48 protein-coding genes, 4 pseudogenes and 2 other annotated features (1 of these 54 cut by a window edge) are annotated in these 57,671 nt (G+C 34.1%); of the genes and pseudogenes, 10 read left to right on the top strand and 42 right to left on the bottom strand.

Annotated elements, in window-relative coordinates; translation table 11 throughout:
• Nucleotides 1-60: 60 nt before the first annotated feature.
• Nucleotides 61-1,962 (bottom strand): asparagine synthase (glutamine-hydrolyzing), encoded by a 1,902-nt coding sequence (gene asnB, locus ACU8YW_RS10855; RefSeq protein WP_000333826.1) that lies wholly within the window; start codon nucleotides 1,960-1,962, stop codon nucleotides 61-63.
• A gap of 217 nt (nucleotides 1,963-2,179) precedes the next feature.
• Between asnB and ACU8YW_RS10850 the strand changes: the two genes are divergently transcribed.
• Nucleotides 2,180-2,644 carry an Hsp20/alpha crystallin family protein gene (locus ACU8YW_RS10850; RefSeq protein WP_001288088.1) on the top strand — a complete coding sequence of 155 codons (465 nt, stop codon included), beginning with the start codon at nucleotides 2,180-2,182 and terminating at the stop codon, nucleotides 2,642-2,644.
• 34 nt (nucleotides 2,645-2,678) lie between these two features.
• On the opposite strand, the gene ACU8YW_RS10845 is transcribed toward ACU8YW_RS10850, so the two are convergent.
• The gene (locus ACU8YW_RS10845; protein WP_046959312.1) at nucleotides 2,679-3,266 is read right to left on the bottom strand and encodes an SCO family protein; all 588 of its coding nucleotides are present in this window, start codon (nucleotides 3,264-3,266) and stop codon (nucleotides 2,679-2,681) included.
• 335 nt (nucleotides 3,267-3,601) lie between these two features.
• On the opposite strand from ACU8YW_RS10845, the gene ACU8YW_RS10840 reads away from it, so the two are divergent.
• The gene (locus tag ACU8YW_RS10840; protein ID WP_088063256.1) at nucleotides 3,602-4,576 is read left to right on the top strand and encodes an MBL fold metallo-hydrolase; all 975 of its coding nucleotides are present in this window, start codon (nucleotides 3,602-3,604) and stop codon (nucleotides 4,574-4,576) included.
• 199 nt (nucleotides 4,577-4,775) lie between these two features.
• Here ACU8YW_RS10840 and fakB read toward each other — a convergent pair whose 3' ends face one another.
• From fakB to ACU8YW_RS10820, 4 genes are all read right to left on the bottom strand, one after another.
• Entirely contained in the window at nucleotides 4,776-5,618 is an 843-nt protein-coding gene (fakB, locus tag ACU8YW_RS10835; RefSeq protein ID WP_426933700.1) for a fatty acid kinase binding subunit FakB, read from the bottom strand.
• A 152-nt stretch (nucleotides 5,619-5,770) separates the two neighbouring features.
• Complete coding sequence (locus tag ACU8YW_RS10830; protein WP_000629012.1) at nucleotides 5,771-6,022, bottom strand: DUF2535 family protein; 252 nt, start codon at nucleotides 6,020-6,022, stop codon at nucleotides 5,771-5,773.
• Nucleotides 6,023-6,350: 328 nt separating this feature from the next.
• Complete coding sequence (gene tatC, locus ACU8YW_RS10825; protein ID WP_000390128.1) at nucleotides 6,351-7,094, bottom strand: twin-arginine translocase subunit TatC; 744 nt, start codon at nucleotides 7,092-7,094, stop codon at nucleotides 6,351-6,353.
• Nucleotides 7,095-7,136: 42 nt separating this feature from the next.
• The gene (locus ACU8YW_RS10820) at nucleotides 7,137-7,322 is read right to left on the bottom strand and encodes a twin-arginine translocase TatA/TatE family subunit (protein ID WP_000492443.1); all 186 of its coding nucleotides are present in this window, start codon (nucleotides 7,320-7,322) and stop codon (nucleotides 7,137-7,139) included.
• A gap of 213 nt (nucleotides 7,323-7,535) precedes the next feature.
• Between ACU8YW_RS10820 and trhA the strand changes: the two genes are divergently transcribed.
• The gene (gene trhA / locus ACU8YW_RS10815; protein ID WP_000136880.1) at nucleotides 7,536-8,192 is read left to right on the top strand and encodes a PAQR family membrane homeostasis protein TrhA; all 657 of its coding nucleotides are present in this window, start codon (nucleotides 7,536-7,538) and stop codon (nucleotides 8,190-8,192) included.
• 38 nt (nucleotides 8,193-8,230) lie between these two features.
• Here the strand turns inward: trhA and ACU8YW_RS10810 are convergent, their stop codons facing one another.
• From ACU8YW_RS10810 to ACU8YW_RS10785, 6 genes are all read right to left on the bottom strand, one after another.
• Nucleotides 8,231-8,950: a lysophospholipid acyltransferase family protein gene (locus ACU8YW_RS10810; protein ID WP_087982533.1), complete on the bottom strand. Its 720-nt coding sequence runs from the start codon at nucleotides 8,948-8,950 to the stop codon at nucleotides 8,231-8,233.
• Nucleotides 8,951-9,061: 111 nt separating this feature from the next.
• A complete protein-coding gene (locus ACU8YW_RS10805; protein ID WP_048541201.1) occupies nucleotides 9,062-9,697 on the bottom strand; it encodes an FMN-dependent NADH-azoreductase in 636 nt (211 codons plus the stop codon).
• A gap of 219 nt (nucleotides 9,698-9,916) precedes the next feature.
• Nucleotides 9,917-11,902, bottom strand: coding sequence for a penicillin-binding protein 3 (pbpC, locus tag ACU8YW_RS10800; RefSeq protein WP_426933701.1), 1,986 nt, complete (start codon nucleotides 11,900-11,902; stop codon nucleotides 9,917-9,919).
• A 155-nt stretch (nucleotides 11,903-12,057) separates the two neighbouring features.
• Entirely contained in the window at nucleotides 12,058-12,546 is a 489-nt protein-coding gene (locus ACU8YW_RS10795) for a dihydrofolate reductase (RefSeq protein ID WP_061679531.1), read from the bottom strand.
• Nucleotides 12,547-12,565: 19 nt separating this feature from the next.
• The gene (locus ACU8YW_RS10790; protein ID WP_088063252.1) at nucleotides 12,566-13,522 is read right to left on the bottom strand and encodes a thymidylate synthase; all 957 of its coding nucleotides are present in this window, start codon (nucleotides 13,520-13,522) and stop codon (nucleotides 12,566-12,568) included.
• 107 nt (nucleotides 13,523-13,629) lie between these two features.
• Entirely contained in the window at nucleotides 13,630-16,212 is a 2,583-nt protein-coding gene (locus tag ACU8YW_RS10785; RefSeq protein ID WP_088609129.1) for a family 78 glycoside hydrolase catalytic domain, read from the bottom strand.
• Nucleotides 16,213-16,396: 184 nt separating this feature from the next.
• On the opposite strand from ACU8YW_RS10785, the gene ACU8YW_RS10780 reads away from it, so the two are divergent.
• Together ACU8YW_RS10780 and ACU8YW_RS10775 are read left to right on the top strand one after the other, a co-directional pair.
• On the top strand, nucleotides 16,397-17,854 hold the full coding sequence (locus tag ACU8YW_RS10780; protein WP_426933702.1) for a serine hydrolase: 1,458 nt from the start codon (nucleotides 16,397-16,399) through the stop codon (nucleotides 17,852-17,854).
• A 124-nt stretch (nucleotides 17,855-17,978) separates the two neighbouring features.
• Nucleotides 17,979-19,262 (top strand): annotated as a pseudogene (locus ACU8YW_RS10775) (S41 family peptidase).
• 35 nt (nucleotides 19,263-19,297) lie between these two features.
• Here the strand turns inward: ACU8YW_RS10775 and ACU8YW_RS10770 are convergent.
• The 5 genes from ACU8YW_RS10770 to ACU8YW_RS10750 all read right to left on the bottom strand — a co-directional run bounded on the left by ACU8YW_RS10770 (nucleotide 19,298) and on the right by ACU8YW_RS10750 (nucleotide 23,886).
• Complete coding sequence (locus ACU8YW_RS10770) at nucleotides 19,298-20,230, bottom strand: aminoglycoside phosphotransferase family protein (RefSeq protein WP_088609126.1); 933 nt, start codon at nucleotides 20,228-20,230, stop codon at nucleotides 19,298-19,300.
• Between the two features lie 141 nt (nucleotides 20,231-20,371).
• The gene (locus ACU8YW_RS10765; RefSeq protein WP_141540980.1) at nucleotides 20,372-21,007 is read right to left on the bottom strand and encodes an HAD family hydrolase; all 636 of its coding nucleotides are present in this window, start codon (nucleotides 21,005-21,007) and stop codon (nucleotides 20,372-20,374) included.
• A gap of 105 nt (nucleotides 21,008-21,112) precedes the next feature.
• The gene (locus ACU8YW_RS10760; protein ID WP_001134418.1) at nucleotides 21,113-21,700 is read right to left on the bottom strand and encodes a YpjP family protein; all 588 of its coding nucleotides are present in this window, start codon (nucleotides 21,698-21,700) and stop codon (nucleotides 21,113-21,115) included.
• 283 nt (nucleotides 21,701-21,983) lie between these two features.
• Nucleotides 21,984-23,183 (bottom strand): ABC transporter permease, encoded by a 1,200-nt coding sequence (locus ACU8YW_RS10755; RefSeq protein WP_088609125.1) that lies wholly within the window; start codon nucleotides 23,181-23,183, stop codon nucleotides 21,984-21,986.
• Entirely contained in the window at nucleotides 23,176-23,886 is a 711-nt protein-coding gene (locus ACU8YW_RS10750; protein WP_088609124.1) for an ABC transporter ATP-binding protein, read from the bottom strand. Before ACU8YW_RS10750 ends, ACU8YW_RS10755 begins: the two co-directional genes overlap by 8 nt.
• A 153-nt stretch (nucleotides 23,887-24,039) precedes the next feature.
• Between ACU8YW_RS10750 and ACU8YW_RS10745 the strand changes: the two genes are divergently transcribed.
• Complete coding sequence (locus ACU8YW_RS10745; RefSeq protein WP_088063244.1) at nucleotides 24,040-24,471, top strand: GNAT family N-acetyltransferase; 432 nt, start codon at nucleotides 24,040-24,042, stop codon at nucleotides 24,469-24,471.
• A gap of 29 nt (nucleotides 24,472-24,500) precedes the next feature.
• Nucleotides 24,501-25,028 carry an HAD-IIIA family hydrolase gene (locus ACU8YW_RS10740; RefSeq protein ID WP_060488621.1) on the top strand — a complete coding sequence of 176 codons (528 nt, stop codon included), beginning with the start codon at nucleotides 24,501-24,503 and terminating at the stop codon, nucleotides 25,026-25,028.
• 57 nt (nucleotides 25,029-25,085) lie between these two features.
• Here ACU8YW_RS10740 and ACU8YW_RS10735 read toward each other — a convergent pair whose 3' ends face one another.
• The 6 genes from ACU8YW_RS10735 to ACU8YW_RS10710 form a co-directional block, all read right to left on the bottom strand.
• Nucleotides 25,086-25,526: a GNAT family N-acetyltransferase gene (locus ACU8YW_RS10735; protein ID WP_048540883.1), complete on the bottom strand. Its 441-nt coding sequence runs from the start codon at nucleotides 25,524-25,526 to the stop codon at nucleotides 25,086-25,088.
• Entirely contained in the window at nucleotides 25,523-25,996 is a 474-nt protein-coding gene (locus ACU8YW_RS10730) for an SAM-dependent methyltransferase (RefSeq protein WP_087982557.1), read from the bottom strand. Before ACU8YW_RS10730 ends, ACU8YW_RS10735 begins: the two co-directional genes overlap by 4 nt.
• A gap of 87 nt (nucleotides 25,997-26,083) precedes the next feature.
• Nucleotides 26,084-26,782, bottom strand: a complete 699-nt coding sequence (locus ACU8YW_RS10725) for an aspartate/glutamate racemase family protein (protein WP_098649408.1) — start codon at nucleotides 26,780-26,782, stop codon at nucleotides 26,084-26,086.
• Between the two features lie 147 nt (nucleotides 26,783-26,929).
• Nucleotides 26,930-28,132 (bottom strand): alcohol dehydrogenase EutG, encoded by a 1,203-nt coding sequence (eutG, locus tag ACU8YW_RS10720; RefSeq protein ID WP_088063241.1) that lies wholly within the window; start codon nucleotides 28,130-28,132, stop codon nucleotides 26,930-26,932.
• Nucleotides 28,133-28,184: 52 nt separating this feature from the next.
• Nucleotides 28,185-29,624, bottom strand: coding sequence for a GntP family permease (locus ACU8YW_RS10715; RefSeq protein ID WP_088609122.1), 1,440 nt, complete (start codon nucleotides 29,622-29,624; stop codon nucleotides 28,185-28,187).
• 356 nt (nucleotides 29,625-29,980) lie between these two features.
• Entirely contained in the window at nucleotides 29,981-30,646 is a 666-nt protein-coding gene (locus tag ACU8YW_RS10710; protein ID WP_088063240.1) for an HAD family hydrolase, read from the bottom strand.
• A 191-nt stretch (nucleotides 30,647-30,837) separates the two neighbouring features.
• On the opposite strand from ACU8YW_RS10710, the gene ACU8YW_RS10705 reads away from it, so the two are divergent.
• Both ACU8YW_RS10705 and ACU8YW_RS10700 read left to right on the top strand, forming a co-directional pair.
• A complete protein-coding gene (locus ACU8YW_RS10705; protein WP_087982567.1) occupies nucleotides 30,838-31,635 on the top strand; it encodes a lipid II flippase Amj family protein in 798 nt (265 codons plus the stop codon).
• Between the two features lie 24 nt (nucleotides 31,636-31,659).
• Nucleotides 31,660-32,235, top strand: a complete 576-nt coding sequence (locus ACU8YW_RS10700; RefSeq protein WP_088609119.1) for a nucleotidyltransferase family protein — start codon at nucleotides 31,660-31,662, stop codon at nucleotides 32,233-32,235.
• Between the two features lie 38 nt (nucleotides 32,236-32,273).
• Here the strand turns inward: ACU8YW_RS10700 and ACU8YW_RS10695 are convergent.
• From ACU8YW_RS10695 to ACU8YW_RS10615, 17 genes and pseudogenes are all read right to left on the bottom strand, one after another.
• Nucleotides 32,274-33,148, bottom strand: a pseudogene (locus tag ACU8YW_RS10695) (alpha/beta fold hydrolase).
• Nucleotides 33,149-33,225: 77 nt separating this feature from the next.
• A complete protein-coding gene (locus ACU8YW_RS10690; RefSeq protein WP_098133705.1) occupies nucleotides 33,226-34,566 on the bottom strand; it encodes a sodium-dependent transporter in 1,341 nt (446 codons plus the stop codon).
• A gap of 116 nt (nucleotides 34,567-34,682) precedes the next feature.
• Nucleotides 34,683-34,931: a binding site (T-box leader), on the bottom strand.
• Between the two features lie 101 nt (nucleotides 34,932-35,032).
• A pseudogene (locus ACU8YW_RS10685) lies at nucleotides 35,033-35,173 on the bottom strand (PepSY domain-containing protein); the annotation flags it as partial.
• Between the two features lie 491 nt (nucleotides 35,174-35,664).
• A complete protein-coding gene (locus ACU8YW_RS10680) occupies nucleotides 35,665-36,021 on the bottom strand; it encodes an Imm3 family immunity protein (RefSeq protein WP_098133704.1) in 357 nt (118 codons plus the stop codon).
• A gap of 27 nt (nucleotides 36,022-36,048) precedes the next feature.
• On the bottom strand, nucleotides 36,049-36,534 hold the full coding sequence (locus tag ACU8YW_RS10675) for a deaminase domain-containing protein (RefSeq protein ID WP_141499179.1): 486 nt from the start codon (nucleotides 36,532-36,534) through the stop codon (nucleotides 36,049-36,051).
• An 80-nt stretch (nucleotides 36,535-36,614) separates the two neighbouring features.
• Nucleotides 36,615-37,271, bottom strand: a complete 657-nt coding sequence (locus ACU8YW_RS10670; protein WP_097889502.1) for a hypothetical protein — start codon at nucleotides 37,269-37,271, stop codon at nucleotides 36,615-36,617.
• A gap of 91 nt (nucleotides 37,272-37,362) precedes the next feature.
• Nucleotides 37,363-37,479 (bottom strand): annotated as a pseudogene (locus ACU8YW_RS10665) (SseB family protein); the annotation flags it as partial.
• 69 nt (nucleotides 37,480-37,548) lie between these two features.
• The gene (locus ACU8YW_RS10660; protein WP_097889501.1) at nucleotides 37,549-38,304 is read right to left on the bottom strand and encodes a DUF975 family protein; all 756 of its coding nucleotides are present in this window, start codon (nucleotides 38,302-38,304) and stop codon (nucleotides 37,549-37,551) included.
• 164 nt (nucleotides 38,305-38,468) lie between these two features.
• Nucleotides 38,469-41,261: a hypothetical protein gene (locus tag ACU8YW_RS10655; RefSeq protein WP_426933703.1), complete on the bottom strand. Its 2,793-nt coding sequence runs from the start codon at nucleotides 41,259-41,261 to the stop codon at nucleotides 38,469-38,471.
• Nucleotides 41,262-41,284: 23 nt separating this feature from the next.
• The gene (locus tag ACU8YW_RS10650) at nucleotides 41,285-43,960 is read right to left on the bottom strand and encodes a tetratricopeptide repeat protein (RefSeq protein WP_097889499.1); all 2,676 of its coding nucleotides are present in this window, start codon (nucleotides 43,958-43,960) and stop codon (nucleotides 41,285-41,287) included.
• 83 nt (nucleotides 43,961-44,043) lie between these two features.
• Nucleotides 44,044-44,316 (bottom strand): WXG100 family type VII secretion target, encoded by a 273-nt coding sequence (locus ACU8YW_RS10645; RefSeq protein WP_000136048.1) that lies wholly within the window; start codon nucleotides 44,314-44,316, stop codon nucleotides 44,044-44,046.
• 127 nt (nucleotides 44,317-44,443) lie between these two features.
• Nucleotides 44,444-48,451, bottom strand: a complete 4,008-nt coding sequence (gene essC, locus ACU8YW_RS10640; RefSeq protein ID WP_141542756.1) for a type VII secretion protein EssC — start codon at nucleotides 48,449-48,451, stop codon at nucleotides 44,444-44,446.
• A 31-nt stretch (nucleotides 48,452-48,482) separates the two neighbouring features.
• Nucleotides 48,483-48,845 (bottom strand): EsaB/YukD family protein, encoded by a 363-nt coding sequence (locus ACU8YW_RS10635; protein WP_000391141.1) that lies wholly within the window; start codon nucleotides 48,843-48,845, stop codon nucleotides 48,483-48,485.
• Between the two features lie 29 nt (nucleotides 48,846-48,874).
• Complete coding sequence (locus ACU8YW_RS10630; protein WP_097907629.1) at nucleotides 48,875-49,645, bottom strand: PP2C family serine/threonine-protein phosphatase; 771 nt, start codon at nucleotides 49,643-49,645, stop codon at nucleotides 48,875-48,877.
• A 14-nt stretch (nucleotides 49,646-49,659) separates the two neighbouring features.
• Nucleotides 49,660-50,424, bottom strand: coding sequence for a vWA domain-containing protein (locus tag ACU8YW_RS10625; RefSeq protein ID WP_446894062.1), 765 nt, complete (start codon nucleotides 50,422-50,424; stop codon nucleotides 49,660-49,662).
• A 195-nt stretch (nucleotides 50,425-50,619) separates the two neighbouring features.
• Nucleotides 50,620-51,906, bottom strand: coding sequence for an aspartate--tRNA(Asn) ligase (gene aspS / locus ACU8YW_RS10620; protein WP_426933704.1), 1,287 nt, complete (start codon nucleotides 51,904-51,906; stop codon nucleotides 50,620-50,622).
• A gap of 108 nt (nucleotides 51,907-52,014) precedes the next feature.
• Nucleotides 52,015-52,226: a binding site (T-box leader), on the bottom strand.
• Nucleotides 52,227-52,292: 66 nt separating this feature from the next.
• The gene (locus ACU8YW_RS10615) at nucleotides 52,293-53,648 is read right to left on the bottom strand and encodes a UDP-N-acetylmuramoyl-tripeptide--D-alanyl-D-alanine ligase (RefSeq protein ID WP_426933814.1); all 1,356 of its coding nucleotides are present in this window, start codon (nucleotides 53,646-53,648) and stop codon (nucleotides 52,293-52,295) included.
• 244 nt (nucleotides 53,649-53,892) lie between these two features.
• On the opposite strand from ACU8YW_RS10615, the gene ACU8YW_RS10610 reads away from it, so the two are divergent.
• Entirely contained in the window at nucleotides 53,893-54,375 is a 483-nt protein-coding gene (locus ACU8YW_RS10610; RefSeq protein WP_426933705.1) for a YozF family protein, read from the top strand.
• Between the two features lie 103 nt (nucleotides 54,376-54,478).
• Here ACU8YW_RS10610 and ACU8YW_RS10605 read toward each other — a convergent pair whose 3' ends face one another.
• Both ACU8YW_RS10605 and ileS read right to left on the bottom strand, forming a co-directional pair.
• Nucleotides 54,479-55,990, bottom strand: coding sequence for a M36 family metallopeptidase (locus ACU8YW_RS10605; protein WP_426933706.1), 1,512 nt, complete (start codon nucleotides 55,988-55,990; stop codon nucleotides 54,479-54,481).
• A 332-nt stretch (nucleotides 55,991-56,322) separates the two neighbouring features.
• On the bottom strand, nucleotides 56,323-57,671 hold the final stretch of the coding sequence (ileS, locus tag ACU8YW_RS10600; RefSeq protein WP_306007798.1) for an isoleucine--tRNA ligase. Its footprint extends 1,753 nt past the window's final position; 1,349 of the gene's 3,102 nt are visible here — the last part of the coding sequence; the start codon falls outside the window, past its right edge — the gene reads right to left on this strand; the stop codon is at nucleotides 56,323-56,325.

The raw sequence follows: 57,671 nt of genomic DNA, 5'->3' as shown, positions 1-57,671 counted from the left end.
TAATACGTCCTATTTATGAAAAAAACCTTAAGACCATATGCGATCTTAAGGTTTTTCTAATTAAACTAAGCTATACGCACGTTTCGTTTCTTCGTGGAACTTATTCGTATCGTATTTATGCTCAACATAAATTTGATGCCATACCATAAACGCAAGTACAGTCCAAATTTTACGGCTATAATCGCCTTTATCTGCACAATGTGCTTCCAGTAAGTTTAATACATACTGTTTGTCGATTAAATGCTCTGTTTTACTCTCGTTTATAATATTGATAGCCCAATCATGCATTTCGTCTTTTAACCAGTGACGAATTGGTACTGGGAATCCAAGTTTTTTACGATCTAATACGTGATCTGGAACGATTCCGCGTGCCGCTTCACGTAAAATAGCTTTCGTAGTTCCGTTAGCAATCTTAAATTCAGTTGGAATTTTAGATGCAACATCAAATACTTCTTTATCTAAGAACGGTACACGAAGTTCTAATGAGTTTGCCATTGTCATTTTATCAGCTTTTAATAAAATGTCACCGCGTAACCATGTGAACATGTCAATGTACTGCATTTTGCTTACATCATCATAATCTTTAATCTCGTTATACAATGGTTTCGTGATATCCATATAGTTAACACTTTCATTGTAATACTTCATTAATTCAACTTTCTCTTCTTCACGGAAGATTTTCGCGTTTCCATAGTAACGCTCTTCAATTGGCGTACACCCACGCTCTAGGAAGCTCTTTCCTTTAAATCCTTCTTTAAGAGCACCACTTAATGCTTTTAGAACGCTCTTACCTGGGCTAGGAATGTAAGAGAACATTTTTAGTGAGTTTGGCTCACGATAAATGTTATAACCACCAAATAGCTCGTCTGCACCTTCACCTGAAAGAACAACTGTTACATGCTTACGTGCTTCTTTTGCAACGAAGTACAATGGTACAGCTGCTGGATCTGCTAAAGGATCATCCATATGCCAAATGATTTTTGGGAACTCATCCATAAACTCTTTCGCTGAAATGAATACGTTATGGTTTTTAACGCCTAATTTCTCAGCAGTTTCTTTTGCAACATCAACTTCACTGAAACCACGTTGTTCAAAACCAATTGAGAATGTTAAAAGATTTGGATTCATTTCTCTTGCGATAGAAGCGATAATAGATGAATCGATACCACCAGATAAGAATGAACCTACTGGTACATCACTGCGCATATGCACTTTTACTGAATCATACAACACATCACGAATTGCTTGGATATGCTCCTCTTTCGTTGCGCTTGAAGCATTGAAATAAGGTTTCCAGTAGCGATGGATTTCCATCTCTTTACCGATTTCTTTTACGAAATAATGACCAGGCTCGATTTTATTAACATCAATTGTTAATGTTTCTGGCTCTGGACCATATTGGTACGTAAAGTAATGTTGTAGTGACGTTGGATTAACGCCTTTATCTTCCATCACATGCATAATACTTTTCTTCTCAGATGCGAAGAATGTAGTATCACCTTGTTGTGCGACGTATAAAGGTTTAATACCGAAGTGGTCACGTGCACCGAAAAGTTTCTTCTCTTCACGATCCCAAATCATAAATGCAAACATACCACGAAGATAGTCTACACATTTTTCTTTCATATGTGCATACAATGCAATGATAACTTCTGTATCAGATTGTGTTGCAAACGTTGCACCTTTTTCAAGTAACATTTCACGTAATTCTACATAGTTGTAAATTTCACCATTAAAAATAATTACATATCGATCATTTTCATAAGTTAGCGGCTGATGTCCTGCCTCTAAGTCAATGATGCTTAAACGGCGGAAGCCAAATTGTACATGTTCATCACGAAAATATCCTTCGTCATCTGGACCACGGTGGAAAATCATCGTGTTCATATTTTCAAATTGATGTTTTTCTGTTTCTGAAAACTCTCTAGGGTTTTCACATAAACATCCTACAAAACCACACATACTTCTTACCCTCTTTCAGTTTTCATTCTGTCTATATACTACTATATCAACCCTATTTATACTAGCATAATCAATTGAATATGGCGACCAAAAACTATAAAAAAATCACTCCATTTCACATTTTTAACAATTTTTTATGAAAACATGAAAACTAGGCAATCACCTTTCTCCGCTTTTGTCATATGATATTGCAAATTGATTTCTAGGAGGGAATACCATGAGTGAAGAAAAAAAAGACTCTTCTCGCCCACCGGTTCGCAATTATTTAAAGCAAATTGATGATTTCTTCGAGCAAACACCACTTCGCAATGTAATCGCTGATTTAAATCATTTTTTCCAAAAAGGAAATCGTTTATTAACATTCCCCGTAGATTTATATGAAGTTGGTGAAGAACTCGTTGTTACAGCTGAACTACCAGGTATACAAAAAGAACAAATTCAAATTGAAATACAAAGTGAATACTTAAAAGTCTCTGTAAAAGAAGAGATACTTGAAGAGGTCGAGGAAGAAACATCTCATAACTATTATCGCCGAGAACGTTCCATTTCAGAAGCATCAAGATTGATTAAATTACCGTACTCAATTAATAAAAAAGCAGCGAAAGCTTCGTATCAAAACGGCGTGTTAGAAATTCGGGCACCAAAACTTCCACAACAACATGACATTTTATCCATAGACTAATGTAAAAAAAGAAGGGTGCTGTGCACCCTTCTTTTTAATCCACTAATCTCTTCATATCACGTATAATGTCTTCGTACGGCGTATTACTAATACCACTATACTTTTTCATTACTTTTCCGTTTTGATCAATTAAATAAAATGATGTACCATGTATAACTTGACCATCCTCAGGTTTATCTACAAGTGATTGGAAATTATCTTTTGAAAACTTTGTAATATCTTCTAATGAATAACCCGTTAATAAATTCCAGTTACTAGTATCCTCTGTAAACTTTTGAATGAAAGCCTTCAAATTCTCCGGCTTATCAAGGTCTGGATCTACACTAAACGAAACAAACTGAACGTCTAATTTCTCTTCTTTGGCCATCTTTTGCAGTTTTGCCATATTGGCAGTCATTGGCGGACAAACTGTTTGGCAATTTGTGAACATAAAATCAGCAACCCAAACTTTCCCTTTTAAATCTTTTGTACCAAATGACTTTCCATCTTGATTTGTAAATTGGAAAGTTTCTAAATCCCAATTCAATGGTTTACGAAGCTTTGAACCCGATCCACTACATCCAGCAAGTACAAAGAGACAAAATACAACCATAAGACCAATTATTTTTTGATAACGCTTCATTTATAAACCTCTTTTCTCTATCCTAAATTTAAATAGGTTATGTTTATCATAACAAAAGTTAACACTACGAGAAAATTGTTTACTACATTTGTTCACGAAATCGTACGAATTTACGTATGTTACTTCTTTATTTCAAGCCAATTACTAGACAAAATTTATTTTTTTACTATTATTTCTCTAAATAGAAGTTGCAAAACTAATTTTATTGTTACTTTTGTAAACGCATCCCCCTATTTTTTAACAATTCCTTAAACATTCATCCATGTTATACACTGTATTCCTTAACAACATTTCGGTACAATACAATTACAACGATTTTAAATGAGGTGATGTTCATGACAAAACGTTATGAAAACATGGATAATGTGAGTACAAAAAAATCAATTCGTTCCTTTATACGTTGGCGAAAAGAACGAAAACAAAATAAAAAGGATTTTTCTTTTTTAGTAGAACAATCACCTGTTAAGCAAAGTAAATTCCTACAAACCAACTTTGAAAAGACGTCTGTAACTTGGATTGGTCATTCCACATTCCTTATCCAAACGAATGGGCTGAATATATTAACAGATCCAGTATGGGCTACTAAATTAAAATTAGTTCCAAGACTTACTGAACCTGGTCTTTCTATACAAGAACTACCTAAAATTGATATTGTCCTCATTTCACACGGTCATTATGACCATTTAGATTTTTCAACGCTTCGCCAGCTAAATGATGATGTTTTATACCTTGTACCTATTGGACTGAAAAAACTATTTACTCGCAAAAAATTTACTCGTGTAGAAGAGTATAATTGGTGGGAAAATACGATCATTAATGATGTTTCCTTTCACTTCGTACCGGCCCAGCACTGGACGAGAAGATCCTTATTTGATATGAATACATCTCACTGGGGGGGATGGATTATTAATAATGAACCAACGAAAGAAACCGTTTATTTTTGTGGTGACAGTGGCTATTTCCAAGGTTTCAAAGAAATTGGCAGACGCTTTTCAATTGATATTGCCCTTATGCCAATTGGCGCTTATGAACCAGAGTGGTTTATGAAAGTATCTCATGTTTCACCTGAAGAGGCAGTGCAAGCTTATTTAGATTTAAACGCTACACACTTTATACCGATGCATTACGGAGCTTTTGCCCTTGCCGATGAAACACCTCGCGAGGCAGTAACAAGGCTCCGAAATAATTGGAATTTACGTATGTTACCGTGGGAACAACTGCATGTACTCTTTTTAGGCCAAACTTTTACTTATAATAGCGCAACAAACGATAAGCAAGTAAATGAAAAAATTGAAACATTACACGTATAACGTAACTACTTATTTTCTATATCCAACATATACTATAGAAAATCATAAAGTAAAACTTTAATCAGTGGGTGTTTTCTATGAATAAATACTTACAGACTCGCTATATCATTAGCGGGAGTGCCTGTATAACCCTTCTTATTTCTTACTTTCTATTCACATAAAAAAGCTACTTGAAAATTCATTTCAAGTAGCTTTTTTATTACTCTGCTAAATACATAAATCCAATTGCACCCGGACCTGTATGAGTACTAATAATAGGCGTTGTAAAGAAAATTTCTGATTGAGCAAATCCACTCACTTTTTCAACAGCCGCTTTTACATTTTCAGCTAAAGGAATTGCTTTCGCATGCGGAATTGCAACAGCTTTTACAACTTTTCCAGCTGTATCTTCCTCAAATAACTTAGCTAACGTTTTTACAATTTGACCTTGGCTACGCACTTTCGTTACAGGGTTATAAACACCATCTTCAAGGCTAGCAATTGGCTTTATATTGAGTAGCGAACCGATAAACGCTTTTCCTTTACCGATACGCCCACCCTTCACTAAATTTTCTAATGTATCTACTACTACATATAAACGAGTATTCTTTCTCACTTCATCTACACGTTTTAAAATTTCTTCTAGTGAGCGTCCTTTATTTGCCATTTTTGCAGCTTCTATTACTTGATATGCTAAAGCATGTGTAATAAATTGAGAATCAACAACTGTTACTTTTGTGTCGGTCATTGATGCAGCACTATTGGCAGTTGCCACAGTACCACTCATTCCACTTGTCATATGAATGGAAAGTACTTCACTTCCATCTTCACCTAACTTGTCATACATTTCTACAAATGTACCCATTGCCGGTTGTGATGTTTTTGGTAATTCCTCTGATTTGATCATTTCTTCAATAAATTCATCAGGTTGTAAATCAACGCGATCTAAATATGTTTGTCCATTTACAGAGATTGATAATGGTAGCACATGAATGCCATACTTTTCGATTACATCCTGCGTTAAATCTGCAGTTGAATCTGTTACAATTTTAATTTTTTGCATATTATATTCTTCCCTTTCCAATACGCTCTCCTTGTTATTATACTAGCATTCCCTGTGCTTTCAACAATTTCGAACAAATTTCACCAAATTAATTATATTTTTATACCTAAAATGAAAAAGACAGAGTTTACTAACCCTGTCCATACTTTGTATCATGCATTTTTTTCAAGGGTATTTGTTTTATATACATTTAAATAATCATTCCACTTCAAACAATTTTGCAAATATTCACGGAAAGAATACGAAAATCTTGGGTGCTTTTGTTTTTGAATTTTTGCAATAAATAATTGAAGACGAGACTGAATTAGAAACGATAATGGATGCTGTGCCTGTAGGACAGGGATTTCGAATATTTTAATACAATCCCCTGTTGAATGAGTGAAATAAAAACTTTTCGTAATCACAATATCAATCCTCTTTTTCATTGGATTTTTGAACTTCCTCTACTTTACGCTGTAACACGTTGTTTAAAGTGGAGACTTCTATGAATACAAAAGTATCCTTAGTCAATCCCTGTAGTCCTTTTGGTTAGAAGATTTATACTCTATTCATCCTCCATCCTAAATATCCGATCAGATAGGAATCCCGTTATCCGTATATTGCTTAATAATTTTAGTATAAACTTAGCAAAGCGCAAAGTTTGTCTAAATTTTGGAGATTCTATAATTTTTTTCTTCTATATATTGTATACGTTTATGTCTAAAGTATAACAAATAAATAAAAAAAGTGCCTTTATAACGAGGCACTTTTCGACTGTATTTCTTCTTCTCTTTTCTTTTTCCGCTTACTGACAATCTTTGATAAAGCGATACTAATTTCATAAATACAAATAAGCGGTACCGCTACTAAACTATGTGATAAAAAATCCGGCGGTGATATACACGATGCAATGATAATCAAAGCTACGTAAGCATACCTTCTTATTTTTATTAGCAATTCCGCCGTTAACAGTCCAATACTCGTTAAAAACATGACAACTACAGGTAATTCAAAAATTACAGCAAATGGAACTGTTAAATTAAGAACAAAATGAAAATACTTTTCTGTCGTAAACATCGTATTAAACATTTCATTACCTATCGTAGTTAAAAAATGAAATAAAAACGGCATTACAACGAAATATCCAAAACATAAACCTGCAATAAATAATATAGACAATACCGGTATATACATTACTGTCATTTTTTGTTCATTTGGATGTAAACCCGGTTTTACAAATAACCAAATTTGTATAGCAGCAAAAGGAATTGTACAAACGATAGCAAATACTGTAGCAATCGAGAAAAAAATCCATAATACATCACTTGGACCGAGAACAGTTAATTTCATTGGTAAATCTTTTACTAGCCAAAAATAAATATCCTTCGTAAAAGTAAATCCGATAATTAAAAATAGGACAAAGGATAGTACTGTATATATTACTCGTTTGCGAAGCTCAACAATATGTTCTACTACGCTCATTTCCCGATCTTCCATCTCGTTCACCACACTTTATTTATCCATTTCGAGGAAAATTCATTACATTTTTTCTTTCTTTTCCTTCTCTTGAAATGCATCATCAGTCAATTCTTTCGTTGATTTTTTGAATTCTTTTAACGTTTCCCCTAAAGCCTTTCCGATTTCCGGCAATTTTTTCGGCCCAAACAAAATGAGTACAGCTACTAAAATTAAAATTAATCCTGGAAAGCCAATATTTGAAAACATTTCTCCATCCCCTTTATTAGTAGATTCCTTGTCCTACTATTGCATAATTTTATTTTGTCAAAAAAGTTTGAAAACGTCAACAAATCCATTGCCTTTTGTCAAAAAAATTCAAAAATATAATCAATTATACAAATTTCATTTTCTATTGCCCTTGTGTATGATATGGTAAGGGAAGTGACATATTATTTTATGATAGTAGAAAGGATTTGCATTATGACTGAAAAAATGACACGAATGACACATTTTGTGAAAGAAGAAATTGCAAATGCAATTACACATGGTATCGGTGCCATTTTAAGCATCCCTGCCTTAATTATATTAATTATTCATGCCTCTAAGCATGGTACCGCATCTGCTGTAGTTGCATTTACGGTTTATGGTGTAAGCATGTTTTTACTGTACTTGTTTTCGACCTTGTTACATAGCATTCATCATCCAAAAGTAGAAAAATTATTTACTATACTAGATCACTCAGCCATTTATTTATTAATCGCTGGCACATATACTCCTTTTTTACTTATTACGCTTCGCGGACCATTAGGCTGGACGTTACTCGCTATTATATGGACACTAGCACTCGGAGGTATCATCTTCAAAATTTTCTTTGTACGTCGCTTTATTAAGGCATCAACATTATGTTATATCATAATGGGATGGCTCATAATCGTTGCTATTAAACCACTTTATGAAAATCTAACTGGACATGGTTTTTCACTACTTTTAGCAGGCGGAATTTTATATTCTGTAGGGGCTATATTCTTCCTTTGGGAAAAGTTACCTTTCAATCATGCCATTTGGCATCTTTTCGTTTTAGGTGGTAGTGCGATGATGTTCTTCTGCGTACTCTTTTATGTCTTACCTACAGCATAAAAAAGGTTTCAGCTTATATTAAGCTGAAACCTTTTTTATTACTTATGTAATTGTGATGCGATAACATCCTGTGTATGCTTCGTTAATTCTTTAATATCCATATTCGCATACTCTTCAGCTGTAATCGGCTTAGAAATTGTTACTGTTGCATGAGCTGGTTTCATACGGTTTCCATTCGCTTCAAACATTTTATATGTCCCATCTAATGTTACAGGTAAGATTGCTACACCAGATTTTACTGCAAGGTGAAAACTCCCAGCCTTAAACTCTCCAATTTCGCCACCCTTACTTCTCGTCCCTTCTGGGAAGATTACGATTGAATGCCCGTTCTTTAACAGCCCAATTCCATCTTTAATCGCTTGGAGAGATTGACGACGATCATTACGAACCATAAATACACAATTCATAAGTTCCATCCAAGTTGGTACAACTGGAAACTTCTTAATCTCTGCTTTTGAAACAAATCCAATTGGTTTATTTAAGTAACCTAGTAAAACAGGAATATCCATATTACTCTGATGATTACTTACAACTAGTACCGGCTTATCTTTTGGAACATTTTCCAGTCCCTTTACTTCAACTGTCCCACCAGCTACACGTACCATTTTCTTACCAAACCAATTTGTCGTTTTATACACAACATTATCTTTTTCTTGTGGCGACATCGTATTTACTTGTCTTTTCAGACGCCACATTCTCGGTGTAATCGCAATTACGATTAAAATTAAATAAAAGATTTTAAAAAACGTTTGAATCATACAGAACCCCCACCTATTATCATTCCGACCTTCATTATACTAGACAAACGAAGGAAAAAGAAGAAAAAATGTCCAAACAGCAAGTGCTTGGACATTTTTAAGTATTCTATATTAGAAACGTTTTGCTAATTCACGAGCATTAGCAATTGCCGCTTCTTTAATTTCTGGTGCTTTTTCAGGGTTTGCATTCATACCTTCAACTGCAATGTATTCAGTTTCATTTACACCAATGAATCCTAATACTGTTTTTAAGTGATTGCGGCCGAAGTCTACAGCTGCGTATGCTCCTTCAGAATAAACGCCACCTGTTGCTTGAATGTGAAGTGCTTTTTTGCCTTCTAATAAGCCAACTGGGCCATTTTCAGTATACTTGAATGTTTTACCTGCGATTGCTAAGTTATCTAAGTATGCTTTTACTACTGGTGGATAGCTAAAGTTCCACATTGGAGTTACGAATACATAACGATCCGCATGCATAAATGTTTCTAAGTTTGTGTTCATTGCTGCAACTTTTTGTTGTTGAACTTCAGTTAAAGTTTCAAAGCCTTCACCTGCTGCAAATTTACCCCAAGCAGCAAATACATCCGCATCGATTGCTGGTACTGTAGTGTTGAATAAATCAATTGTTACAACTTCGTCTTGTGGATGTTCGTTTTTATAAGCTTCGATGAAAGCTTCTCCTACTGCCATTCCGAAAGAACCTTCTGCTGAATTTGGATTTGCTGTAATAAATAGTACTTTTGTCATTGTATTCTCTCCCTTTTACACATCTTATCTTTAATTTGAGATTTATAATTCGAAAGTAAATAACTTACCTTATGTAAGTATAATACAAAAAGTTATGTTCAATGTCAATAAAAAATAGCTACTTTTTTTTCGTAAGTTAATAAACACTATCTTTTCAATATGTTTTTGGTGAAACAAAAAACTACCTCCACATTCCATGGAGATAGTCTTCATCATTTTCTATTTTTGAAACACACGTTTCACTTTTTCAGCTGGAATATTACTTCCGCCTCTACCTTTTACATCTTCAATCATCATTGTAATGACCATATCTGGTGAATTTAAATCAAATGCAGCGAACCAGCCTAGTTCTTTTCCTTCGGCCTCTTTTGATACTTTTAATTCCGCTGTACCTGTTTTTCCAGCAAGAGTCATTCCATCAATTTTAGCAATTTTCCCAGTACCATCTGGATCATTAATTACTTTCGTCATAGCAGTTCTTAATATATCCTGATTGCCTTTTGAAATGACATTCTCTTTCCAAACTTTTGGTTGCTTATCTGTCTTAATAATATACGGAGAAGGTATGTTTCCATCATTAACAATTGGCGCGTACGTTAATGCTAGATGGAGTGGCGTCATTAATACTTGTCCTTGTCCATAACCTGTGTCTGCCATTTGAATATCATTTTTAATCCCATCATTTGCGATTTTAGAAGCTGGGAATCCATATTCAATTGGTAATTTCTCATCGAATCCGAATTTTTTCGCTTCACTCATAAATTTATCTTTTCCGATTTTCAAAGCTTCTTGTGCGAAATAAATATTATCCGAGTATTTCATTGCCTTATCAAAATCAATCGGATTTGCATCTTTTACACGCGTTACATAATAATTACCCCAAGAAGAATCTTTTGTCCATTTTAATCCTTCAATTTTCAATTCTTCTTTTGGATCGATTGTTTTCGTTTCAAGACCGATTGCAGCTGTAATCGGCTTAAATACAGATCCTGGAACTGATAATTGTGTAAATCGATTCGTCATCGGTTTTTTCGGATCATTATATACCGCATCACGTTGCGCTTTTGACGCCCCTCTTGTAAGGGTATTTGGGTTATAAGCTGGTGTGCTCACTAGTGCAAGTGTTTCTCCAGTCTTTGGATTAATTGCTGCACTTGACCCTACCTCATTTTTCATTTCATTATAAATTTCGCTTTGAACTGCACTGTCAATCGTTAAAGTTACATTTTCTCCATCAACAGCATCTGTTTTTGCTAAATTTTTAATTTCTTTTCCTTGTGCATCTTCTATGAAGACACGGCCGCCTTTTTTACCGCGTAGCTTTTCTTCCAGTACTTGCTCTAAACCAGCTTTACCTACTGGATCATCTGCTTGATAGCCTTTTTTTTGTAGCGTTTTTAAATCTTCAGCATTCACTTTTCCAATATAGCCAGTAAGATGTGCTGCTTCTTCTCCTAATGGATATGAACGAATATTGACTGGTTTTGTTGCAACACCCGGTAAATCTATGTACGTATTTTGTGTTGCTCCTTCAGGCAATATTCCCATTGGTACAAGGTAATTTGGTTTTACCCATTTAGCTGCTAGTTTTTGATCAATTTCTTCTACAGACATATTTAGCAACTTCGCTACCGTTTCTTTCGTTTGCGGAGCAGCATCCCCTAACTGTTCAGGAATCAATCCGATTTCAGAAGCTTTACCATTTACCGCAAGATATTTACCATTGCGGTCATATATTTCTCCACGTTTTGGCTCTGTCGTTTGCATGCGCACTTTACTATCTTTTGTCATCCCTGGGAAGATAAAATCAGGAGTCCAATCTATTTTCCAAGATTCTTTATCTCCATCTTTTTCTTTCACCATTTTTGCTTCATGACCAAAAGTGATTTTACCGCCAACTGTATCCATACTTACTTTAAAAGGAACAGGACCTTCATCTTTTTTATCTTCTTTTACTTCCCCTGTTTCTACTTTTAAATCTTTCACTTCAATGCCAGCATAAATTTTTTCATATTTCTCAGTGAAATCTTTCTTTGAAATATCTTTTTTTGCCTTTTCTGATAATTGATCATACATTTGTGCAAATTTTTGTTTATTCCATGCTTTTGCATATGTATCAAACGCTTCTTGTGGTTTTTCTTCTTTACCACATCCAACTAACATGAATGTTAAGCAAAGAAAAAGAATCCCCCATATCTTTCTCAATCGATTCTCCTCCTCTTTCTACATCAATACTTTAGAAAATATTAGCATTTTTACATGCTACCATTCATTATAGCACTATCGAATCTCATCTATAAACCTATATTGATGGATACAAATAAAAAGATTGATGCGAATATTCACATCAACCTCTATTATTATTGTTGCTTTTCATATACATGATAATAGTACGTATACGGATTTTTTTCATCCGTTAACCCTTTTTCAACAAAAATTTCTTTCCAATTTGCCATATCGATTTCTGGGAAGAATGTATCTCCTTCAAATGCATGATGAATTTTTGTTATATATAACTTGTCTACGTATGGTAAAAAGAGATCATAAATTTGCGCTCCGCCAAAAATAAAAATCTCTTCTTCATTTTTGCATAGCTCAAACACTTCTTCTACAGAATGTGCTACTTCACAACCTTCAACATGATACCCTTCATTACGAGTTACAATGATATTACGTCTTCCAGGCAGTGGTCTACCAATCGCTTCATAGTTTTTTCTTCCCATAATAAGCGAATGACCCATCGTTGTTTTCTTTACATATTGTAATTCACTCGGTAAACGCCAAGGTAAATTATTATCTTTACCAATTACTCTATTCTCGTCCATTGCGACCATAAATGAAACTATCATCTTTTCATCTCCTCTACAATTACACTGCAACCGGTGCTTTAATTGCTGGGTGTGGATCATATCCTTCAATCGTTAAATCTTCCATTTCAAATTCAAACACAGATTTCACATCTGGATTTAATGCAAGTTTTGGGAACGGACGTGGTTCACGTGCCAATTGCTTTTCCACTTGCTCAAAATGATTCGTATAAATGTGTGCATCTCCAATTGTATGAACAAATTCTCCCACTTCAAGTCCGCATTCATGTGCAATTAAATGTGTTAGTAGTGAGTAACTTGCAATGTTAAATGGAATTCCAAGGAATATGTCACCACTTCTTTGATATAACTGACAAGAAAGTTTGCCATCCGCTACATAAAACTGGAATAGCGTATGACAAGGTGGTAATGCCATACTTGGTACATCTTCAGGATTCCAGGCAGAAACAATTAGGCGACGGGAGTCTGGCGTTTTTTTAATCATTTCAATTACATCTTTTAATTGATCAAGCGTCTCACCAGCTGTCGTTTTCCAGGCACGCCACTGCTTTCCGTATACATCTCCTAAATAACCATATTTATTCGAGAAATCATCATCTTCTAAAACGTTCTTTTTAAACAATTCCATTTGCTCATCGTACTGCACTTTAAATTCCTCATCTTGTTGTGAGCGAAGACCGAAATCAGTCATATCAGGACCAGTATACTCATCGCTTTCTACCCAGCTCTTAAATGCCCATTCATTCCAAATATTATTATTATGCTGCAATAAATAACGAATATTTGTATCACCTTTCATAAACCAAAGCAGTTCACTTGCTACAAGGCGAAACGGCACTCTCTTTGTCGTTAATAAAGGAAAACCTTTACTTAGATCAAAACGCATTTGATATCCAAATACAGATACAGTGCCTGTCCCTGTACGATCTTCTTTCTTCGTACCATGCTCCATTACATGGCGGCATAAATTTAAGTATTCATATTCAGCATGTTTCATATGTAGTAAAACCTTCTTTCAATCTTATATGAAATTTATCATAACATGAAAAACAGTGAATTAAATAATCCTAATGAATAAAAATATATTTCTATATAAACAGAATTCTACTTCAATATATTTTTACAAAATGTAAATTTATAATCACCTGATCCTAAATCCCTTCCAACGTCATGTTCTGCTTTCCATTTTGTTTCGTCTATCCGTAATGTAGCGCTTGTATTAGCTGGTACAGAAATATATAAAAAGGCTTGTTCCTTTTCTACACGCCACTCAATCTTAATTTCTCCATAAGCTGTCTCACGTTTTACTTTAACCCATTCTATATTCGAATCAAAATGTGGTTGTACATAAAAATGTTTATATGCAGTTTTTGTCTCATCCATTTCTAATCCAATAATATATCGGTATATCCATTCAACAATAGAGCCATATGCGTAATGATTATAAGAATTCATGCTATCATTCCAAAGTGTTCCATCCTCTTTCACGCCATCCCAATGTTCCCAAATCGTTGTGGCACCTTTTTTCACTTGGTATAACCATGATGGATAATCTTCATAAAATAGAAGCTTACAAGCAAGGTCATGCCGGTTAAACTTGCTTAATATTAAATTCAAATACGGTGTTCCTATAAAACCTGTTGTTAAATGATTTTTATTTTCTTTTAATAGCTCAATTAAGCGATTAAATACTTTCTCATTCACATCATCTTTCACTAGTTCAAAAAGAAGTACTAATATGTGAGCTGTTTGTGTATTTGAAATTAACCTACCATTTGGTGTAACGAATTCATTTTGAAATGCTTGAACAATATTCCCATGTAACTCTGCATATAATTTAGCATCTGTATTTTCACCTAAAATCTCAGCAATCCTTCGTAAAAGCGATGTAGAATAGGCATAATAAGCTGTCGCAATAAAATGCTTGTCTGTTCCGCCTTCATATACATCTGGTTTCGTATCTAATGCGAGCCAATCCCCTAAATGATAGCCTGTATCCCATAAATACTCGTTCTCACCTTGTGAACGTATGTAATCTATATACTTCTTCATACTGTCATATTGTTCTTTTAAAATCGATACATCTCCGTAATGTAAATAATGAACCCACGGGCATATAATTGCTGCATCGCCCCAACCACCAGAAGTATGTAAATCAAAATCCGCTCTTTTCCCAAAAGCATCTGGAATAACTAAAGGCACAGCTCCATTAACATTTTGATCTAATGATAAATCTTGGAGCCACTTTTTAAAGAATAATTGTACATTCATAATTTGCGTAGCTGTCCCAATGAACATTTGTGCATCTCCGGTCCATCCAAGTCGATCATCTCGCTGCGGACAATCTGTTGGCACATCAAAAAAGTTCCCTCTTTGAGACCATTCCACATTATGATGAAGTTGATTGATTAATGGATTAGACGTTTCAAATTCAGTCGCTTTTTCCATATCCGTATGTAATACAACCCCTTCAAAATCTGCTATTTGAGGTGGCTGGGTTAATCCACTTATTTTCACATACCTAAAGCCTTGATATGTAAAATGAGGTTCAAACGTTTCCTCTTCTTCTCCTTTTGCTATATACACTATTTTTTGTTTTGCCTTTCGGAGATTTCCGGTGTAAAAACTACCGTCTTTATTCAATATTTCAGCATGATGCAATTCTATCTTTTGGCCAATATAAACATGACGGACTGTAAATTGAACCCAACCTACCATATTTTGCCCCATATCAATGAGCCATTCGTGATTCGGTAGTTTTGAAATAGAAATCGGTTTAATAATTTTCATTTTACGAATTGCTTCGTTTTCTTGCGCAACAATTATTTGTTTGGAATGCTCAATTACTTCAACATCTTCTAGCCCTTGCCTACTTTCTTCTATCCTAGCGTCGTAAACCTCCCCTTCATAAATTTCTGAATACAAAATTGGGCTTGGAGTTACCTTCCATGTTTCGTCTGTTACAATTTTTTCTTTCGTTCCATCTTCATACGTTATATGTACTTGAGCAATTATCACACGTCTTCTACCGTAATAATTACGTACATGATGCATGGTAAGTGGTCCCTTATACCATCCATTACCTAGCAGAACCGAAATAGTATTGTGCTCACCCTTTAATAAATGCGTTATATCATACGTTTGATACAGTACTCTCTTATCATAACTTGTCCATCCAGGGGTAAAATAACAATCTCCAATGCGCTCTCCATTTATAGAAACCTCGTATAATCCTAAACTTGTGATATATAAACGCGCTTTTTTAACTACTTTTTTAATAGTAAAATTTTTATTAAAGGACATAACTTGCGCTCGTTCTTTTTTCGCGGCAATCCAGTTCCCGCTCCAGTTATCTTGCCCTTGTAATCCAGTCTCCCAAAATGCTACTTCTGACCACGATGATTCTTCTCCGTAATTATCCCATACCTTTACCCGATAAAAATAACGCGTTTCCGCTCTGTATGAAAATGAATTGATTGGTATATGTAAACTTTGATCTGTTTCTACTTTTCGCGAATCAAACATTATAATTTCAAAATCTCTATCTTTCGCAACCTGCAATTGATAAGCAAGTTGTTTTACATTTCGGTTACTCGACTCAAGCAGCCAACTCATTTTAACAACTTTTGAATCTATACCTATCGGATTTTTTTTATTGTCGCAAAGCACTCTCTTTATTGTTAGCACACTTCTTCACCATCTTTTCTATATCTTAATTTAAATTAATTATAATAAAATTAAAATTCTAAATAAATAATAACTTTATTCATTCTTACAAAATTATTAACTTTCCAAATTTATAAAGGTTTTCATTTTCTATTACCGAAAGTATAGTGCGGTAGGATAAAATTTATATTTGGAGGTTAGAAGTATGTCTAAAATTGAAACTCCTGTTATGACTTCTTTACAAACAACGGTTGAAAAAATGATGAAGGATTTAAATGTTCCTGGCACTGCTATAGCTGTTATAAAAGATGGTGAAGTCATTATTTCAGAAGGATTTGGCTATCGTAATATAGAGACAAAAGAGGCTGTTACACCGAATACTCGGTTCGCAATCGGTTCCTCAACGAAAGCTTTTGGTACACTTTCATTAAGCTTGTTAGCACAACAAAATAAGTTTAATTGGGATACTCCTGTCCAGACTTATATACCTAACTTCTCTTTATCTGAACTACTTGCTAGCTCACAAGTTACCGGACGAGATTTAGCTTCTCATCGAACTGGTGTAAGCCGTCATGAGGCTCTTTGGTATAGCTCTTCCTTATCTCGAAAAGATCTCGTTGAAAAAATAAAATATTTACCACTTGATGCTCCGTTTCGTACAGCATTTCTTTATAACAACTTAATGTATGCGACAATTAGTTATATTGTAGAAAACATTACGAATCAAACATGGGAACAATATGTTGCAGAACATATTTTAGATCCTTTAAATATGGATCAAACAAACTTCTCTGTTACAGACTCACAAAATACAGATGATTATGCATTACCTTACGTTGAAAATGACGGTAAACTAAAAGAAGTTCCATTCCATAACATCGATACAGTCGGCGCTGCTGGGTGTATTAATTCTACAATTGAAGATATGGCAAATTGGGTCCTTCTTCACTTAAACGAAGGGAAATTTGGAGATCATGAATTAATCTCCTCTGAATTATTACAACAAATGTATACACCACATAATTCCATTCCAGATCAACCAGTTTTATCACTTCCGGAATCTCCATTAAATAGTTACGGTCTTGGTTGGTTTATTAGCGCTTACCGTGGTAATAAGGTAATTCATCATGGCGGTAATATTGATGGGTTTTCAGCACTTGTTTCATTCATACCAACAGAAAACATAGGCCTTGTTATTTTAACGAATGCTGGAGGCACATTACTACCTACTTATCTCGCTAATCAAATTTATGACGAACTACTTGAAGTAGAATCCATTGATTGGCATAAACGTGCTGTAGAAGATACTGAAAAAATGAAGGAAATGATGAAAGAAGCAACTGAATCCATTCCTGAACAAATTGAAGGGACTACACCTTCTCACAGGTTAGAGGATTATACCGGTACTTTCGAGCATCCTGCATATGGAACATTACAAGTATACAAACGAGATGATTCGTTATATGTACAATTTATGGAGATGGATATTCAATTAGCTCATCATCATTACGACATCTTCTCTGCAAAAGTTGATTTATTCCAAATGAAAATGAGTTTATTATTCGCTTATGAAATGAATGTAAGTGGTGAATTCCCATCCCTTCAGTTACATGTACCAGCTATGTTAAGTACGCAGCCGCTTGTATTTAAGAAAATTAAATAAATATTTTAATAGAGGGAAGATAACACTTCCCTCTATTCCCCTTTTCTCTATGCAAAAAAAGGATAATACGTAAAGGATACAGAATTCTATTATTCAACTAATTAAATTACCAGGAGGAAAAGCTGTGTATACAGAAATTTTCAAAGAAATTGTTTCGATCACTCATCACGATTATTCAGGTTGTATAGATAAGAAAGGATGGGACGATCCTACTACATATTTACAGACAGTCGAGAAACTAGAGAAACAAGGAGAACTAACACCAATACAATTTACTGAAATTGTACGTGATTACTTACTAGACTTTAAAGATAATCATATGTTTTTCAAAATGAACTCTAACAATCAACCACTTAACAGTGCTGGCTTCCAAGTGAAAAGATACGAAGACCGCCTATATATTACATCCACTTCACAAGAAATAAGAGTGAAAAAAGGGCAGTCTATTCTAGCATTAGATAATATGAAAATCCCTGAGTTAATAATAAAATATAGGAAATATTTAAATGCGAATACATATGAACGTGAAAAATGGGATTATGTTTTATTACAATCATCAACTTGTACACTTATAAATGAAGATGGCGTAATCGAAACCATTACTTTACAAAAGTATAAACAAAATGAATACACGCCTATTTATTCATTTAAACAGCATAATAAAGACACACTCTTAATTACTTTGACTGATTTCGCAAATACTGAAGCGATTAATAAATTATTAGACTCACACAAAAATGAGCTTAATTCTTTTCCGAACTAAATTATTGATGTGCGTTTGAATCGTGGTGGAAGTGATGATGCATTTTTTAAATTACTTCCTTACTTATTCGAAGACAAAGAGATCTCCCTTTTAGATCCTTCAGATACAATGCAATTAAATCATACAGAACGAAACTTTCATTTACGTATGAAAGACATCAAAATGGAAGATTACGATTCTTTAGACGAACTTTCCAAATTATTCACTGATATATTTATTCAAGATTTAAAAAAGAATTATAAAAAAGGATTCGTTACATTTGATACTTCTGAGTTACCAAAAGAACTTCAATCATTAAAAATACACGGGAGAAAATCACCTAATAGAGTAGTTATATTAACAGATGTTACATGTGGAAGTTCTGGTGATTCTTTTGTAGAAGTTGCAAAAAAATCATTGAAAGTAAAAGTAATAGGTCGTCCTACTGCTGGTTTAAATGATTATTCTAATTTAGCGGTAATGGAATGGGCTGATACATTCGCACTTTACTACCCTACTTCACGGCTCTCTATTATAGATAAAGGCGAAGGAATGTCCGGAATTGGTATACAGCCGCATATACATATCCCGTGGACTCCGGAACATATACAAGAAGATGTTGATTTAAAATTAGCATTACAACTGCTTCAAAACGAAGAATGGTAAAAAATAAAGGTAGATGTGAATCACACCTACCTTTTCTATTTCATCTTAATCTTCTCTGGTTGAAACCAAATTGGCTTTAATGACTCAAAGTCTTTATGATCTTCTAAAACGATAGTAAGACGCTCTAACGTATCCTCTAACATATGTGGTGCTGCTCGTAAGGACCACACAACTGATGAGAAAACTGTCATGCCAACGTACACCGCATATAAGTTCCAGAACTCCTCTGGTATTCCCCCATTAAAGTAGCCTTCTATTTGTCCGATTGAATACGGAATACTAATGTCTCTTGCAAATAGTGCAATTTTTACGAAATCATGAAGTGGGTCACCCCAATCATAACCATTAAAATCAACAACACCTACATATTTCGCATCACGTACAATTATATTCTCTAAATGAAAATCATCGTGTTGAAATCGATTTGGGCGGTTCTTTAAATATATTCCATTTTCGTCTATAAACTTTATGATTTTATCATCATTTTTTATTTTTATTCCACATGTTTTATATGCCTCTACATATTTTTGATTTTTTTCCATTGCTCTTTCATACCATGGAAGGATATCCTTAGGAGCTTCATATGTATGCATTTTTGCTAAATCTTTTCCTGCTTCTATACCAATATCATATTGTTCTTTTGGTGTATATGTAGGCAATAGTTTCTTCGCATCTTCCCCTTCTAAATATGAAAAAATACCATAGCATAAATCTTCCTCTGCCAATAAACCCATTTCAATTGGTTTTTGAGCTTGCACACTACGTTTTTGCATTTCATTTAAAATTTGAAACTCTATTTTCTTTCTTTCATACTCTTTTATATCGCCTGTCCGTAATAAATATTTTTCATTATTCGCTTTCGTAATGATATATTTCTTATCAGGTGAGAAACCTTTAGAAATTTCTTCAATATTAACTGCATCTTTTACTATCTGTATATTGTTTTGCCATGCTGTAATTGTTTTCATTTTTATTCCCCTTACATTTCTACATTTGGTGTATACGCTACTTCTACAATAAACCCATTCGGATCTTAAAAAGAAATGGACTCCTCTAAATCCAATACCCAAAATTCAATATGATGAATAGCTGATTGAAGTGTATTCATATTAAGAATATGCCCCTTGTACTATTTGCACAATTTCCATTGGTGTATTGACCATGTAATCTGGTGCATCTTTTTTCACTGTTTCAATAACATCATATCCCCAAGATACCCATATTACATTCACCCCAGCCTTTTTACACGCTGCTACGTCTCGCTGTTCGTCACCGACGTATAACATATCTTTCTCTGTTATCTTTTTCGATTTTAAAAATCTTTTTATCATTTTATCTTTACCGAACAAATTTTTAGAACAATATACCTCTTGTATATTTTCTATATCATTATTGTGTAAAAATGCCCGAATATGCTCTTCTGAGTTAGAAGATATAACGGCAATTCCGTATCCTTTTTTATGCAGTTCATCTAATACATCCTTCATCCCATGAAACAAAATAAGATCTTTTATAGCGGGTTGATACAATTTATAAAACTCCAGCGCTAATATCGGTAGTTTATACAATGGTACATCAAGTTGTTTACATCTCTCTGGCATCGTTAATTTACGTAAATACTCAATTTCTTCTTCCCTTACCGTTTTATATCCGTGCTTTTCAGCAATTTGATTATAAATTGGTACAAATATATTTTGTGAATCTACTAATGTGCCATCAAAGTCAAAAACAATATATTTTTGCATCCCCATACTCCCTTTGCTTCTTTTTCTAAACCTATCTTATTCAACACCGTAGTTGTCTAAACCTTCTATATACATAAAAAAGAACAAGATTTTCTCTTGTTCTTTTTAAGAAAGCCACTTTGGCGGTATATTCGTATTCCAATAAATATTCCCTAATTCATGGTGTCCTGAGTACCCATCATCAAAACGGTGATAGTGGAAATTAAAATAATAACCATCTTGCGGTGGATGATCTCTTCTTACATGAAATCGCAATAAGTCATTTCCTGATTTCGTGTCATACACATGAAAAATCTTTTCATTATTTCCGCCAGCTGGTCTTTGAGAAATCGCTAATGATTGCAATGACTCCTCTGGCACATCACTTGCAAGCTCAGCAATTGCCTCTTCAATTTTCGGTAATATTACATCTTTAAACTCATCTTCAATTACTGGACCAATTTTAGTGCCAAACTTTTGCATCGACTGCTTCTCTGCTTCTTGCATTGCGTACGTAATAAAAGTATCAGTGGTTAACCTGTCATTCGTTTCTTCATATGTATAGGACGTACTCTCCAAATTTTGTTGCCCAGCTGTGCTCGTAGGCTTGTCCGCAGCTTTGGCATTATCAAGCAATATGGAAGGAGGCGTCACTAAACCAAATGTAAATACGGTAATTAATGCGACTAAGGTTTTTCTAAACCAATTTGGCATGTATGTTCCCTCCCCTTTCACTCATTATATTTTATATAACGGTTGTTCCTTCTATTATACAAAATGATTGTAATTTTTGCACTTTACAATTTTGTTAACGTTCACATATTTTTCACTTGAATATGAAATTGTAAGATTTCATACAATATAAATACAACAACAATGAGGAGGCAATCCGATGACTTTAGATGTCATGTATTCCGCCGCAAGCATACTCGTTTTGGTATATTTTCTTTATCAATGTGTAACAGATTAAAAAAAGAGCCATTTTTCGGCTCTTTTTCTATGGTAAAAATACAATCCAACCAATCCATACTATAAAAATAATCCCGGCAATTACAGCTAGTAATAAATCAAAATGAGAAAGTATAACTATTCCATACAAAAGCAGTACTGGAAGTAATAAATAGCGATCGGCCTTCCATCTTAACAATAATAATTTTCCTTCATCACAATATAGATGGAGAAACATTTTTTTCGTAAATTCATTCCAATAATCGCGCGCATAACGAGAAATTCCAACTAAAGCAAATGCAAGAATAATAGCTGCAATCCACCTCGGACTCATAATAATACTGACGGTGCTTATACATACAATTTGAATATAAAATATTCGTGCACTACTTGTACGGAAAAATTCTTTTAAAAAGGATTCAACAATACGAGATTCCTTTTTCTTCCCTAAAAACTTTTTAGAACGCGGAAACATCCACGGTTTTTTATTCGAACTACTCGGTTTAGCTGTATGACCACCAACTTGCATAATCCCACTCGTCCAGCGCATACTTTCTTCTTTCTCTTTCTCAACTTCTTTAAAAAAGCAATTTTTATAATTCCATTTTTCTTTTATCAACCCGATAATTAGAAAAACTGCTAGACCGATACTTAGTATAGAATAAACTGGATTTGTATAAATAAGAAACAGACTCAATCCAAAAAAGGTTAAACTTATAGAAAAAATTACATTTTTTATAATCCACAGTAGCCATCGTTTCCCCACACGTACATGAATAAATCTCGTTAATAACGACAACAGAAATCGAAATACAGTAAAAAATAGCCAAAATAATACGACTTGTATTTTCGTCACTCCGATACTTTTCATCAACACTGGTAACATAGTAACTACTACTATTACATTCGTTATAGCTATTCGAATAAACGTATATGTCATACCATACTGGATTAACTTTTGCATGTGAGCGGGATACGAAATTAAAAATAAACTATCTGCTTGTTCAAAAAATGAACGAACTCCTCTTGAATATGTAATCACATAAAATGCGAATAGACCTAATCCGAAATAAACTGTCTCTCCCATCGATAATTCTTCTATCCATAGTGAACGATAATAAATCCCCATAAATATAAGTGCTGGAATAATAATATATAGCGCAACTGTCCAATCAGTTATAGAACGTATGGACTTCCATTTACGCCTCAGTTCATGACGCAATCTTTTATAAAATTGTTGTTTAATCATGCTGTTCACGCCTTACGATTACATCAAAGCAGTCTAATAATGAACTCCCTGGCATTTCTACTAACGCTTGGATAGATTCTAGATTTCCATCTGCGACTAATGTACCTTGTGAAATGAGTAAAAATCTCTCACAAATTCTTTCAGCTGTGTCTAATACGTGAGTACAAAGTAATATACCTGCGCCACGTTCTTTTTCTTTATATAAATAACTTAAAAACTCTTTCGTAGCTACTGGATCTAAACCGATAAAAGGTTCATCAATGATATAAAAATCTGGTTCAGTTAAAAATGCCAAAATGAGCATCGATTTTTGTTTCATACCTTTTGAAAACTTTGATAAATACTCATGTTTATGTTTATCCATTCGAAACATATGTAATAACTCTTCTGCTTTTCTTTCCCAGCTTCCTACTTCGTTCTCGCGAGCAGCCATTAATAGTTCGATATGTTCCCAAAGCGTCAAATAATCATAATATGTCGGGTGTTCCGGCACGTATGCATAAGGATTTTTCTTTTCACCAAATGATATTTCACCATTCATATTTACAAGTAAACCGAGCATCGTTTTAATCGTCGTACTCTTCCCGGCACCATTCGCACCAATAAGTGCAACTAATTCACCTTTTTCAATTGAAAAGGCAATATCATGAATTGTCTTTTCCCCTATATCATATCCGGCAGAGCGAATATTCACTTCTAACATACATTCCCCTTCTTTCCATTTCCAATACAATCAAGGAAAAGAATAACATATAACTATCTATATATCATTATGAAATATTTATTTTCGTAGCAGGAATACATACTTTTTAATAGAATATTTAATGTTTGATTACATTTAATTGGAGTGGATAATATGTCTTTTCAAATTCGTGAAGCTACGATAGACGATATAGATGCACTTTGTTCTTTAACAACAGAATTAAAAGGTTCCTCTATTTCGTATGAAGATATGAACAACCGATTGCAATTCGTACAAATGAGTCCCTTTGATTTTTTATATGTTTATGAGGAAGAAGAAACCATATGTGGATTACTTGGGTTTCGTATTCGTGAAAATTTAGAAGATGTAACTCGTTATGGGGAAATTTCAATTATTAGCGTTGATTCTACAATACGACGAAAAGGCATTGGGCAAGTATTAATGGATTATGCTGAGCAATTAGCAAAGACACATAATTGTATAGGCACATGGCTAGTCAGTGGAACAAAAAGATTAGAAGCACATCCTTTTTACAAAAAATTAGGATATGAAGTGAATGGATATCGATTTGTGAAACATTTTTAAACTACTTATAAATGGAAAGGACTATAACTATGACAAACATCGAAGCTATTTTTATTGATCGTGACGGTACAATTGGTGGTGACACTACAATACATTATCCAGGCTCTTTTACATTATTTCCTTTCACAAAAGCAGCTCTGCAAAAACTAAAAGCCCAAAATATAAAAATTTTCTCTTTCACAAATCAACCAGGTATCGCAGATGGGATAGCAACTGTAGCTGATTTTGCACAAGAATTAGAAGACTTCGGTTTTGATGATATATACGTATGTCCTCATAAACACGGTGATGGTTGTGAATGCCGTAAACCAGGTACAGGTATGCTGCTGCAAGCAGCTGAAAAACATGGGCTTGATTTAAAAAAATGCGCTGTAATTGGTGATCGCTGGACTGATATCGTTGCAGGCGCAACAGTACATGCGACAACGATATTAGTTCGAACAGGCGCTGGATATGATGCTTTACATACGTACCGAGACAAATGGGCACATATTGAACCAAACTACATTGCAGAAAACTTTGAAGATGCTACAAATTGGATTTTAAATCAACAATAATACAAATTAAAAGAGACGTTTTCACAATGAAAACGTCTCTTTTAATCTTATATTTTTTTAAAACGTTAATTCATAATGGAAATAACGATTATCTCTCAAATAACCATTTTCAGCATATAATCGCTGTGCTGATAAATTATCAATCTCCGTTTGTAATTTTACACCTTTTGCACCATTTTCTAATGCAAATTCTTTAGCAGCTTCTAATAATTTTTTACCTGTTCCTGCTCCGCGCTTAGTTGCTTGTACAAATAAATCATTTAAAATCCATAATTCTTTCATCGAAATGGAAGAAAATGATGGATATAATTGTGTGAAGCCAATATATTCGCCGTCTTCAACTGCCACAAAAATAACGGATTCTTTTCTCTCGATCCGACTTCGCAAAAATACTTTTGCTCCTTCTAAATCGGAATCTTGTCTATAAAACATACGATAGTTATTAAAAACTGATGCTAGTCCATCTAAATCTGCAATTGTTGCCTCATATATTCTCATTTTACTCCATTCCCCTTCCAATACTGTCTCATTATATCCGTTGCCCATTTAGGCTGTACAATTTCTTCTTTCGGCATAAACTCTTTCATTATCGGCTTTATATCCAATATAGGTGTGCCATCAATAGCATCTAACCCCTCAACAATAATTGATTTACCCTCTCTTTTGATCACCTTTACAATTGTTGCTCCTATGCGATTCGGACGATTTTTCCCGCGCTGTGCAAAAATGCCTACTTTAGGATAATCATTATTATTTCTAGGATGTCTAGCAAAATATTGAATTTGTTCATCAGTTACTTTATGAAAATAAAAAACAACTTCAATATGAGAAAAATCTTCAATCCCTTGTATACTTTCCTCAGTATATATTTCAGTTAAAGTAATATAGGATCTTACTTCTCCCCACTCATCATCTTTTATTTCCTTTCTTTCATTATGTACAAATGCGATTGGTTGAACTGAAAACATACGCATTCCCCCTTAAATGTAACCACTTACATTATAAAGTATTTTCAGAATGTTTTCCACAAACGCGAACTAGGTTACATAATATAATTATGATCTATTTCGTAAAGCGAAATTAACTGCTTCAACTGCATGTATATAAGTTGTGTCGAATATCGGAACTGATACGTCTTCCTGCTTTATTAATAATCCTATTTCTGTACAACCTAATATAATTCCTTGGGCCCCTTCTTGTACTAGCTCTTCTATAACTCTTTTATAATACTCTCTAGATTGAGATGTTATCTTTCCTAAACATAATTCTGTATATATTACTTCGTTTATCTTTTCTCTATCCTTTTCTGATGGAACCATTACTTTTATACGATTCTCTTCTATGCGTAATTTATAAAAGTCTTGCTCCATTGTATATTTAGTTCCAAGCAAACCAACCCTTTGAATATCTTTCCTTTTAATTTCTTTCGCAGTTGCATCAGCGATATGTAAGACTGGAATATGAATATTCTCCTTTATTTTCTCAACTACTTTATGCATTGTATTTGTGCAAATAATTATAAAATCTGCTCCTCCCCTCTGTAACGAATATGCCGCATTTCCTAATATTTCTCCTGCTCCATTCCAATCTCCGTTAGACTGGAATCGTTCAATCTCTTCAAAGTCCACACTATTAATCATACATTTTGCTGAATGTAATCCTCCCAATCTCTCTTTTATTTCTTCATTTATGATTCGATAATATTCAGAAGTTGATTCCCAACTCATACCACCAATTAAACCTATTGTTTTCATTACACAACACCCACCTTATACTGTTTTTTAAAACTAATCACAACATTTTATTATGTATATTATACACAATAAAACAAGACTTTACGTTTATAATATAAAGTCTTGTTTTAACTATTTCCAAGGAAATTTTATAAGAATATTCTGAAATTATTTTTTTGATGTTTTTATAAAATCTTCATATTGATAATGAAAACATTCTCGATACAACTGTTTAATTTCATCATATGATGGCACACGTGGATTATTTGCTGGACTTCCACTTTCAATTGCATCTGATGCCATTTTAGAAATAGCTGTTTCAAATTCAACTTCACCAATTCCGTATTCTTTTAAATTTGGAATACGAAGATCAAAACAAAGTTTTTTTATTTCCCTCAGCGTGTAGTCGGCTACTTCTTCATCACAATAGGAATACAAATCTTTATTTAAACAACGTCCAATATCCGCTAGTCTTTTTACTGCACTAATTTTTGTATATTGTAAAACTGTAGGTAATAGTATTGCATTCGATATACCATGTGGTACATGAAATAACGCTCCTACCGGCCTTGACATTCCATGAACTAACGTAACAGATGCATTGGAAAATGCGATTCCAGCTTGTAAGGAAGCAATCATCATCGCTTCTCTTGCCTCCATATTCTCTCCATCCTCATATGCAATACGTAAATATTTCATAATACTTTCAATAGCGGAAAGTGCAAGTACATCGGTAAGTGATTGTGAAACTTTAGAAATATATGCTTCGACTGCATGACATAATGCATCTATCCCTGTTGCTGCTGTAATATGAGGTGGTACCGAACGCGTTAATATTGGGTCAATAATCGCTACTTGCGGTGTGAAATTTGGATGCTTCATCATCATTTTTACATCTGTTCGTTTATTCGTAATTACTGCTACACTTGTTACTTCCGATCCAGTACCAGAAGTTGTTGGGATTGCAATTAGTGGTAGCGGATCGTTGTCTATTTCCATATCTTTTTGGACATAATCTTCCACTTCTCCACCATTTGTATATAACACCGCAACTGCTTTCGCTGCATCAATACAACTTCCACCACCAATACCAATAATAAAATCACACTTTCCTTCTTTACAAAGTGTTAACGCTTCTAACACGTGTATATTTGTAGGCTCAGCATTTACTTTATTATATGTACTAACAGTAATACCTTTCGTATTTAATTGTTGTATACACCTCTCAACATATCCTAAATTCTCCATAATTGTATCCGTAACTATAAACGCTCTTTTCCCCAACTTCTTAGATTGTTCCCCCAGCTTTTCAAGCGAATTTCTTCCATATAATACGGACTTCGGCATACGAAACTCAGCAACTTCTTGCAAGTACTCCACCCCTTCTTACCCTAATTAATGTTTTAGTTTATAAAATATCGACTTAATAAATTCCTGTTGCAGTATAGAATGCAATTACTAAAAATACGGCAACCGTTTTCAAAACTGTAATGGCAAAAATATCTTTATATGACTGTTTATGTGTTAAACCTGTTACTGTAAGAATAGTAATAATAGCTCCGTTATGTGGTAATGTATCCATTCCTCCCGATGCCATTGACACGATACGGTGCATTACTTCTAATGGAATATCAAATTGATTGGCCGCTGCAATAAACTTATCTCCCATCGCACTTAAAACAATTCCCATCCCTCCTGATGCAGAGCCTGTAATTCCAGCTAAAATATTCGTCGTTACAGCTCCATTCACTAGAGGATTTGTGAATGTGGCAGAAATGCCGTCTCTCATAATCGCGAAACCTGGAAGTGCTGCGATGACACCACCGAATCCAAACTCAGCACCTGTATTCATCGTTGCAAGTAACGCTCCACCAATACTTGTATTCAATCCAGCTTGAAATCCTGTTACTACTCGTTTCCAATATAATAATAACGTTGTTACAATACCTATAATAAGTGCTAATTCTACTGACCAGATTCCAACTACTGCACTTAATTCTACTTTTCCAAATGCTTTCATACCAATTTCAGAAAAATCAAAACCATTCGGATACCACTTCGGTATCATAATAGTAAAAACTTTATTCATTACACCTACTAAAATAAGTGGTATAAAAGCAATCACTTGCTGAACTCTTGTAATTTCAATGCTTTTCAGTAATGGCATATCTTTTTGTTCTACTTGCAAAGAAGCTGCCATTTCAGTATCTCCATCGTTAAAACCAAAATACCCTTCTCCTGCCGCCTTCGCCTTCTTACGTCTACTCTCTAAATATAGTAATCCTAACGTCAGTACAAAAATTGCCCCTACAATACCCAGTATCGGTGCAGCATAAATGTCCGTTTTAAAAAATGTTGTAGGTATTACGTTTTGAATTTGTGGTGATCCAGGTAGCGCATCCATCGTAAACGTGACCGCTCCAAGTACAATCGTTCCAGGGATTAAACGCTTCGGAATATTCGCTTGTCGAAACAGCTTAGCTGCGAACGGATATACAGCAAACACTACTACGTACACACTAACGCCACTATACGTTAAAATAGCACCCATTAATACAATCGCTAAAATCGTACGTTTTTCACCAACTAACTCTATAATTGTCTTTGCAATCGAGTCTGCAATTCCTGACATTTCTACTACTTTCCCAAATATTGCCCCAAGTAAAAATACAGGGAAATATAGTTTAATAAACCCTACCATTTTCTCCATAAAGATATTCGAAAAGAAAGGTAATACAAAACTAGGCTCTGTCAAAAATACGGCAAATAATGCAAATATCGGTGCAAATAAAATAACAGAAAACCCTCTATATGCTACAAACATAAGTAAACTAAGTGCTAATAATATAATAACTAGCTCCAATCATACTCCTCCTTTAAACTGAAAATTCAAAATTTTATTGATAAACTTCTACTAATCTTTTATTTCTGACATCCCTCCTCTTATTCATACAAATTTTTCATGCTAAAAATGTCTAATTATAAGTATTCGATTACATATGAAAAATCCCTTTAAACATAAAGTGAAACTTTAATCAGTGGGGGTTTTGTTCATCCCCCACTGATTATTAGTTGAACCAATCGGACGTTTACGGACAGTTGATCCCCACCTAACTTCTTTGCTCCAACTGAATTTTGAGGTGGGAGTTTTACTGTCCGTTAACGCGGGATAAACGAATTCATCGTCATACGTTATAAAGGGATTGCTAGTCTCTATATTTACTGCTTTATCAAACTATTGTCTACACAAAAATGATGTAGTTCTTTTACATCATTTACTATATGAGTTGCACCAACTTCAGTCAATTCTGTTTTACTACCATAACCGTATAAAACGCCGATTGAAGCAATTTCATTATTATTCGCACCGATTATATCGTGCTTTCTATCTCCAATCATAACAATTTCTTCTTTATTTAGGCCTTCATTTGTTTGTAAAATATGAGCAATGATTTCTTCTTTTTTTATTCTCGTACCATCTAAATTACTTCCAATTATACCTTCGAAATAATTCGTTAGTTGGAAATGATCTAGTACTTGTTTTGCAAATACAGTAGGTTTTGAAGTTGCTATAAATAAACGATTTCTGGTATCTTTTAATTGTTTTAAAAGATTTGGAATACCATCGTATACCTTATTTTCTAACAATCCACGCTGCTTTAAATATTCTCTGAAATAAAAAACAGCGCGTTCTACTTCTCCTTCATTCATATTGTATCTCTCTATGAATGATTGCTGGATGGGTGGACCAATAAATGAATCTAACTCGCTTACATGTAATTCTTCAATTCCAACCTTTTTTAATGCATATAATACTGAATTTATAATTCCTTCTTTCGGATCCGTCAATGTTCCATCTAGGTCAAATAGAAATGTTATGTACAAATTTAATCCCCCGCTCCTATTTACTTTACATATTATATAGAAGGCTTTTTCATGCCTACCTTTTACTATACTACCATTATTTATCTTTTCGGAAATTTCTTCTTCTATGTCACATACGTTCAGTTACAAAATGTAATAGATATGATAAAGTAAAAAAGTTACAATTAACTAAATAGAAACTGGTGAACTAAATGTCAATTACCTTAATATTTATTCTGGCTTTCACAATTATTATCCACGCAGTCGAAACAAGTTCTTATAGTATTCGATTAGCCGGTGTTCGTTTAAAAAAGATTGTCGTTGCCTTATCCGTCGTAGGGATGGTACTGCTTATTTCAAGAACATCTAACTTACTACAAGCCTTTTTAATTGGCGGGATTGTCGATGAAGCAAAACTAGATTCTTCTATTGATTTAGAGCATATTATACGGCTCGTTCTATTATCTGCCTCTGTCGGTACACTGCTTGCGATTATTCTGTATCCAACTTTGACAAAACTATTTGGATATGTCATTCGAAACTTTGAAACAGACGGTTCTTTCATTCGAATGATGAAAACAAATAACATTCAAAAATTAAAGTATACAAAAAAATATGTACGATTTCCAAAATTAGAAATGATTCATAGACTACGTATTGGTGGTATTCCAAAACGTATTATGCTTATTAACATGTTTGCTACTGCAATTTATACAGCTGGTGTTCTTTCAGCCCTTTACGCTTCTTTTTTAAATCCAGATTATGCAACAAATGCAAGTACAGCTTCTGGACTTGTGAATGGTTTCGCTACTATTTTATTAACAGTGTTACTTGATCCACGTATTGCACTTTTAACAGAACGTGCTTTACAATCAGAAAATGGCGTTGAATCTATGAGTAAAATGTATGGTTGGCTAATGATATCTAGACTTCTCGGTACGTTATTAGCACAGCTACTATTTGTACCAGGTGCTTACTGGATTTTATGGATTATTGAACTGATGCATTAATTTACTAGAAAGGTAGATTTATCAATGAATATAAAAACAGAGCAAGATATAATTCGCTTAATAGAAAACGACGAATGGATGATGGATATATTAAAAATGGCAAAATCACTAGAGCTACCAGATTGGTGGATTTGCGCCGGATTTGTTCGCTCTAAAATTTGGGATACTTTACATGACTACGAAATACGAACGGCTACACCAGATATTGATGTCATTTATTTTGATCAATTACATACAGATGAGGTATATGAGCAATCACTAGAGAAAGCACTGGTAAATATGGATGCTTCTATACCTTGGTCGGTAAAAAATCAAGCTCGTATGCATGTAGTGAATAATATGCCACCGTATTCTTCTTCTGTTGATGCTATTTCTAAATTTCCTGAAACAGCAACTGCTTTAGGAGTTACACTTGATGAATTAAACAACGTCATATTAACGGCCCCATGCGGTATTGAAGATGTACTTTCCTTACAAGTGAGGCCAACAGCTCATTTTCTTGAAACAAAAGAGCGATTACATATGTACAACACTAGAGTTAATAAAAAGAAATGGCAAAACATATGGCCTAACATTGCAATCACTTATCCTAAAATCTAAAAAAGGAGCTTCTCATTATACGAAGCTCCCTTTCTATTTTATTTCAAAAACTGAATGACTATTTCCGCAAATCGATCTGCTTCTTCATAATGCGGTGTATGACCACTCTCTTCGAATACAATACAATCCCCATTTTGAGCATCTTTATTAAATATTTCAATTTGTTTTTCACACGTTACTGCATCATGTTTTCCTACAATTAATAACATTGGATTTTGTATATCTTTTATTTTTTGTAATAATGAAGTATGAACTGCTCCTTCTATTTTTAATCTATCAAAATGAATTTTGGAGCGATTTGAAAATACTTCCCACTCTTCATCACTATACAAACTCTCGTCTGTCACATCTTCCTTATAATTATAAATCTCCATTCTATTTTCTTCTAATTCATTGCTTAGTCTTATATAAGCTTCTAACAACTCTTCGGAACTAGCATTGCTAGATGAATAAGCAAGAGACTCTTCTGCTACTACTTCTTTTCCATACTTTTTTAATAAATACCCTGTCTTTTGTAACAAAGCTCTACTTGTTAATGCAAAATCGAAAGTTGGCGCTTCAAATATGATTTTCTCAATTGAACTTGGATATATCGACGCATATAACAATGCTAAATATCCACCGAAAGAATGTCCAATGACAGACCATTTCTCAATTTGTAATACTTTTTTAGTTCCTCACAGTCTTCAATCAAATCATTTAATCCAAAAGCTTCGTCCTCAGTAATTTCTTCTGAGCGACAAACACCTCTTTGATCTATCATTATTACATATAAAGAATCTTTTAAACGTTCCGCTTGATGAAATGAAAAATCATAGCAACTTTCTCCTGGTCCACCATGCAAGTATAGGACTGGTTTATTTTTAGGATTTCCATGCGTTTCAACGTATAGTTTTTTCCCTCTAATATTCATATATTTTCCTACTTCTATCAAATTCGCTTTTATGACCATCACCTTCTTTTTTTTACTGAATATTATAACATTTAATTTTAAATAATCCCTATTACATTTAAAAAGACGATGATTATTGCAAGTGGTGCTATAAATCGAAGTAAAAACGCCCAACAAATAAATACTTTCTTTCCATAATTTCCACCTACAAAAAACTCTGCTTCTAGTACCTTCTTTTCCATTTTGAATGAAACGAAAATACTAATAAATAGTGCACCAAGTGGCATTAGTATATTACTAGATAAGAAGTCTACTGCATCAAAAATATTCTTTCCGAAAATCGTAATATCACTCCATACTCCAAATGATAACGCGGATGGTATACCTACTAAGAAAATGCCGAAACCGATTATCCATGATAATTTCGTTCTTTTTTCTTGTTCACCATTTGCTAATGCTGAAACAACTGTCTCTAGTAGAGAAAATGCCGATGTTAATGTTGCAAATGTAAATAGTGCAAGAAATACTGTTAAGAACAACCCACCGAATGGAATTTGACTAAATACAGATGGTAATACGATAAATAGTAATCCAGGTCCTTCTGTCGGCTCCATTCCTAATGAAAATACGGCCGGAAAGATAGCAAGACCTGCAAATAATGAAACAAATAAATTCAATCCAACAATTGTAACTGCTGATTTTGGTAAACTTTCTTTTTTATTTAAATACGAGCTATAGGTAACCATAATCGAAATCCCGATACTAATCGCAAAAAATGATTGTCCCATCGCGAATAAAATACTTTCTGAAGTAATCTTTGAAAAATCTGGTTGTAAGAAAAACTTCACACCTTGTATTGCATTTTCAAGTGTTAATGAACGAATAATAAGAGCAACAAATAAAACAAACAATGCTGGCAACATATATTTACTTGCTTTTTCAATTCCATTTTGTACACCCTTTGATACAACCCAAATCGTAATGAACATAAAAGCGAAATGTCCCATAATCGCCCAAGCGGGATTTCCAATTGTTTCAGTAAATAACGCTCCATAATTTTGTCCCGGAGTAATAAGTTGTCCCGTTACTCCTCTGAATAAATAAATTAACACCCATCCACCTACAACACTATAAAACGAAAGTAGTATAAAACATGTTCCAACGCCAAGGCGTCCAATCCAGTGCCATCCTGTATTAGGTGCGATACTTTTAAATGCTCCAACTGCTTGTTTCTGTGTACTGCGCCCAATCATAAATTCAGCTATAAGTAGTGGTAGTCCAATTAATACAGTAAATAATATAAAGATTAAAAAGAATGCCCCTCCCCCACTCTTCCCAGCGATATAAGGAAACTTCCATATTGCGCCAAGTCCAATTGCTGATCCTGCTGCAGCCATTATAAAACCTAATTTCGAAGTCCATTGCTCCGTCTGTTTCATCTTATTTTCCTCCTAGTCAAATTACTTTATATAAATAATTAAATTTTGTAAACCAATCCGAATAAACCCTCCATTTCTATTTCCATAAAATAAAAAAATGGCTCAACGTCTCTATATAAAGAGACGCTAAGCCATTTACTTAACGCGGTACCACCCTTATTGATTCCATTATGAATCCACCTTAGTAGTAATCGTTTGATTACAAACCTAATATCGAAGGTTAACCGTTAAGATTTACTAAGAATGTGATTCCGTTCCACCTTACTGCTCCTAGGCGAGTTCAGGATGTCATTTGACTATGTCGCACCAACCCATAGCTCTCTGTACAAATACATGACCTTACTACTCCTATTCAACACATTTTAATATTTAGAATATATTTTCTTTTGAAATTAATATGAAGTATATCGGTTATATTAGTAACTGTCAAGCTATATATTAAAATTTAATAAGAAATCCTTTTTTATTATCCTTCGTCATCAGTACCTTCTTCTTGATCATCGTCATCTTGTTGTTGTGATGACTCCTTTTGTTGAATAGCGTTATTTACCGTTGTAGTAGACATAACTCCACCTCTTATTATATGTATTCTTACATCACCCGTTAAAACGTACTTTACGATGATTTCAAAAAATAATACCACCCTTTATGTTTGCCTCTACTATCGTCATACACTGTACATAGCCATTACAATCTATAAAAATTTAACAATTATTGCACTTATAAAATTATTATTCTCTTTTAAACTTTCACGTTACAACACAAAAAAGCACTTGTTGCCTTTCATAGACAATCAAGTGCTTTAAGTTCATATGTTTTTTAAGTAACATTAAATTTGTAAGTTTTATAGTAACAATATGACACCTTTTACATGTCATGACAACTACTACATTAAAACTTACGAGTTTGTACGAGTTCGTTTATTTCATATACATTCCATGTGTTTTATATTCGTCGCCCAATAAAATGTCATCTCGCCTAAGCTCGTACTTCTTTTTCTATTCTATCATTGTATACAGTACTCTATGATGATACAACTATCATGAGCTTTTTACTCTTATTTAATCAGCTAATATAATCAATCCTTTATAAATATCACTATTCTGCTGAAGGATTATAATCAACCTCTTCATTTTTTAGTCCTTCTATTACTTTATTTATTCTTCTCGATAAGTCTTTTATTTCTTCTAAAGTTAATTCATCTCCTGCTTCTTGTGGATTAAACATGCTTAATCTCTTTGTTATACCTTCAATGCGCCCAACAAAAACTTTCTCATGGCCGATTGCAATTTCTCCAATAGCAGTATCAACAATAACATCTTCTATCTTACCTAAGTTATCAAATTCACCCGCTAGTTTTGCTATAGCATACCTATATCCCCTGTCTTCATCTAACAACTCTTCATATGTCTCCTGAATCGCATCAAATAATTCATTATACTCCCAGTCTTTCATCAGTCTTCCCCTCCAAAAAAATTAAATTTAAGGAATAATTCTATTACCATTGTTGTGTATGACTTCTAATTCAATATTTTTATATTTAGTAGCAAACTCTGCTATGACTTTACTGCAACTGTCGCAAATATCCAATTCTGTAAATAACTTAATTTTTCCAGTAGCTTGTGTATTCTCTCCAAGCCTAGAAGCAATATCATTTAGTATTTTATACTCCGTATCTGTATTCCTTAAATAACTCTCTCCCTCTTTACCAACTGCTTCTGTAGCTTTAAACATTGGATTTTCAGGTTGTAAAGAAATATCAGGCACCTTATGCTCAAGATTTCCTTTGAGTTCATTTATGCTACTTTGAGCATAAAATTCAGATTTACTTATCCCACTGACATCCACTTCTGCAACAGCAAAATTACCAGATTTCTTATACCTACTTGTTAAATTCCCTCTTATTTCTTTCACTCTATCAATTATATGTGCTTCTGTTACTGAATCTATTTGTCTCGTTGGATACACTTTTCCCGTACCCTTATTTAAAACCAAAAGCGATAATTGGGTTACCAATTATCGCTTACTAAGTCAAACCATTTGATGTACTATAAAGTAACAAGTATTTTATTATCTATGATAGTTCTAAAATTGGTGTAATTCCTCATCATGTTATTACCATATGCACTAACTGCTTCATTACCATACACCATACTTTCATAGTTATCTTTAAATTCTTTTTTTATTGACTCTTCCAAACTGTCATAGTATCTTTTGATAGCTTCCTCTGCCAATTCACGTGACCCGTGCTTTAATATAAAATTAATATCTACCATATAACCCTTTTGAGGATAAAAACCCCTTTCAACAACCTCTTTTACAAAGTTGTTCAAATCATTCGTGCACCTTTCTACAATTGGCATAAATACACTATTTAACCAATTGATGAATTCGTTAACTGTCCGCTCCCACTCTTCCTCATTTGCTATGTTCCAATATAACTGATTGCTTGGTAGATTGTACTGACGTGTATTAATATGAAATATTTTATCTTTAGATTTTAAAGGAAGAATTGCGCATTCACCATAAAATACTACATTTTTATCAGATATATTATTCCAACTTGTATAAAAGGATACCTTATAAATGAAATTTTTATCTTTTTTACTCATCCAATGACCCGACTTAGAATATTTCCAACCATTATCTAAATACTTTTCAGATATTAGATTACATACGCGCTCAAATGCTTTATTCGCTTTCATATTACATCTCCAATTCAAACTACCTAAGATTCATATATTTTAAACTCAATCCTTAAATCTTGAGTATTCTTCCTAAAAGTCTCCAGTCATCTGCAACAACGTGCAAATTTGATTTCTGTAATATTTCATAAAAACGAAATCTTTTTTCTTCATTCTATAAAGCTTCCACTAACACCTCATCTAATGGACAAATTTCTAGTAAACTCATTGAACTTCACTCTTTATGTGAAATAATTTCGCCACCTTACTTAAAGTAAGATGGCGAATGTTAAATCCGTTATTTTTGAATATTGATTACTGGTACTTCATTTGTATTATTAGTTCTATTTACTAGATTTAGGTAGAAATGCGATACTGTAGTAGTATAATATGGCGAAATCCAAAGATATGGGAGATTTAGGGTAAATATTCCCACCAATGAACCTAAAATAAACCATCCAATGAAACTTAGCCAAGTGATAAATAAATCTAACTTATGTCCTTTCATCATCATTTTACTTTTTTTAATTGCCTCACTTGCTGTACATTCTGGATCCTCTAACATAATGTAGTAAGCCATAGAATAAGAGAAAAATTTAATAATACCTGGAACTATGAACAAAAGACTCCATAAGCTAATAAATATTGTTTGTAAGATACCTAGTTTCATAGCTCTAAATATATTCTTTGAATTGAAACCCGCAAACAGATCACCTATTGTGGTAGATTCATTTTTCGCTAAACCTAATGTGATTGTATAATAGCCGTAACTCATAACACTCTGTACAACAATATAAAGAATAGAAATAATAACCCATACAATAATTTGAGATAAAATTAATCCAAAATTAATTTGAGGTTCGCCATATGAATAATATACAAAGTTCTCAGGTCCTATAACATCTATAAACAAACCAAAAATTAGAAATACTACTATACCAATGATATACATACTTGCTACGGGAATGAGATAATTAAGAAACGTTGAACCTACCCCTAATCCCCATCGGCCTTTCAATGAGGCTAATGCTTCCCTTTTTAAATTGCTAATCATCTTTTTTCCACCTTTCAAATTCTTTATTATGCATAGTGTGGCTTTAATGAATAATTAATGAGTTTAGTAAAATTTAAAATTCTACTAAACTCATTAATATTTACTCCTTATACGAAATAATTTCGCCATCTTACTCAAGGTAAGATGGCGAATGTTAAATCTAATTATTTTTTAACGTTCATAGATTTAATTTTATCTACCTCCACTTTTGCTTGTTTCGTTATTTCTCCATTAATAGCATTTGCATATTTATCACGACTTAAAAATTCAAAACATTTATATGCATTATTCGTGTCAGTTGCGGACATATATCCTGCACCTTTATTAAACATTTTTAGAGCTACCATATTCATCCATTCTTTTGCATCTGCTTCTGGATATCCTAATTCCATAGAACGATAAGTTAATTCAATTGCTGAAGCTAAATCTTCAATCGTATCTTTATTCCCGCTTGCCTTTGCAGCTTCAAATGTACTCAAATACTCAATTGCCGCTTTTACCCCCTCTTTAATTCCTAATTCTTCAATACCTGGTGTTTTATATAAAATTTGATAGTTGTTTAACGCTGATTTATATTGCGTTTTTTCTAACTGTTTTGCTTCTTTAATTACAAGACTAGCAACATTAGAAAATCCTGTTTTGTCAACAACACCACGAGAAGCTGCTTGACCATAATAATGTAAAGCATTATAAAGGCTCGTTTGCCCTTCTTTATTTGCTTCATCACCTGCTAACTGAATAAGTTGAATTCCCTCCATTTTTTTGGATGCATTATCAATCATATTCATACCACTAATTTGGCCAATCGTTTTATCAATATCCTTTAACTGTGCAAGTAATGTGTATGATGGTAATAAGTTTTTACTTACTTCACTTTGCCATCCTGTCGTTCCATTCATTTTATTCCATTCATTTTCTGTATCTGTCCATAATTTATTCGCATAATTAACCATTTCTTCTCTTGAGCGTTCCAATGGGTGCTTTGTACGAATTGCATTTGCAATATTTAATACCGCTGTATAATATTCTCCATTATTTGCAGCATCGTTTGCTTTTCTTTCAAACATTAACGGCATTAATAACTGATGAGATTCATCTTGAACAGATTTTTCTACTCTTGCCGTATTTGCTAATAAATTCGCTTTATTTATAGCATCTTCGACTTTGAAATTAGAATCTTTAATTTGTCCACGAAGTCCCTCTACAGCCCCAACAAATTGCTTTTCTAACTTTTCTTTTTGTTCGCCTGTTGCCCCGTCAATATACTGATTTGTTAATAGTAAAGCATTTTCATAATGTGGATTCGCTGGATTTAAATATACATCAATTTGAGCAATTGCTTCTTTCACTGGGTCAGATTTCACTTTTTCTTTTTGATTACTTGAATCTACATTATTTGTTTTATCGTTATCTGTGGCACCTTCAGTTATTGAATCTTTTAGATTTTTCTCACTTGATGTAGCTGTTGCCTCATTTTCACTTACATTTTCTTCTTTAACTACTTTTCCTTCATTACTGCTAGTAACTTCTTTCACTGCTTTTCCTTCATTACTGCTAGTATCTTCTTTTACTTGGCTTGCTTTTTCTTTTGTTTCAGTTGCAGACATCACTACTGATGTTTGGATATTAAGTTTCTGTAATTCTTCTTGTAATAGCTTGTTGAAAATATCTTCTACATCTTGATTCGCTTTTTCTACTAATGCAGGATCTACGCTTTCAAATACTGATGTAACTAAATAAAATTTACTTAATGCTTGTTCTAAAGATGCTACATCCCCTGTATTTGACCACTCTCTTTTTTCTTCTGTTGCTGTTTGATAAACTTTTTCTGCTACAGATTTAATATAATCTTTCTTATTTTCACTTAAATATCTTTGTAACTCTTCTTGTGTAGTAACCGATTCATTTAATACATTCATTTGATTACGTAAATAGAATAATGCTCTCTCATTTGAATATTCACCACTTGTAAGAATTTGTTCTACATTATCTAATGCTAACTTATGTTCTGCTATTGATTTTGATTTTGATGGTGTATTCAATTGGCTAACGAGCGTCCAGTCTTCTTTTTTGCTATAGTAGTTCGTTAAATTATTTAATGCATTTTCATCCAGTTCTTTTTGACTCGTATAAAAATCATTAAAGAAAACAGATGAGTAGTATTTTCCATTTCCAGCGTACCACTCAACTAAAATGTCACCCGTTTTTGGTGATACTGTAATTGTTGGGTGTGTTGGTGTTGGTTCTGGATCTGGTTTTGGTTTTGTATCTGGTTTTGTATCTGGTTTTGTATCTGGTTTTGTGCCCGTATCTGGTTTTGTATCTGGTTTTGTGTCTGTGTCTGTGTCTGGTTTTGTACCTGTGTCTGGTTTTGTGCTTGTATCTGGTTTTATGTCTGTATCTGGTTTTGCATCTGTATCTGGTTTTGTGCCCGTATCTGGTTTTGTACCTGTGTCTGGTTTTGTACCTGTATCTGGTTTTTGTCCGTCTCCTTCTTGTACAGTTAGTTGCTGTTTATTATCATTCGCTTTTCCTGGCTCTGCCACAGGTCCAACCATATTAGTTGGTAAATCTAGTTTCTGTGGAGTTGGTGCATCCGATAATTTGATTTGTGGATCTTTCTTTTCAACCGATACTTCATCTGGTTTATATGTTACTGGCGTAATTGGTGATTTATTATTCCCAATTAAGTCTGCTAAATTAATAGTTGGTTTTTCACCGGGTTTTTCATCTTTTTTTGCAGGATCAGCAACTAAATTTGGGAACATAGACTGTAAATCGCCCCCTGTAATACGATCATCTTTTTTCTCTTCTGTATTACTTGCTAGTTTTACTTGTTCTTTTCCTGCTGTCTTAAAGCCTTTGTCATACACAAGATATCCTGATGTTCCTAGTAATGCTACCGACATTACGGATATAGCGACTTTTTTCCCTAAGTTATTATTGTTTTCCTCCATGTCCTTTTCCCCTTTTCCTATCTTTATTGAATCCAACCGTTTGTTTTCATTTCTGTTAGTTTTTCTTGCGCAGCTCTTACTTCGGATTCATTTTCATTTGCTTGCACTGTTTTTCTTAAGAAACGACTTGCTTCCTCGTATTTTTTCTGTTTAATTTTAAACATCCCGAATGCAAAATTCACATGTGGATTTTCATCGTTTTGTGCGTATGCTTCTGTGAAAAGCTTCTCTGCTTCATTCCCTTGTCCCACTTTATCGTATAAAATCCCTATATTTACAAGCGTATTTATGTCGCGTGTTCCACTGCTGACAACTCTATTGTAAGCTTCTAACGCTTGCTGATATGCAGCAGTACTCTTTGCACCATCTCGCGTTTCATAAAATTGACCCGCTTCGTAATACACAATTCCTAGTTGATTTAACAACTCAATATTTTTCATATCTTTTTGAATCGCTACTTGTAAAATGTGAGATGCTTGTTGATAATTCATTTCTTTCTTCGCACTATCAATTAGATTTGTTTTATTCCAAAGCACATATAAATTTGAAAGTTCAATTGTATATATGGCATTCTTTGAATCTTGCATAATAGCTTCTTTAAAGAAAGATTCTGCTTTATCTAACTGTACCGTTGCGGTTGATAATTGACCTTTTAAATACGAAACAATTGCTTTATCTTCATTTGTCTTCGTACTCATTTTGACAATAACATCTTCCGCTTTTTCAAATTCTTTCATTTTCATATGACTTACAGCTAAATCTCGCATCGCATCTTTTTTGTATGCTTCAATTCCTTTTGCATTATTCGCTAGCGCTTGTTCAAAATTTTGCACTGCTTCTTGATATTTTCCAATGCGGAAATTCGCTGAAGCTAATAGATAAGCAGCTTCATTATTTTCTTTATCGATTTCTCTATCTTTTATTAGTTTTGTAATATAATCGATTGCAATTTTATTTTTTCCTTCAGCAACGTAAATCGTTGCTAATTGGAGATATGCCTCGTCTTTCCCCTTCACAGCAATTGCCTGTCCAACAGCTTCTTCTGCTTTTGTATATTTTTTATCATCATAAGCTTGTCGTGCTTGTTCCATAAACTTTTGATATTTAGCATTTGTTGTGTAGAAATAAAACAACGTCGAACCACCTATTACAACAACTGCAGTTGAGCCAATAATCAAAATCCGTTTTTTATTCTTTTTCCACCATTTAGAAAAAGGTGACGGTTCACTTTGTTCATGCGCTACTGTAAGTGGTTGATTGGATGCTTTTGCATTTAAAATCTCATCATCTATATCATATTCCACTTGTTTTTTCGTTTGTTTTCGGCTCTGTAGAATGCTATTTGGCACTGTAATTGTAGCTGCTACTTCTTGCTGCGACTGTGTTCCTTGCTCTTCTTCTATCTCTTTAATAATGCTTTCAATTTCCTGTTTTAACGCCTGATCAATGTTTGGAAATTGTACGATTCGTGAATAGACGAAACAAGCAAATGCTGCATTGTTTTCTCGTTCCAATTCAGTAGCTAATTCCAAATAATGTTGTAGGACCATTTTATTATTTATTTCAGGCTCTTGACTCTCCATAGTTTGAATGATATATGCGAGTTCTTTTTGCAGAGCTGTTGATGGATTGAGTGAATTGAAAATTATTTTATATTCATATAATGCCGCTTGTTTAAATCCTCTCTCTTCTAATAATCTTGCAATTTCCAAACATTTTGATACAAAAAGAGAGTGTTCTTCTGCTGACTGCCTTTCCGCATCAATTTTTATTCTTTCTCTCGCGCTATTAAATACATCGTACCACTGTGCAAAGCTTGGGCATTCTGCGAAAGAATTACTACTCCATGCCTGCTTAAATAATTTTGCAATTTCCCCGTTCCATTGATTATGTAATACTTGCTGAAGTAACGTATACCTTCCACATTCTGTCTGCATTTCTTCCGTTTTAAAGTAGCTTGCATCCGTCCATTTTTCATTTCGAACTTCTTCACTACACCAACTTAATATTTCTCCCAATAAAATAGCGCCTGCAAATCGATCGGCTTCTTTTTGCCATACTCCACTTTTTAAATACATTGGTGCGTAACCCGCTGAACCTGCTGGCAATAACGAAGGTCTTTTCGTTTTTGGGCCATACATTTGCTCAACATCAACAAGTTCGATATAGTGTTGACCTTCAATTGCATTTTCACTTAAGAAAGGTACGAGTACGTTGCTAGACGATAAATCATTATGAGCAACTTCATTTTCCTCCATCATTTTAAGTGTTGTAAGAAATGCTTCTGCAATAAAGAAACATTGTTCTTTTGATAACACTCGTTGTTCTTGTAAAATATCAGCCCAAGTTGGACCTTCAATCCAAGGCATTACAATACTATTAGCAAGATCTTCTGATTTTTCGATAGCAGATGTATGTTCTTCTTTAGTAACGATATAGCGCGAACATACTTTCAGACCCACTAAGGAAGAAAGTGGTTTCAAAAATGCTAGTTGATGTTTTTCCTCACGATAGCGTTCCTTAAAAACTTTTAATGCAATTCGTTCTACACCATTTTCCTGTTGTAATTGATAAACTGTTCCTTGTCTTCCCTCTTGACCATAGGGCATCTCAATACCAATTACAGCTGGGTGTTTCTCAAAACGATAAACATCTTTATTAAGATTAATTTTTTCTCCTACTTCTGGTCGGAATCCCATTTTATCCCCTTACTCTCGTATAACAATTTTTCAAAAAAAAGACCAGGAACAATAGCTCCTGATCTTTTGCAATTGTTCTATTCTTAGTATGTGTTATCTGTACTACGGAATTTCTCAGCAATACGTTTTAGATCTCTCGAAATTCCTTCTAAAATAGGAATGTATTGTTGCATTTTTTGTTTAGAATTTTCAAATTCCCCTCTGAATTTCGCTTGTGTTGACCCAGCCCATTGACCATCTAAACTTTTAATATCGCCTTCAAGTCTATTAACTTGACTTTGCGCTTCCGCAGCTGCGTTATTAAAGTTATTAGAAATTCTTTCAAGGTCTTCTGGTCTAATTTTAATTTCTGTCATTTTATTAATTTCCCCTTTCAAATCATAAATGATACAACAATTAGATTATAAACTATATTCATACAATTTTAAAAGAGTTAAATTGCAAAAAAATTCTATTTTATAGTAATTTAACCCTATTTTAATATTATTTCACTTTTAATTCAGACCATTTCACACTAATTTTGTCTGTCATCGTGCGCAGTAAATGTAACGGTGTATATGCACATTTTATTTTTATTGGCTTTCTACGTATGCAATATCCATCCCCACTTAATAATTCTTGATCGATTTCAGCATGTGGAAGTTTCATATTAAAGAAATATACATCGTTATTGTGAGTCGTTCCTAATAAATAACCAATACTTCTCTTTCTAATTTCCGCAAACCATTTTTCATGTGAAAAGTTATTTACACTAGATGTTGTAGCCGCCGTTAAAAAATGAATCCCTTTATTTTTACAATTTTGAACTATTAGTTCCATTTTATTTTTCGCCTCATAATCAATAGATAATACAGTTAACATTTGATCAATATCATCAATTGCAATGATTATTTTCTTATATGGAAACTCCACTGTTACGTTTGGATCTATAGAAGGTACTACTGCTTCTCTATTATTTATTAGCTCTAACAATTCATCTAACATTTCTTTTAATTGCATATCATCTGTAACTTTCTTCTTCACATGAGGTAAATCTCCAAGAGCTAATATGCCAGTAGGTCTTTCACCAAGGTCTACTAAGTATAGCTCAACCTTTTCTGGAGAGTATTGGTATGTAGTAGTGAAAAGAAGTGTTTGTAATAATGATGTTTTTCCACCTTCTATTCTTCCACCGATAAATATATGATTCATTTCGTCCAATGAAAAATTTTGCAAACGGATATCGTCTGTTTCAACTCCTGCAGAAATTTGAGTTGGTTCTAATTGCTCAACTAAATCTTCTACAAATATTTCTTTAGGAACCATTGGAATCTCTTTTGCTTTTTCACCATTCCATTCACTGCCCATTTTTTGAATAATCGTTTTTAATTGCTGTGAGTATTCTAATTCACTTTCACCTATAAACGGTAGTGCTGCTTGGAACAATTCCGGTGGTTGACCTTTCATTAACCCACGGCCAGTAGGAACTTCAATTAACGGGAAATTCGGTCTACCAACTAAACTAGGATATTCAGCTCTATCTTGCAATTCAAATGTAATTGCCATCGGTATATTATTACGAACACGATCAAACATATCAATTGTTTGATTAAGTGAGAAATAGAAGTACACGCCATATGTGCTTGATTCGCGTAATAATATTTCTAATACTTCATTCTCTTTTTCGAATTCATTTTTAAATCTTATATAACCATCTACCATTACAACGATAGCAGGAATTTTCTTTCCAACCATTCGATTATACATAGAGAATGACTTTGCACCGATATTAGAAAAACTCTCTTTTCTATGCGTGATTTCCTTCTTTAAAAATCCGAATAGACGTTTCATTTTTTCATTTTCGTCCTCTTGTACAACCCCGCCTACATGAGGTAAATCTCTAAAATCTAAGAACATACGACCAAAATCAATAATATAAAAATTCACTTCTTCTGGTGTATGAGATACTGCTAGGGACATAATAATTGTTTGTAACATCGTTGTTTTTCCTGTTCCTGGCATACCATAAATATTTAAATGTCCTTCTTGTAAATCTAACTTCAGCGGAAATTGCGCTTGATTTGCAACATCATCAATTAATCCTACTGTTACTTGTAAATATTCTTTTGATTTATTCCACTCAGCAATTGTCCAATCTTCCATAGCATAAAATTCTTTTAACAATAATTTTTCCGGTAATGGATCCAGCCAAGGTCCTGGTAATGCTTTAATATTTTCTTTTTCTGATACGCTCTGTACATATTGAATAAAAGCTTGTAGTTGTTTTGGACTATTTGTCATTGGTTTTGGACGCTTTTTCACTTTTATTCTTTCACCCGAGAGCTTAACTTCTGTAAAATCAACAATATCAAGAACTTTCTCTTCATCTGGATTATAAGGTGCTCCGCTCCATGCTGATTGGAATAATTCCAATACTTCATTGCTACCAACTTGGAGATACCCTCGTCCTGGTACATTGATTTTAGAGGCATCTGGAATCTTTAACATTTCACGACTATCCGCATCATCTTGGACACGTAAACAAATTCGAAAACGCGAGTTACTCCAAATCTTGTCATTTACAACCCCCGAAGGTTTTTGAGTTGCTAATAATAAATGAACTCCTAATGTCCTTCCTATTGCAGCGACACTAATTAGCTCGTCCATAAATTCTGGTTGTTCCTTTTTCATTTGAGCAAACTCATCAATAACAATAAATAAATGTGGTAAAGGTTCTTTTTCACGCCAGCTTGTTTCATAATATTCATCTAAATGCTGAACATTTCCAGCCTGAATGAATAATTTTTGTCGACGCTCTAATTCTGCTTTTAATGAAATTCTGGCACGCTCAATTAAATTTGGATCTTCTAAGTTCGTAATAGATGCAATAATGTGCGGTAATCCCGCAAATGTATTTGACATTCCACCACCTTTATAGTCGATAAGCATAAATGCCATCTCATGAGGATGATAGGTTGCCGCTAACGCCGCTATTATAGACTGAATCACTTCACTTTTTCCGGATCCAGTTGTACCAGCCATTAGACCGTGCGGACCATGCCCTTTTTTCTCTATTTTATCGTGAATATTTAGAAAAACAGGTTTACTTCCTTCTCTTACACCAATTGGAACCGGTAATGAAGTCGGATATCGATTTTCTTTCCATCTCTCTAGCACTTGTAATTCTTCCATGTTTTTAGCTTGAAACAAGTCTAAAAATGTTAATACTTTCGGAATGTTGGCTGCTGTAGAACTTTTCATTCGAATTGGAGCAATGCTTCGCGCTCCTAGTTCACATCGTTCGAATGAAAGTCGATCTACTTTAAAACTAGCACGCGTTGTCCCACTATTTTCAGCTGAACTTGAAAACGTTTCTACTAACTCACCATCTTCTCCATTTAAACTTATTACAAGATCACATTCCATCGGTAACCGTTCCTTTTGTTCCGCAAAAATAAATGTAGAAGCTCCTACGCTTTCACCTTCTCTAAGTAACATTGGAGTTAAAGGATCATCTTCTAAAAATTCTCTCGCTGATAAGAAAAAAACATACATCGGAATTAAAGGAACTTTTGCATCCGCTTGCGCAGAAGAATTATAGATTCTACGCATGTTAAGTGGGGTAAATAGTACTTCAGCTAGTTTCTGTGCATCTTGTTGATTTTCAGATAAAAAGCGCATACTTCTCTGTTCATCCCATACGTGAGGAAGCCACCTCATCCAATCCCACTGCTTTTTCTCTTTCTCATGATAAAATGCAGCTATTTTCACTTCATTTGGTGCATGATGCGTCATAATTTGCGTCGTTACAATTCGAATAAAGTTTAGTCTATCTTCTTTATTTCCAACTACACCAATTACATCGTTTTTTTTCAAAGAAATGGAAATGTGTCCATTTGGTATCGTATTGAAATCCCTTTTCACATTTTGCGCTTCTGTAACTAATGGATTTTCTTCATAACCTTTCTGTTCAGGCACCTTCAATTCTACAAGAAATGGTCTTTCTCCTGTACCAATACGAATATCTAAAAAGTCTGGACTTTCAGGTGTTCTCTCCCATAAATTACTTTCCCGATTTTCAATTCTTTGTACACTTTTTAATGGGCTTGGATTTTGTGTAATTAAATATTTTGCTTGTTCAACCTTTAATGTATCTAATTCCACTCGATGCTTTTGAATTTGCTCTAAATATCTTGTTTGTAATTGTTCAACCATTTGACGATGTTCTTTCTTTTTACGGAAATGCCCCATCGTTGTAATTATATATGATCCCAACATCGGAATACTTGAAACCATCATTAATGGCATATAACTTGCATTCATCTTCATAAATTTCATCATTACAAAATATAATACCAATGTTAAAACTGTCATCATTGCAGGCAGTAACATTGTTTCAATTGAAAACTTCGGCTCCTCCGGTATGTTCGGTGGATCATGAATAATAACATCCCCTGTTGGTATATCTACTTTCACACGCGGAGAGCGTTGAAAATACGGTGATTTTTGCACAAAACATTTCTCCTTCCCCATCCCAAAACTATTACTCAATGATTTTCCATACATAATCTTCTTCACTAGAAGACATATCTTGTTTAACAGGTTCATTATAAACTTCTTCTGCTGGCATCATTTCAAAAGAAGGGATAATTGCTCCTTTTTTATGTAGCATTACATATTGTCCATCCCACACATCATTATCGCGCAACGTTTCATCATTTCGAATAGAATGCCACTCTTCTTTATCTTTTGCTACTCTAATTTCATAGATTCCGCTTAATGCTTCATCTATTTTTTCATGATGTAAAATCGCTTCAATAATTTGCACCACTTTTACGTCATTTGGAATTGCAATATCAATTTCTTCATTTGACTGTTTTATGTATGTCACAATAATCTCTTCCACGCTTATTCACCTTTTTTCCATCATGTTTGTTACCAAGAAACATCTAAAAATGAAATATCATCGCTTGTCGGAGAGTTCTGTGCCCTCTCAATTTCTTTTAACACTTCCTCAAAGTTATACTGCTTAAGTGGCAAAAGTCCGTCTGAGTGAATAACTATCCGATTAGCTTCTTGTCTAGATAATACCTTTGAAAAAACCGCCAATTCCCCACCAATAATGCCTCGCTGTGTAGACCATCTTTTCTTTATATTTCTCTTAAACTTCATTACATTCGAACAATTCTCCTTATCTTGAAACAATTGTACAAATGAATCGCCATGTGTAACTATCGTTATTTGTACTTTATCTTGATTTGGAATGAGTTCTATTTTCCCGCCAGTAAACATCGCTTCACTACCTTTTTTTCGCTTTTCTTCCAAAACATCGCGTAGTAACCACGGTGTTTCTTCTGGCAATCGAAATGCACTCACTTCCTCTGAAGCTTCTTCTATCCAATTATTTAACTGTTCATTTAATAATGTAGCAATATCCAGTCCACTTTCTTGACATGTATCAAACAAGTTTACTAACTTCATACCAAGAAATTCCGCAGCAATTTCACCATGAAAAGATAGCCCTACACCATCACATAAGGCAAATACGAAACTAGTTCCATTATCTAGAAATACTAGAAAGTCTTGTCCACTCTCGTTTAAATCCTGCGTTTCTTTTGCTCTTACATAACTATATCTATAAGTAAAATGTTTCGTTTCCTTTTCTTGCAATACCGTTTCTTCCTTTTGCGATAGGGTATATTTCACCTTACTCCCCCCTCCTATCGAACCGGCGTTGCAGCAGACATTTGAAATCCAAGTGATACTAAGTCCGCATTTGTCCCAGGAAACATCATCACAGCACCATCTGCAATATGAAACCCATGTTCCGTCATCATCTCACGATAGCTTTGAGGTATAGGCGATGAAAGTCTTTGCAACTTTGCACCATATTCATCTGTAATCTCTGTATTTGGCATAATCCCTTCCCACTTCTTTATATTAGAAATTTGTTCTTGCATAATTTCATCTGAAATAAAAATATTTTCAATTAGTACGTTTCCATCAGGTACAGACATATTCATAATTCTTCGTACAATTAATTCTGGATCTTCACCAGTTGATGCCCCATCTGTCATATGACAAACAACAGGAGCTGGTCCATCTTGTAAATTTGGTAATTCCCTTTGCAATAACTTCTCCACTACAGAGAAAGCTTTTGCTGTATCAGTTAAACGATGCGTTTGAATTTTTTCTAATGGACGCAGTCTTGCTACCTCGTCTATTGTTTTCACACCACCCAATAAATCAAAAACATGATCGCTATAGGCTAAAATAGATAACTTATACCTTGGAAGCAAGCGACTACCTTTTGTTGAACGAAATACCATTTGGCGAATCGCTAAAGAAAGAGCATCCGTTACAATATCAATTCTTCTTTTTTCTTCTCCGCCTGCATCCATCATTTGGTTCATTGATGCGCTTACATCAAGAAGATAAATTATATAAGCTGGTGTTTGTTGTGTTGCTTGAGTTTGATATAACATGTTTCATACCCTTCCATACATTATTATATGAACTTTTTTTATATTCATATTTCATTATAACTTATGAATTTTCTTTTTCTCAATTCATTATAAAATGTTCTTAATATAATTTACATATTTTCACACAAAAAATTATTCCTTTTAACATGTGTTGAAAGGAATAACCCCCTTCTACACTATAGAAGGGGGTTATTCTTACGGTATGAGACGCGTACAATCTCTCGGAAAAGCACTCGCCTCTCGTACATTTGTTAATTCCAATAGTTTGTATACAACTCTCTCTAATCCAATTCCAAAGCCACCGTGCGAGGGACAACCATATCGGAATGTATTTAAATAAGATTGAAACGTATCTGGATGTAATCCTTTTTCTTTAAAAGAAGTGAGTAACATTTCGTAATCATGAATTCGCTGCGCCCCTGAAGTTATTTCTAGTCCTTTATATAGTAAGTCGAACGAATCAGTAATAGATGGATTCTCTTTATTTGGCATCGTATACATCGGCCTAGCTTCTTTCGGATAATGTGTAATGAAAACAAACTCACTCTTATATGTTTCCTTCACATATTTCCCTAATAGCTTCTCACCTTCTGTATCTAAATCCCCAATTGGCGATTCTTTCTGGTACTTACTTTTCAAAATTTCTTGCGCTTGTAACAATGTAATTTTCGGTATTTCTGTAATAACAGGTACTTCTATTTGTAATAGTTGTAGTTCTTTTTCACAGTTTTTTGCTACTTGTTGAAACATATATCGTAAAACATCCGTTTCTAATTGCATCACTTCATAAAAATCATGAATAAATCCAAGTTCTACGTCTAACGATATATATTCATTCAAATGACGGGAAGAATTATGATGTTCCGCTCTGTAAACAGGTGCAACTTCAAAAACACGTTCTAACCCTCCCGCTACCATCATCTGTTTATAAAACTGTGGCGATTGTGCTAAATAAGCTTCTTTTTGAAAGTATGGAAGCTTAAAAACATTCGCTCCTCCTTCTGCCCCTTGTGAAACAATTTTCGGAGTAAATATACGTGTGAAATCGTTCTCTATAAGAAATTCACTAAAGCTCTGAACAAGTGTAGATTTCACTTTAAATATCGCCGCAGTTCTCTCATGTCTTAATGATAATACCCGCTCATTCAGTAGTTGATCTAAGCCAACTTGCAATTTCTTTTTATTTATTTCAAACGGAAGTGGTTCTGCGCAATTTAATATTTTCACGTCGTGAGCGAGCACTTCAACTCCTAATTCTGTTTTCGAAGTCTCTACTATCTGGCCTACTACTTGAACGACACTTTCCACATCTACCTTATATCCAGCTAACTCATTTTCTAGTACACATTGCATAACTCCTGATCGATCCCTTATTAATAAAAAACTAATATTACCTAGATGACGAATTTTTTTTACCCATCCTTGAAGTAATACAACCTTGCCGCCTTGCTCCGTACATTCTTTTGTGAGTGAACGCTTCATTACATTTCCCTCCAGTAATTTTATATTTATTTACGTTATTGTTGTTGTCATCGTCATCATCCACGGTCACTCACCTCCTTTCAAAGAATACAAAAATCCGCCCCTATAAATAGGGACGGATTTTTCCGCGGTACCACCCAAATTGTCATAATGACCATCTTAGCCCTGATAACGGTAGGTACCGTTTGCTTTTACTAATTATCACGTTCAAAGCAACACTCACAGGTGTCTTTCCATCATACGGTATCGCAATCTTCTCAGCAACCGATTGCTCTCTGTAGACCTTTGCATCATGTAATTTTCCTGATCCTCACTTTTTATATTTACAGAGTATTCTATCTCTTTGTTTTATAAAACGCAAGCCTTTTTAAATATATTTTGATCTTTCATATCCAATTTTGTACAATCTCCTCTAAAGCCATTCCACGTGAGCCTTTCAATAATATGATATCCTTTTTCGTTATAACTTTTAATACTTCCTCTGCTATCTTGGCTTTACTATTAAATGACTGTACTTTTCCTATATCATATTTCTTTCTCGCTTCTTCCGCTACAATTTCAGCTAACTCTCCATAAGTGAATACATATTGAATGCTCTCTTGATTTAACATTTTACCAATTTCTCTATGATATGTTTCAGCATTCTTCCCTAACTCCAACATATCCCCAATTACTATCATTTTTTTCTTATAGGCATTTAATGTCTGTAACGTTTCAATTGCGGCCTTCATTGAAGAGGGACTGGCATTCCATGCATCGTTAATAATTGTAAAACCTGTTTTAGCAGTTAAAAATTGAAAGCGCATATGAGTAATATTTACTTGTCGCAATGCTTTCTGTATTTTTTCTGTGGGGACATTATAAAATTGACCTACGGCGATTCCGACAATCGCATTTAAAATATTATGTTTTCCATGCAAAGGAACATCGTACTGTATTTTTGAATCATTTAATTTAAAATGAACACCATATTCATCTAATTGCACGTTTGTTGGAAACAAATCATTTGTATACTTTTCACCAAATGCCTTACAAGTTATACTCGATAAATTCTTATTTTTCAAAAGGAATGGCTCATCACCATTATACAAACATAATCCTTCATCTTTTAATCCATCAATAATTTCTAATTTAGCCTTCGCAATTTCTTCTTTTGATCCAAGCGTCTCTAAGTGAGAATGACCAATCATTGTAATGATCACTACATCTGGCTGTGCTATTATTGATAAGTTTCGAATTTGTCCTTTTTCACTCATCCCCATTTCAAGAATTAAAAACTCTGTATCTCGTTTCATTTCTAAAATAGTTAATGGTAAACCGATTTGACTATTAAAGTTTCCCTTTGTTTTATGCACACGATGAGTTGTACTTACAATCGTGCTTATTATATCTTTTACCGTTGTCTTGCCATTACTACCTGTAATTCCAATTACTTTTACATTTAGCTCTTTCCGATAAAATTGTGCCAAATGTTGCAAAGCAAACAAAGTGTCATCTACAAATATAATTGGCATCCCTTTTGGCGGAGTGCTGTAAGACTTTTTCCATAAGGAAGCGACAGCTCCATTATCGAATGCCTCTTTCACATAATCATGTCCATCTTTCACCCTAATGATTGGAACAAATACATTTCCTTCTTTAATGCTTTTGGAATCTATGCAGACTCCATGTATCTCTATGTGATGAAACGATTCTTGTAACCCTTCACCGCCTACTACCTCTTCAAGTTTTTTCAAATTCATTTGAATCAAAGTATCACCCTTTCCATTTTATTACATAATTTCCGTTTTATTTACGCATATTGATAAAGTGAAACTTTAATCAGTGGGGATTTTGTTCCTCCCCACTGATTATCAGCCCTCACCAATCGGGCTTTTACGGTAAGCCCGCCCCCCACCTAACTTCTTTGCTTTCCCTGAATTTTGAGGTGGAGGGTCTTACTGCCCGGCAAATAGCGGGATAAAAATTTTATAGCGAGGTGTTTATATGAAAAAAGCGATTAGTTTCTTTCTTCTTTTGTTATGCCTAATTGCAGTGAATGAAACATACGCCTATTCACCAAAATCTTTACCAATCTCCCAAAACTCTGATCAATGGAAAGTGAATTTTGATGAACCGAAGAACATAGGTAACAATATGCTTCAAGCTAAAGAAGATGAATTTAAAACATATCAATTTTCAGTAAAAAATGTTGGTAACAGTGAAGTATATAACGTACAAGTCGACGTATTCCGCAACGAGCCAAAAACGAAAACGAAATATGAACTTTTCTCACGAAAGGAAAGTCGCTTAGCAAGTGGAAAAACTGGATTTGAACATGCTAATTTTCCAGTTGCTACAAAAGCAGATGAAGTTGATGTAATCATTACTTGGCAAGAACACCCTTTCCGCTCCATGAGAAACGGTCAAAAAGTTGAGTCTAGAAAATTTAAAGAGCATTTTGTTTTTAAAGACGAAAAAAACAACTAGAATGCGGATGAATTTACATTAGCATTCATATAGCTTACTTTACTAGTACCAGTTCTTAAGCAAATTAAAAAGTCGTGGCTTATAAACGCCACGACTTTTTATATTAATTCGTACTAATTCCTCTTGCTGCCCAAATACGATCGATATCAGCAGCATGTAGTCCGCCATATAAAAGAGCATCCGCTTGCTTAATCGCTTTTGCTCCATCACTGAATTTAGAGTTTGGTGTTAATGACCAGTGTGATTGTAAAATAATTTTCGTTGCTACATCACGTCCAAAAGCTTGTGCCATCTCATATTGACCTTGTGCCCAAATTTCCCCATCATCATGTACCTCATTTGTAACATCTTTCGGATACACTTTATTCGTATCTAATCGGCGCAAGCACGTCGGATCTGAACTAGAATAAGCTGTCGCATCCCATTCTCCAACACATGCTTTTCCGTAGCCTGTTGTCGATACTGCATCTTCATACGTAGCACCTAAGAAGTCACCAAATCCTTCTCCCATCGCTCCGCCTTCTGCAGAACTACCAAAGCCAGGCACTTGGTTATCTTGAATTGAATGCCCGTATTCATGTGCGATAATACCAGCATCTTCTGCATCATCTACTCCGCCAGTACCAAAAGTTAAAGCTTTAGTTGTCGGAGAATAAAATGAGTTATCAGCCGTCGTTCCATTCACATTCACTTTAATAGAGCGATTATTAATATTTTTAAATCCTAACCCTTGAATGTAACGCTGTAATGTATCGATATGATAATACGACATAACATCTTCAAAGCTATCATTTGCACGTGTATAGTTAAATTGTAAATTTGTAGATTTTGTTTTTGCTTTTGAAGAAATCGTTACATACTCTCCAATTAAAAATCCTGTCCCATCTAAACCTTTTAACGTAACAGTCTTCAATTGATTCGTTAACGCTGTTGAATCTGCATCGTTATTATCTTTTAAGCCTACTTTACTACCGCTAGATACGACTGGGTTAGGTAAAAATACTTTTCCTGTCCCTTCAGCTTTTCGGTTTATATCAACCTTTTTAATTAACTTCCCATTTTCCGCATCAATAAATGTTTCCCATGCACCAAATGGATTATTAGAATGGACTACCACTTTATATACTGGACGAGCAATTCCCTCTTCAACAATATATCCAAATTCTTTCTCTGTAGGAGCCCATAAGTTTTGCTCACTTGCTTCTCCAACATACGCCATTGATTTTTGTATTGCATCTTTTTCACTAATTTTTGTCGTTACTTCCTTCACACCTTTGACGGATTGATAATCAGAAACAGCAAGTACGCCCTTTCCCTCTCCGTTAAGAGTAACTGTAATTTGTTTTGAAAATACAGGTGCACCATTAATAACTTGCTGGAACCTAACATATGAAGCTACTGACGTTTCTGTTGTAGAAATATATTGCAAGTCTGAAAGGTCTGTTTTTAATCCATACTGCGCAGCATTTTCTTTTAAATATTCAGTTGCTTTTTTCTGCGGCGAATAAGCTTCTAGCTTTACTTGCTGCTGTTTTTCCAATGCCGAAACCGTAGAAATCGTCCCCATTACTAACGGCACAGTCATTGCCATTGCCACCATTTTTTTATTAAACATAGAACCACTCCCCCTAATAAAGTAGCTCAACCTTATCCCATTACCACTAGGCAATCATTCCCCACAAAATGGGGGGATAAAAATTGAATCTACGAGTAATTCTCTATAAACAATTCTATTACCTTTCCATTTAGGTTGAGTGAAATTTTCTCAATATTTATGTATAAAATGAGAAAAATACTGTAGAAATATATTTCTACAGTATTTTATTTAGTGTGCTATGAAGAAAGACATTTACTAGAGGACCTATCGAACGGATTATGAGGAAGTTAGCCGGATAAATTTCCATCATACAAAAAGGAAGTTGGAATGATTCCAACTTCCTTTTTTCTTTAATGAGCCGCGCTTAATTTAATTCGAACTTTCGCTTCACCTAAAGATAGTTCATCGTCTTCATTCGTTAAGTGATCAAATGTAAATTGCTTAACGAGTAAATTTTCTTCCAATAAATCTTTATGGTTCGTTAATGTTCGTTGTAGCTCTTCCTCTGTATCAAGAATAACATCTACTCGTAAATTAACCGGTAAATTTAACTGCTTACGATATTCTTGAACCGCTCGAATAAATTCACGCGCCACTCCTTCTTGTAACAACTCTTCTGTTACATTCGTATCTAACATAACTGTATATTGTCCGTTAGTCGTATTAGAGAACCCTGATTTCGCAACTTTCTCTACTACTACATCTTCAGCCGTTACAACTACTTCTTCTCCTGGTGCAGTTTCGTAAACTGCTCTTTCTGTAGATACAAAGTGTTGTACTTCTTCTTTTGATAATTGTTTTAACCATCCATTTATTGCATTCACATTTTTACCAAACTTCGGCCCAGCTGTTTTAAAATTCAGCTTTAATTGATAGGACGTATATTTCGTTTCATCGAGTTCAACATGAAACGCTTTGACATTTAGCTCATCCATGACGATATCACGATAAGATTCCCAATCCATATCATTTTCATTATGCGCTAGTAATACAAGTTCTGCTAACGGCTGTTTTACTTTTAAAGAATGCTGATTACGGTTACTTCTTCCTAGTTCAACAACTTGTAAAACAGCATCCATTTCCGCTTCTAGTTTCGGCTGAAGTAGTGATTCATTTACAACTGGATAATCCTCTAAATGAACGCTACTTCCAGTTAAATTTAAATGAATATCTTCAGCGACAAACGGTGTAAATGGTGCAATTAATTTACTAATTGTCACAAGCACTTCATGAAGTGTCTCATACGCAGCTGCTTTTTCAGCATTCATACCAGATTCCCAGAAACGATTACGTGATCGTCTTACATACCAGTTACTTACTGCATCTACAAGCGCCGCGATTTCACGAGCTGCATTCGTAAATTGATAATCATCAAGTGCAGTTCTCACTTTTTTCGTTGTGCTATGCAATCTTGATAATACCCATTCATCCAATTTCGTCCGCTTTACATCATACGTTTCTTTTGGATTATACCCATCTAAATTTGCATATAAAACATAGAAGCTATACACATTGACTAATGTATCTACAAACTTAGATTTTGCTTCCAGTACTGTTCTTTCAGAAAAACGTTTCGCATTCCACGGTGCACTGTCAACGAGTAGCGCCCATCTTAAAGCATCTGCACCAAACTGATTTACTAAATCAACTGGATCTAGTGCATTCCCTTTACTTTTAGACATTTTCTGTCCTTCTTCGT

This window comes from Bacillus pretiosus (genome assembly GCF_052947655.1).
The sequence above is the reverse complement of the archived record's forward strand: the minus strand, read 5'-3'. Positions and strand labels throughout refer to the sequence as shown.

What these genes read in the sequence shown, in the direction of transcription:
- asnB (WP_000333826.1), bottom strand. Translation starts at nt 1,962, where the DNA reads ATGTGTGGTTTTGTAGGATGTTTATGTGAAAACCCTAGAGAGTTTTCA.
- ACU8YW_RS10850 (WP_001288088.1), top strand. Translation starts at nt 2,180, where the DNA reads ATGAGTGAAGAAAAAAAAGACTCTTCTCGCCCACCGGTTCGCAATTAT.
- ACU8YW_RS10845 (WP_046959312.1), bottom strand. Translation starts at nt 3,266, where the DNA reads ATGAAGCGTTATCAAAAAATAATTGGTCTTATGGTTGTATTTTGTCTC.
- ACU8YW_RS10840 (WP_088063256.1), top strand. Translation starts at nt 3,602, where the DNA reads ATGACAAAACGTTATGAAAACATGGATAATGTGAGTACAAAAAAATCA.
- fakB (WP_426933700.1), bottom strand. Translation starts at nt 5,618, where the DNA reads ATGCAAAAAATTAAAATTGTAACAGATTCAACTGCAGATTTAACGCAG.
- tatC (WP_000390128.1), bottom strand. Translation starts at nt 7,094, where the DNA reads ATGGAAGATCGGGAAATGAGCGTAGTAGAACATATTGTTGAGCTTCGC.
- ACU8YW_RS10820 (WP_000492443.1), bottom strand. Translation starts at nt 7,322, where the DNA reads ATGTTTTCAAATATTGGCTTTCCAGGATTAATTTTAATTTTAGTAGCT.
- trhA (WP_000136880.1), top strand. Translation starts at nt 7,536, where the DNA reads ATGACTGAAAAAATGACACGAATGACACATTTTGTGAAAGAAGAAATT.
- ACU8YW_RS10810 (WP_087982533.1), bottom strand. Translation starts at nt 8,950, where the DNA reads ATGATTCAAACGTTTTTTAAAATCTTTTATTTAATTTTAATCGTAATT.
- ACU8YW_RS10805 (WP_048541201.1), bottom strand. Translation starts at nt 9,697, where the DNA reads ATGACAAAAGTACTATTTATTACAGCAAATCCAAATTCAGCAGAAGGT.
- ACU8YW_RS10795 (WP_061679531.1), bottom strand. Translation starts at nt 12,546, where the DNA reads ATGATAGTTTCATTTATGGTCGCAATGGACGAGAATAGAGTAATTGGT.
- ACU8YW_RS10790 (WP_088063252.1), bottom strand. Translation starts at nt 13,522, where the DNA reads ATGAAACATGCTGAATATGAATACTTAAATTTATGCCGCCATGTAATG.
- ACU8YW_RS10780 (WP_426933702.1), top strand. Translation starts at nt 16,397, where the DNA reads ATGTCTAAAATTGAAACTCCTGTTATGACTTCTTTACAAACAACGGTT.
- ACU8YW_RS10770 (WP_088609126.1), bottom strand. Translation starts at nt 20,230, where the DNA reads ATGAAAACAATTACAGCATGGCAAAACAATATACAGATAGTAAAAGAT.
- ACU8YW_RS10765 (WP_141540980.1), bottom strand. Translation starts at nt 21,007, where the DNA reads ATGCAAAAATATATTGTTTTTGACTTTGATGGCACATTAGTAGATTCA.
- ACU8YW_RS10760 (WP_001134418.1), bottom strand. Translation starts at nt 21,700, where the DNA reads ATGCCAAATTGGTTTAGAAAAACCTTAGTCGCATTAATTACCGTATTT.
- ACU8YW_RS10755 (WP_088609125.1), bottom strand. Translation starts at nt 23,183, where the DNA reads ATGATTAAACAACAATTTTATAAAAGATTGCGTCATGAACTGAGGCGT.
- ACU8YW_RS10750 (WP_088609124.1), bottom strand. Translation starts at nt 23,886, where the DNA reads ATGTTAGAAGTGAATATTCGCTCTGCCGGATATGATATAGGGGAAAAG.
- ACU8YW_RS10745 (WP_088063244.1), top strand. Translation starts at nt 24,040, where the DNA reads ATGTCTTTTCAAATTCGTGAAGCTACGATAGACGATATAGATGCACTT.
- ACU8YW_RS10740 (WP_060488621.1), top strand. Translation starts at nt 24,501, where the DNA reads ATGACAAACATCGAAGCTATTTTTATTGATCGTGACGGTACAATTGGT.
- ACU8YW_RS10735 (WP_048540883.1), bottom strand. Translation starts at nt 25,526, where the DNA reads ATGAGAATATATGAGGCAACAATTGCAGATTTAGATGGACTAGCATCA.
- ACU8YW_RS10730 (WP_087982557.1), bottom strand. Translation starts at nt 25,996, where the DNA reads ATGTTTTCAGTTCAACCAATCGCATTTGTACATAATGAAAGAAAGGAA.
- ACU8YW_RS10725 (WP_098649408.1), bottom strand. Translation starts at nt 26,782, where the DNA reads ATGAAAACAATAGGTTTAATTGGTGGTATGAGTTGGGAATCAACTTCT.
- ACU8YW_RS10705 (WP_087982567.1), top strand. Translation starts at nt 30,838, where the DNA reads ATGTCAATTACCTTAATATTTATTCTGGCTTTCACAATTATTATCCAC.
- ACU8YW_RS10700 (WP_088609119.1), top strand. Translation starts at nt 31,660, where the DNA reads ATGAATATAAAAACAGAGCAAGATATAATTCGCTTAATAGAAAACGAC.
- ACU8YW_RS10690 (WP_098133705.1), bottom strand. Translation starts at nt 34,566, where the DNA reads ATGAAACAGACGGAGCAATGGACTTCGAAATTAGGTTTTATAATGGCT.
- ACU8YW_RS10680 (WP_098133704.1), bottom strand. Translation starts at nt 36,021, where the DNA reads ATGAAAGACTGGGAGTATAATGAATTATTTGATGCGATTCAGGAGACA.
- ACU8YW_RS10670 (WP_097889502.1), bottom strand. Translation starts at nt 37,271, where the DNA reads ATGAAAGCGAATAAAGCATTTGAGCGCGTATGTAATCTAATATCTGAA.
- ACU8YW_RS10660 (WP_097889501.1), bottom strand. Translation starts at nt 38,304, where the DNA reads ATGATTAGCAATTTAAAAAGGGAAGCATTAGCCTCATTGAAAGGCCGA.
- ACU8YW_RS10655 (WP_426933703.1), bottom strand. Translation starts at nt 41,261, where the DNA reads ATGGAGGAAAACAATAATAACTTAGGGAAAAAAGTCGCTATATCCGTA.
- ACU8YW_RS10650 (WP_097889499.1), bottom strand. Translation starts at nt 43,960, where the DNA reads ATGGGATTCCGACCAGAAGTAGGAGAAAAAATTAATCTTAATAAAGAT.
- ACU8YW_RS10645 (WP_000136048.1), bottom strand. Translation starts at nt 44,316, where the DNA reads ATGACAGAAATTAAAATTAGACCAGAAGACCTTGAAAGAATTTCTAAT.
- ACU8YW_RS10625 (WP_446894062.1), bottom strand. Translation starts at nt 50,424, where the DNA reads ATGTTATATCAAACTCAAGCAACACAACAAACACCAGCTTATATAATT.
- aspS (WP_426933704.1), bottom strand. Translation starts at nt 51,906, where the DNA reads ATGAAGCGTTCACTCACAAAAGAATGTACGGAGCAAGGCGGCAAGGTT.
- ACU8YW_RS10615 (WP_426933814.1), bottom strand. Translation starts at nt 53,648, where the DNA reads ATGAATTTGAAAAAACTTGAAGAGGTAGTAGGCGGTGAAGGGTTACAA.
- ACU8YW_RS10610 (WP_426933705.1), top strand. Translation starts at nt 53,893, where the DNA reads ATGAAAAAAGCGATTAGTTTCTTTCTTCTTTTGTTATGCCTAATTGCA.
- ACU8YW_RS10605 (WP_426933706.1), bottom strand. Translation starts at nt 55,990, where the DNA reads ATGTTTAATAAAAAAATGGTGGCAATGGCAATGACTGTGCCGTTAGTA.